The organism is Janthinobacterium agaricidamnosum NBRC 102515 = DSM 9628 (assembly GCF_000723165.1).
GTDB lineage: Bacteria > Pseudomonadota > Gammaproteobacteria > Burkholderiales > Burkholderiaceae_D > Janthinobacterium > Janthinobacterium agaricidamnosum.
Map to the genome: position 1 here is coordinate 3,233,640 of NZ_HG322949.1, position 45,591 is coordinate 3,279,230.

The following is a 45,591-nucleotide window of genomic DNA, read 5'->3' on the forward strand; positions in this document are numbered from 1 at the left end:
TCTTTGCGAAAATCGGGCACATGATGGATGGTGGAAACGAGCACAATGGCGACGATTTCCGGTCGATTTGATGGTTCAGTACGGCAACAGGAAACGGCGATTTTACTGAGACTTTTTAGTTTGAATCTCTCGAATCGTCACAGCGACAGGCCTTTCGCTTTTTTATTTTTCACGCGATTTTTTACTGTTGACTTTTCGGCAAACCAGTAGCAATACTCAACGCAGGCCGGCATCAGTATTCAACTTGCGCGGTGCGTGATTCCCGTCATCGAAGCAAGTTTCTCTTGCTGTAGTTTATTTGATCTACCTCAGTTGCCAGTCATTCAGTCGTTGTCATTTCAATTCACCGTCGCATCCTGTCAGACTTGGGGTGCGACTGCCCTCTTTCTAACATGAGAAGGATAGGAAATGCGAGCTGCACAGATCAGGCGTCATCTCGGCGCATCCACCAGCCAGTTGCCGCGCACCGGCACCGAACACGGACTGCCGCAAAACCCGAACCTGCTATTCGGCGTCACGGCCGACGGCGCCACGACCAGCCAGGCGCCGCTGCTGAACCTGGAATTCTCACCGCGCGACTACATCGCCTACCTGCTGTCGATTGACGCGGAAATCGAGCACTGTCTGATGGTGCAATACCTGTACGCCGCCTACTCGCTGGGCGGACCGCAAGTGCCGCAAGCGTATCGCGACGTGGTGCGCAACTGGCAGGAAGTCATTCTCGGCATCGCCAAGGAAGAGATGGGCCATTTGATCTCGGTGCAGAATTCCTTGCGCCTGATCGGCGCGCCGCTGCACCTGGAACGCGAAGACACGCCGTGGGACGTGCCGTTCTACCCGTTCCCGTTCATGCTGGAACCGCTGACGCTCGATTCGCTGGCCAAGTACGTGTACGCCGAATCGCCGGTCGGCTGGGATGGCGGCGAGCTGGGCGACGAAATCCGGCTGCGCGTGCACGCGCAAACCTCGACCCCGCACCAGGTCTCGGAATTGTTCAATACCCTGATCCCGCTGGTGGCCGATCCCGACTACCTGCCCGACGACGCGTTCGACCCGGCCACCTATCCGGCCCAGGCCGATTTCGCCGAATGGGGCCGCGGCTACCAGGGCGGGCAGCGCGGCAATACCGGCGGCGTGCGGCCGGCGCAAACCCCGGACGTGCTGGTGAAACCGCAAACCTGCCGCGACGACATGGTCGAAGCATTAAAGGCCATCGCCGAACAGGGCGAGGCGACCACCGGCGCGGTGGCGTCGCACTTTGTGCGCTTCCTGCGTATCTATGTCGAGATGCGCGAATTGACCGAACAAGTGCCGCTGCATGCCGGCGAGTGGGAAGCGGCGCGGCCCACCGGCTATACCGATGACAAATGGCGGTCGGTGCAGCCGCACAGCAAAATCAGCTTGCAGGGCGGCGTCAGGCACGCGGCCCACTGGGCGCCGGCGCGCAAGGTCGCCATCAATCCGTATGTGTCGCTGGACCCGGACCTGGAGCCGGAACTGGGCGGCGGCGCGACCCGCATCACCGATCCGCAATCGGCGCTGTGGGCCACGCTGCTCAATCTGCGCTACCGCATGCTGCTGACCTACCTGATCCATAGCTTCACCTTGTACGGCGGCTTGAACGCGGCCGGCCTGATCACGCCGCGCGGCACCATCGTCAACGCCACTTTCGGCGAAATGTACAACCTGCGCGCGATTTCCGACATCCTGACGCAATCGCCGCTCTCGGCCACCGATCCCGACGCCGGTTACGCCGGTCCGCCGTTCCAGATGCCGTACACGCTGAACAGTCCGTTCGGCGAAAAGAACCGCTGGCGCGGCCACCTGGACTTGCTGACCGCGGCCGAAAGCCTGGTCGAGGCGCTGCTGCTGGTCGCGCCGCCATCGCGCCACGCTTACCTGGCGTCGATGCGCGAATCGGACCAGAACATGAAGCAGCTGGCGCGACGCATCCTGTCCGGCAGCATCGATACCGCCTTGATCTAGGAGTCCATGATGCCGATACTCGAATTAAGAATCTTGCCGCCGCTGGCGATTGCCCGCCTCGGCGCCGCCGACGAAGCACTGGAAGCGTTCGACCTGGAAGCCGATCCGGACCATCCGCTGGACTACCGCCGCATCGTGCCGCGCACCAGCTTTGAAGTCGATACCGACAGCGGCAGGATCGTGCGCGCCTACCTGCCGGAAAAAATCCGCTTCAAGGACGAGAATAAAAAGGTCAGGCCGGTCGCGCCGTTTCTCGAAGTGTATGCGCGCACCAGCGAACTGCCGGAACAATTGCAGCCGCTGACGGTGGCCTTGCTGGAACAGCAGGGCCAGGCCCTCGACAATTTGCACTGGGAAGTGGAACTGGGCAACATCAAACTGTTCCGCCGCACCGGCAACAAGGAAGACCAGATCCACGCCAGGCTGTCCGGCCTGAAAGACCACAGCCGCCATGCGCTGCTGGGCTCGTGTACCAACTTCTTGCCCGGCAAAGTCCTACCGCTGGGACACGTGCAATTCATCGCGCCGACCGATGAATTCCCCGAAATCCGCCTGCGCTACACGCCGGCCGGCGGGCTGGTCTACGGCAGCCGCATGGAACGGCTGGTGCCCGATCAAAACGGCGTGCCCAGGCTGACCCCGGACCCGATCATCGATAACGAGGCGCTGGTGTTGTACAACCCGGAGAAGGACTGGCTCGGTTATACCGAAAGCACCGGCCCGGCGCTGACCAATCCGGCCGGCATCTACGCCGGTTATGCCGACCAGGATGGCAACCAGGTCAGCTGGGGCTACCTGGATGATGAATGCGACGGTGTGGTGCGGGTATTCCTGACGCTGGCCGACAGCAGCGTGCTGTCGGCCCATAGCACCATCGGCGCCGGCCCGCCGGCCTACGCGCCCGATACGCTGCCGGTGCGGGTGGTGTCCGACGAGCTGGAACAGTTGCTGTACGGTCCCGAAGTCGACGCCGACAGCGTCTCGCTGGACGAGGCCACCGAACTGGTGCTGCGCGCGCTGGAAACCGTGCGCCTGATGAACACGGCGGTGATGAACGGCAATCCGGTGAACGGCCGGCTGAACGTCGCCAGCACCATGGTACGCCAGAATACCAACGACTTCGAACGCTACTACGAACCGATCGCCGCCAGTGCGCTGGTCGACAACCTGGCCTTGCGCGCCTTGCACGAGCGGGTCTTCAGCGCGCTGTCGGCCGGCGGCGCGCCGTGGTTCGCCCAGGTGATGCGCCAGCCGGAAGAAATCGGCGACCTGTCGTCGACCGCGCTGCGCAAGATGCCGGCGCTGATGCGCGGCGCGGACGGGCGCAGCCTGACGTTGACCCGGCGCCATATCGACATGGTGGTCAAGGCCGCCCGGAATGCGATGTTTTCGAACCCAGCAGGAGAACAATGATGGCCGAGAAGAATCCCAGCTTGCGCGCCAATAACCTGACGGCGCAAATCCACCATCGCGGCGCCGGCAATCCCGCGTCGGTACTGCCGCGCAGCGCGATTTCCAATTGTTTTCCGGGCCTGGAATTCGACTTCCGCAACCTGTGGCGGCGCGCCTTCGAGGGCATCGTACTGGTTGAAAACAATAACTATGTGGTCGATGCCGATCCCGCTTATGAAGAGTTGAAAAGCCGCCGCCTGCTGCGCTTTGCCGGCCTCGACGTCGGCACCATGGTGCTGACCACCGGCCCGGTGTTTCCGAACGGCAGTTCCGGCACGCTGGCGTCGGCCGGCAATCCGAATGCCGTCTCGTTCATGGAATGGTCGAACTCGATCGCCCGCATCCTGCACCTGCAAGGCCAGGTGGTCAGCTGTCAATTCTCGGAACAGACCGGGGCCGATACGGAAATCCTGTGGGACAAGGATACTCCGACCATCACTGTCGACTTGAAACTGCGGCACTTCTTCAAGGAACAGAGCGCCGAATTCAATCCAGCCCTGCTGCAACCGGGCGAATTGACGCAAGGCTTGTGCGCGCCATGGCAAAACGATTACCGCGAATGCGCCTGTTATTACTGGGCCGCGTCGCGTCCCGATTATGTCAATGTCGAGCCGGGCCAGGATGGCTTGTCGCACGGCGACATGTGGTTCGCCAAGAAGCGCACCGGCACCTACATCCCGGATAACCGCACCGACACCCGCTTGTATTCGTATGACGACTTGTTCAAGTCATGGCAGGAAGACTTGCAATTCATCATCAAGGGAAAGGATGCCGATGAATCCTGAACCATTGGCCGCCGCCATCCACGCCAGCATGGCCGGTGCGCTGGCCGGACGCATCGTCACGGCGTCGCGCCCGCGCCACCGCGACGCCCATCTGATCGACGACGCCCAGGGCGCGCAATTGCTGCTGGTCAATGGTAGCCGCCTGTACCACTTGCCGCCGCAGTTGACCGAGGAATTCCGGACTGCGCTGGACAGCAGCGACAGCGGCTTGCTGCAGCGCCTGGTCGACAGTTGCGGCTTGCAAGCCGAAGCGCTGATCGACGACCGGCCGCTGGCATCGCCGCCGCTGCACGCGCTGTCGCTGGCGATCGCGCAAAAGTGCAATCTCGGCTGCACGTATTGCTACGCCCAGCAAGGCGAATTCGGCGGCAAGGCCAGGAGCATGGAGCTGCAACAGGCGCTCAAGGCGGTCGACTTGCTGCTGGCGCAAGCGGCGCCGGGCGCCAAGGTCAACCTCGCCTTCATGGGCGGCGAACCGCTGGCAAACCGGGCTGTGCTGCGCCAGGTCACCGACTACGCCAGCGAGCAGGCGCGGCAACGGCAAGTGGACTGTCGCTTTTCGATCACCACCAACGGCACCCTGCTGCAGCCGGACGACGCCGACTTTTTCGAACAGCACGGCTTTGCCGTCACCATCAGCCTCGACGGCGCGGCGCCGCAGCACGACCGCTTGCGCCCGTTCAAGGGTGGCAAGGGGTCGTTCGATCACATCATGGCCCGGCTGGCGCCGCTGCTGCAGCGGCAACGAAGCATGCAAGTGTCGGCGCGGGTCACCGTGACGCCGTTCAACCTCGACTTGCCGAAGACGCTGGACTTGTTCATCGGCATGGGTTTTCACAGCGTCGGCTTTTCGCCCTTGCTGCGCGCGTCGAATGGACAGGCGGAAATGGGGCCGGACGACCTGGCGGAAATGCTCGAAGCGATGATCGCCTGCGGCCTCGCCTTCGAGCAAAACATCTTGCAAGGCCGCCGCTACCCCTTCATGAATATGCAAAACGCCTTGCGCGAATTGCAGCGCGGCACCCACCGACCGTATCCCTGCGGCGCCGGCGCCGGGTATTTCGGCGTCTCGGCCGAGGGTGAACTGTCGGCCTGCCACCGCTTTGTCGGCGACCGGCAAGGCGCGATGGGCAGCATCGAGCACGGCGTGGACCGGGGCAAACAGGCGATCTGGCTCAGCGAACGCCACGTGCATCGCCAAGCACCGTGCAATAGCTGCTGGGCGCGCTACCTGTGCAGCGGCGGCTGCCACCACGAAGTACTGGCGCGCGGCCGCACCGCCTGCGACTATATCCGCGGCTGGCTGCATTACACGATAGGCGCGCACCAGCGCCTGAGCCACCTGGCGCCCGACTGGTCCAGCGGACCGGCCTGACCGTGGCGCAGATCTACGACGCGCTGATCATCGGCGCCGGGCCGGCCGGCCTGGTCGCCGCGCTGCGTTTGCAGCAGCTCGGCCGCAGCGTGCTGCTGGCCGAGCGCAGCGCCGTCTGGCCACGGCCGCAAATCGGCGAAGCGCTGACGCCGGGCGTGCGCAATATCATCGAATTGCTCGATGCCAATGATGCGATGGCCTTGGTGCCGCATCGGGTGCATCGCAACAGCCGGCTGCTGTGGCGCAACCGGCACCCGGAAAACGTGGCCCATCCCGGTTCGGCGCTGGTCGAGCGGGCCGGCTTCGACGCCGCCCTGCTGCAACTGGCCCATCAGCGCGGCATCAACGTCGTTTCGCCGGCGCAAGTCCAGCAAGTGAACGGCGCGGCCGGCGACTGGACTGTCGCGCTGCAAACCGGCGGCGCCCTGCCACAAGTTAAACAAGTGAGCGCGCGCTTCATCCTCGACGCCAGCGGACGCGGTGCGGGGGCACGCTCGCAGATCGCGTGCGCACCGCGCCTTGCCGCCGTGTGGGCCGAGTTCGAACAAACCAATCTTCCCGCCACGATGCGGGAGCTCACGCAAGTCGAAGCGCTGACGGATGGCTGGCTGTGGGGCGCCAGCTTGCCCGATGGACGCTACCGGGTGATGTTGCTGGGCGACCCGCGCGCGGCGCGCCAGGCGGCGCCGCATCAGCCGGAACAGCGCTTGCGGGCTGCTTGCGCGGCCAGCCGCCTGTTCGGCGCCATCGCCCAACTGCCATTATCCAGCCCGGTGCAAATGTGCACCGCGACAGCGTACCTTGCCACCGACAGTTGGCAAGACGGCCGCCTCAAGCTGGGCGACGCGGCATTCGCGCTGGATCCAATTTCATCGTCCGGCGTCGAAAAAGCGATGCGCTTTTCCTTGCAGGCTGCCGTGGCCGTGCATACCTTGCTGGGCGATCAGTCGCCACAGCGGGCCAGGCTGACCCGCGCCTTCTTTGAACACCGCCTGATCGACACCTGCGCCCGCCACGCGCACTGGACCGCCGAATATTATGGACAGTCATGGTGCGCCGGCCAGCCGTTCTGGCAAGCACGCTCAAGCGTGGCGATACCAGCCGGTGAACATGCATCCGACCTGATGAACCAGCTGCAACAAACCTGCGCGCAACTGCAACAATATCGTGAACCCGTATTACGAGCGCTGTCCAGCCTGAATCCGCGCCGGGCGCTGCGCTTGAACCCGCAAGCCAGCGTGGTCGAGATGCCCTGCATCATCGACGATACGGTGCAGGCTTACAGCGCCCTGTCTCACCCGCAACTGGAACGGCCGCTGGCCTTTCTCGACAATGAAGCGCTGTTTCCGCATCTGCACAGCCTGCATCAATCGCCGACACTGGATAGTTTTTTGCATGACCTAGGCTGCAACATGCCGGCCCACAAAGCGCAAAGAATCACCGCATGGCTGTGGCAACATGGCTTGCTGGAACATGCGGGCTGATTGAGAAAACTCTGGATGAATGAGGTTGCGCAGTACATCAAAATGGCTGCGGCGATATAGATGGCGATCAAAGCGAACTATTGATTACCTTGCGCCAAATGACCAAGGCCTTTGGCGGCGTGCAAACGGTGGCCGACACCGCCAAACTGAGCCCGACGCAGCTCTACCGAACGCTGTCGCCCAATGGAAATCCCGTGCTGAGCAGCTTGTCGGCGATCCTCAAAGCGATGGGCCTGCGCCTTGCGGTGCAACAGGTGCCCACGCCATACGAATAAAGCGACACCCTCAAGCCGTTTGCTCCGCACGCGTTTCCACCAGCAACTTCTTAATCTCCGGCACGCACGACCCGCAATTGCCGCCCGCTTTCAGGCAGGCGGTCACCTGAGCCACACTGTCGAGTTTCTGGCTGCGGATCGCATCGCAAATCGTGTTGCGTCCGACACCGTAACAGGAACACACGGTCGGCCCGACATCGGCGCCCTTCTCGAGCGGCTGGCCCAGCAGCAAACCCACCCGGTCCGCAGGCTGTAATTGATCATGAGCAAATAATCCCGCCAGCCACGCGCGCGACGGCAAGTCCGGACGCGGCGACAGGAACACACATTGCTCGATGCGGTCGTCGACCAGATGCACGGCACGGTACAGGCCGGCGCTGCGGTCTTCATATTCCAGCCAGTCGGCCTGTTGATCGCCGACTTGCAGCAAGCGGCGCGCCCAGGCGCTGAAATCACTGATGGTATTCCTGCCGGCCAATTCATAACGGGCAAAGTCCTTGCCCTGGATACGCGTCCAGTGCGCCACGCTTTCCAGATTCAGCTCGCTACGGCTGAGGATAAAACCAAACCAGTTGACACGGAATTGCTCGACCCTGGCCGGCGTATGCTTGAATTCCGGTTCGCCCGACACTGGATCGACGACTGGATTGACCAGCGCGCCGACCCGCGCATCGGACGCCGATTGATTATTCCAGTGGATCGGCACAAAAATCCCGCCGCGTGCGATGCCGCCGCCATGCTGCACCCGGGCCACCATCGCGCCCCACGGCGTGGCCACCCGCGCCAGGTCGCCGGCGCGCACGCCGTACAGCAAGGCGTCTTGCGGATGGATGTCGATAAACGATTCCGGCACGTGATCGGCCAGCCGCGCCGACTTGCCGGTGCGCGTCATGGTATGCCACTGGTCGCGCACCCTGCCGGTATTCAAGACCAGCGGGTATTCCTCGCTGACGGCGTGCACCGGGGCGCGCGGCGCGGTGGCGATGAAACGGGCCTTGCCGTCGGCATGCGCAAAGCGGCCGTCATCGAACAACCGCGTTTGACCGAGCGGCCATTGCACCGGTTCCAGCTGGTCGAATTGCTGCGCGCTCAATCCTTGCAGGCCGGCCAGCGTAAAAAAGCGCGCCGTCGCACCACCGTTCCGGTAGGTGCTGAGCCGCGCATGCTCGTCGAAAATCTGCTGCGCGGCATCGAAATCGAAACCGTCGTAGCCCATGCGCTGCGCCACCTGGCACAGCATTTTCCAGTCGGCGCGCGCTTCGCCCGGGACCGGCAAAAAGGCGCGCTGGCGCGAAATGCGCCGTTCCGAATTGGTCACCGTGCCATCCTTTTCGCCCCAGCCCAGCGCCGGCAGCAAGACATGGCCGTAGGCATTGGTATCGGTGTGCTGGCTGATATCGGACACGACCACCAGCGGGCATTTTTCCAGCGCGCGCTGCACCTGGTTGGCGTCCGGCATGCTGACCAGCGGGTTGGTGGCGATAATCCACACCGCCTTGACCTTGCCTTCTTCGATCGCGTGAAACAGATCGACCGCCTTCAAGCCCGGCTTGCTGGCGATATTCGGCGAATTCCAAAAGGTTTGCACGGTGTCGCGGTGCAAGGGATGGTCGAGCTCCATATGCGCCGCCAGCATATTGGCCAGGCCGCCGACTTCGCGCCCGCCCATCGCATTCGGCTGGCCGGTCAGCGAAAACGGCCCCATGCCGGGCCGGCCGATGCGTCCGCTGAGCAGATGGCAATTGATGATGCTGTTAACCTTGTCGGTGCCGGCCGACGATTGATTGACGCCTTGCGAAAAGGCGGTGACGACCTTGCCGGTCGCGGCAAAGGACTGGTAAAACTCCAGCAAATCCTGGACCTCGACACGGCAGATTTTAGCCACCGCTGCCGGATCGCTACAATGATCGGCGCCACCGAGACGCGCCGCCGCCAAAGCGTCATGCAGGCCATGCGTATGCTGCGTGACGAAGGCGTCATCGACCACCCCATGCAGCGCCAGATAGCACAATAAACCGTTGAACAGCCACACATCGGTGCCCGGCTTGACCGGCAGATGCAGGTCGGCCAGTTCGCAGGTCGCGGTGCGGCGCGGATCGATCACCACCAGTTTCATCTCCGGCCGCGCTTCCTTGGCCTTGGCGATGCGCTGGAACAGGATCGGATGGCACCATGCCGTATTGGAACCGACCAGCACCACCATGTCGGCCAATTCCAGGTCTTCGTAGCAGCCCGGCACCAGGTCTTCGCCGAAGGCACGCTTGTGGCCGGCTACCGCCGACGACATGCACAGCCGCGAATTGGTGTCGATATTGGCGCTGCCGACATACCCCTTCATCAGCTTGTTGGCGATATAATAATCCTCGGTCAGCAATTGTCCGGACACATACAGCGCCACCGCATCCGGGCCGTGTTCGGCGATGGTGCGGGTCCAGCCGTCGGCAACCTTGTCCAGCGCCTCGTCCCAGCTCACTTGCCGCAAGCCATCGGCGCCGCGCACTTGCGGATGCAGCAAACGGCCCTCCAGCGATACCGTCTCGCCCAGCGCCGAACCCTTGACGCACAGCTTGCCGAAATTCGCCGGATGGCTGGTATCGCCGGCAATGCTGATCGCACCGTCGGCCATCGGCGTGGCCGACACGCCGCAGCCGACGCCGCAATAAGGACAAGTGGTGCGTACCGCAAATGGGATAGGAGAAAGATTCACGATGGTTCCAGTTCAGGCAGCCTGGCTGCACAGCGCCTTGCCGAAAAGCAAGTGGTTGCGCATGGAGGAAATATCGCTGCGATTTTGTATCAAATCGAAATACCACGGCCCATCGGCCACGTCGCCATACAGCACGGCGCCGGCCAGCCGGTTGTTTTGCACGACCAGCCGTTTATATATGCCGCGGCGCGGATCGCGCAATACCAGGTCTTCGCTGTCCGGACCGCCAATAAAATTACCGACCGAATACAGGTCGATGCCCGTGACTTTCAGCTTGGTCGGGCTGGCTTGCTGCACGTAACGGCGATGGCCGGCGCCCGCCAGATGCGCGCCGCATACCCTGGCCTGCTCCCAGATCGGCGCCACCAGGCCGAACGTGGCGCTGCGGTGCTGCACGCATTCGCCAACCGCGTACACGCGCGGATCGTAGCTTTGCAAGGTGTCGTCGACCACGATGGCCCGCTCGCAAAACAAACCGGCTTGCCGCGCCAGCGCGATATTCGGCCGCACGCCGGCCGCCATCACCACCAGGTCGGCGGGAATGTCGGAACCATCCTTGAAACGCACCGCGGTGACGCGGTCGGTGCCGACGATTTCCGCCGTGTCGGCATTCAACAGGAAACGCAGCCCCTTCACTTCCAGCGCGTTTTTCAGCAAGGCGGCCGCCGGCTTGTCGAGTTGCTGGTTCATCAGCGTATCGCTGACATGCACCACCGTCACCTCCATCCCCTGGCGCAACAAGCCATTGGCCGCTTCCAGCCCCAGCAAACCGCCGCCGATGACCACCGCATGGCGCTGATGTTTCGCTGCCTGCAACATGATTTCGACATCGTCGATATCCCGGAAACCGATTACGCCCGGCAAGGTATGGCCCGGCACCGGTATCATGAACGGTGTGGAACCGGTCGCCAGCAGCAACCTGTCGTAGTGCACTTCCAGTCCGGACGCGGCGCGCACCAGACGGCGGCGGCGGTCGATTTGCAGCACCGGATCGCCGGCATGCAAGGTGATGCCGTTCTGTACATACCATTCCGGCGTGTTGAGCATGATGTCGGCCATGCTCTTTTCGCCCGCCAATAACGGCGACAGCAAGATACGGTTGTAATTGCCGTGCGGCTCGGCGCCGAATACCGTGATGTGGTACAGATCCGGCGCCAGCTTCAGCAATTCCTCGACCGTGCGCATGCCGGCCATGCCGTTGCCGATCACCACCAGCGATGGCTTGGCCGCACTGCCTTTGATGCGCTCACCTGTCATGCGCCTACCCAGACCCGGCCGTTTTCAAGCTTGACCGGCCAGGTCGCGACCGAATGCTCCGGTGCTTCCAGGCATTCCCCCGTCAGCAAGTCGAAATGCTGCTTATAGATCGGCGACGCCACCACGATACGTTCGCCGATACTGCCGATCAAACCGCGCGACAGCACCGACGCACCGGCGTTGGCGTCGTAATTATCGATCGCGAACAGGCGCTGCTGACCGTCGCTGATGTGAAATACCGCCACTTGCTCGCCATTGATCAAGGCGCACACGCCGGTATTCGGCACGATGTCGTCCAGCTTGCAAACCGGCGTCCAGTGACCGCTGTATAAATCCCTGTGCATGATGCCTCCTTATGCCGACTTGGCGATAATCGGAATGCGCTTGAGTTCGCGCTCTTCCACCGTGGCGGGCCGGATCTGGCCGCGCTCCTCCATGAACACCACGTTGCTGTCCTGGTCATCGCTGTTGACGAAATGACGGAAACGCCGGCGCGTGGCCGGGTCGCTGACGGCCGCCGCCCACTCGCACGCATAGGTGTCGACCACATGCTGCATATCCGCTTCCAGTTCTTGGGCGATGCCCAGCTTGTCGTCGATCACCACGGCTTTCAGATAATCGAGGCCGCCTTCGAGGTTGTCGCGCCACACGCTGGTGCGTTGCAAGCGGTCGGCGGTGCGGATATAAAACATCAGGAAACGGTCGACATAACGCACCAGCGTCGCATTGTCGAGGTCGGACGCCAATAACTCGGCATGGCGCGGCTTCATGCCGCCATTGCCGCACACATACAGATTCCAGCCTTTCTCGGTGGCGATCAAACCGATATCCTTGCCTTGCGCCTCGGCGCATTCACGGGTGCAGCCGGACACGCCAAACTTGATCTTGTGCGGCGTGCGCAAGCCCTTGTAGCGGTTCTCCAGTGTGATCGCGAAACCGACGCTGTCGGCCACGCCATAGCGGCACCAGGTCGAACCGACGCACGACTTCACCGTGCGCAAGGATTTACCGTAGGCATGGCCGGATTCAAAGCCGGCGGCGATCAGCTCTTCCCAAATCAGCGGCAATTGCTCGACCCGCGCACCAAACAGGTCGACCCGCTGGCCGCCGGTGATCTTGGTATATAAACCGTATTTCTTGGCCACCTGGCCGACCGCGATCAAGCCGTCGGCGGTGACTTCGCCGCCCGGCATGCGCGGCACCACCGAATAGGTGCCGTCTTTCTGTATATTCCCAAGAAAATAGTCATTGGTGTCTTGCAGGCTGGCGTGCTCTTTCTTGAGCACAAAATCGTTCCAGCACGAGGCCAGGATATTCGCCGCCATCGGCTTGCACACATCGCAGCCCAGACCCTTGCCATGTTGCGCCAGCAATTCCTCGAAACTGCGGATCTTGCCGACGCGTACCAGGTGATGCAATTCCTGGCGTGTATGCGCGAAGTGCTCGCAGACATGGTTGTTGACATCCATGCCGAGCTTTTTCATTTCGGCCTTCATGATTTGCGTCACCAGCGGCACGCAGCCGCCGCACGCGGTGCCCGCCTTGGTGCAACTTTTCAGTGCGCCGATGGACGTATTACCGTCCGCCACCGCCGCGCACAACGTCCCTTTCGACACATCGTTGCACGAACAGATTTGTGCGCTGTCCGGCAAGGCGTCCACGCCCAAGCCGGGCTTGGCCTGGCCATCCGATTGCGGCAAGATCAAAAATTCCGGCGATTCCGGCAGCTCTATCTTGTTGAGCATCATTTGCAGCAAGGTGCCGTACTCGCTGGCGTCGCCCACCATGACGCCGCCCAGCAAATACTTGCCGCAGTCGGACACCACGATTTTCTTGTAGATTTGCTTGCGCTCATCGGTGAATTGATACGAGCGGCTGCCGGCGATGGCGCCGTGCGGATCGCCCAGGCTGGCCACATCGACGCCCATCAGTTTCAATTTGGTGCTCATGTCGGCGCCGGTGAACGTGCTTTGTCCCGCGCCCTGCTCGCCCAGCAGATGACGGGCGGCGATGCGCGCCATTTCATAACCGGGCGCCACCAGGCCGAAGGTCTGGCCGCCCCACAAGGCGCATTCGCCGATCGCATACACGTCCGGATCGGACGTCAGGCAACTGTCGTCGATAGCGATGCCGCCGCGCGGACCGACCGACAAGCCGCAGGCGCGCGCCAGTTCGTCGCGCGGACGGATGCCGGCCGAAAACACGATCATGTCGGTATCCAGATGGCTGCCGTCGGCAAAGCTCATCCGGTGCGTGCCCTGCTCGCCATCGGTAATCGACAGCGTGTTTTTTTGCGTGTGCACCGTCACGCCCAGGTCTTCGATCTTGCGGCGCAGAACACGGGCGCCGCCTTCATCGACTTGCACCGCCATCAGGCGCGGCGCAAATTCGACCACATGGGTGTCCAGCTGCATGTCGCGCAAGGCCTTGGCGCATTCCAGCCCCAGCAAGCCGCCGCCGATGACGACCCCGGTTTTCGAACGCCGGCCGCATTCCAGCATCGCTTCCAGGTCTTCGATGGTGCGGTAGACAAAACAATCCTTGCGGTCCTTGCCCGGCAGCGGCGGCACGAACGGATACGAACCGGTGGCCATCACCAGCTTGTCGTAAGGCAGCACTTCACCGCTGCTGAGCGTGACGGTCCTGGCGCCGAGATCGACCGCGCCGGCGCGGGCATTGAGTTTCAGCAGTACATTGCCGCGCTCGAAAAAGCCTGGCGGCACCAGCGACAAATCGTCGGCCGACTTACCGGAGAAAAATTCCGACAAATGCACGCGGTCGTAGGCCGGACGCGGTTCTTCGCACAAGACGGTCACTGCCAGGTGCGGCGCGCCGCTGTCGGCCAGCCGTTCCAGGAATTTATGGCCGACCATGCCGTGGCCGATGACGATGATTTTCATGATGGCGTCCTCAGGCTGCGGCCAGCGCGGCCTGGTCGGCGGCATTGCTGAAACGCACGGCAATCGCACAGGCGGCCGAGATCAAGACCAGCGCACCGAGGATGGTCAGCGTTTGCTGCACATCGCCGGTGCCCTTCATCAGGAAACCGGCCAGCACCGCGCCGACATTGCCGCCGGCGCCGATAATGCCCGTCACGCCGCCCAAGGCCTTGCGGTCGATGAAGGGCACCAGCGCATATGTCGCACCGCAGGCCATGTGGGTGAACAGGCCGAAACCCAGCATTGCGATGACGGCGAACACCACGCCGCTGGCATGGGCAAACCACAGCAGGCCGACGCCTTCGCCTATCATCAGGATGAACAGCAAAGTGACGCGGCTGTTCAAATTACCGCGCAAGGCCATCTTGTCCGACAGCCAGCCGCCCAAGGCCCGTGCAAACAAGGCCAGCAAACCGAAACTGCCAGCCGCAAAACCGGCCGATTTGAGCGATAAACCGAAGTGATCGACGTAATACACGGCGGCCACGCCATGGATAAACAGTTCAATGCCGAAACAGGCGCCATAGGTAACAAACAACAGCCAGACCCGGTAATTGGCGCTGGCCGCCTTGAAGCTGGCCCAGCCGCCCTTTTTACCGCCTTCGATGGCGACGCCGTCGGCACGCAGCTGGTCGTAATTACCGTCAGGGCAGTCCTGGGTATAACGCCAGTACAATCCCGCCATCACCAGCATCAGGATGCCCGGCACCAGCAAGGCGATACGCCAGCCCATGGCTTCGGTCACGCCCAGCATCACCAGCGCACCCAGCAGTAAAGGCATCAGCGCTTGTGCCGCGCCCGCACCGGCGTTACCCCAGCCTGCCGACGTAGCGTTGGCGGTGCCAACCACATTCGGCGCGAACATCACCGAGGTGTGATATTGGGTAATCACAAAACTGGCGCCGACCGCGCCGATGCCCAGCCGGAAGATCAGGAAACTTTCATAACTTTGCGACAGCGCCACGCCCAGCACCGGTATCGCACCCAATAATAATAAACCCGTGTAAGTCTTGCGCGGACCGAAACGGTCGCACAGCGGACCGACCAGCAAGCGCACCAGAATCGTGATGGCGACGGCGGCGATATTGATATTGGCGATCTGGCTGATCGACAGATGGAACTCGCCCTTGATCACCGGCATCAGTGGCGCGCAGGCGAACCACGCGAAAAAGCAGACGAAAAACGCCATCCACGTCAGGTGGAAAGCGCGCATCTGCGGCGTGCCCAGGGAAAAGAGATTGATGCTGCTTGCTTTGCTGGCCATTTTTTTATCCCGTTAAAAACAAAAAAGCGTCCGCCCGGCAAGGTTTAAAAAACCAAGCCGGGCGGACGCCGTTGTCCTTGCCAGCCCCTCGTTGGACCGACACTCATTGTTCAGGGGATCGCCATTGATCCGTATCTACTCCTTAGCAAGGAGCGTGCCAGATAGTTTGCACGGGTAACGCATCGCGACAAAGAGAGATGAGATGGAGAAAAGGCGAGATGATGGTGCGGCGACGCCCAACATTGGTGCTTTTTTGAGCTCGGGAGCGGCGCGGCGCCCGGAATAGATTGCGGCTACAATAAATGCAATACGACGGCGCGGCACAGTACAAGCTTTCAATCGATGCAATCGTTCAACGGCACATGCGGGCTGGAGGAAACATGTTCAATCGATCGGTTTTGATGGCGTATTGCAGCCTGTTGCTTATTTTTCTCGCCGCATGCAGCCGCGAGAGTCCCTCTCCACCGAATATCGATGTGGATATTCCCGCCAGAACCGCACATCCCAAGACCATTGTCATTTTTGTGCACGGCATCCTGGGCAACGCCGCAACCACGTTCAAGGCGGAACAAGCCGAATCAGGATGGCCGCAGCTGCTGGCTGCGGATCAGACCGTGGAATTTCCTCTGAAGGTCATCAGCGTAGCCTACACCAGCGATCCGATCCGGCGTGGCAGCAATATCCATGAAATCGCCACGCGGCTAGGGTTCCATCTCAGCGCCCTGGGGGTCTTTGAGCGGTACGAGAAGATCATTTTTGTGACGCACAGCATGGGTGGCCTGGTCGCCCGGCGCATGATGTTACAACTCAGCCGCAACGCGCCAGACTCTTTTGCAAAAATTGCCGGCGTTTTCTTCCTTGCCACGCCAGCGGCAGGCTCCGACGAGGCAGCGCTGGCCAAGTGGGTCAGCAGTAATCCGCAATTCGCAAACATGACATCATCGGATGTCAATCTCTTCCTGCAAACAGAAGATGACGACTGGAGGGATCAACTGCGCCGGCGTAAGCCGGACTCGCCTTACCCATACACCTATTGTGCCTACGAAACGCAGGCGATAGCGTCCACCGTTATTGTGCCGCGCGATCGCGCCCAGGCGGGTTGCGACGAAACCTCGGCGCCATTCGACAAAAACCACCTGACGATGGTGAAACCCAAGGATGTTCGTGATGAAGTATATGAATATGTCCTGTATAGAATCAAGAAAATTGTCAACGAAGAGAACATGCCGCTCAAAATATCAATCGGCTTGCGCGGCGCCTCCAACGAACTACTGGCTTCGCCGGCCATACTACGCAGCGGTGAACAATATTCCCTCCGCATCGACGCCAGCAAACCCGCCTGGTTTTACGTGGTCTGCCGGGATAGCCAAGGGAAAATCGAGCGCTACTTCCCCAGCCGGGCCGCGGGAAGCCAGCAAGCCGCGCAAAAGACGCTACGCATACCCAGCGATCCGCGAGCGGCGTTTACGCTCGACCAACATACCGGAGTGGAGCGGATTTATGTATTTGCATCCGCAAAAGACGACACCAAATTGAAGCAGCTTGATGCGGAAGTCCTCTCTGCCAATACGCCCGGCGCAACGCTGCAAAAGGCCTTTGAAACGCGCGGCAGCAAGGTGGCGCCCGTGCCGCCCTCACCCGGCTCAAAGACCCTGGACATTAGCGATTTAGCTGGGGAGCCGGCAACAATGATTGAGATCATCCACCAATAGCGTTCACTTCGCCATGTCCAGCCAGCACGCCCCATTGTCGGTCAAAAAGCTTCTCTTGGCTATGATTCTAACGGGAGTCATGGCTGCCGGCGCGGCACAAGAGATTCCTGCGGCAGACGGCCCGATTGCCGGCGGTTCTGCGGCGGAAATGGAGTTAAACGCGTTCGGCGGCCTGGTGCGGGCCGGACAAAAGCCGGTGCGTGACCGTGGCGCCTGGTCCGATCTCAATCTCACCATGATAGCGGCACAATATAACATCAGCAAACAATACCCTCAAGCGCTGCGGATATGCGCCTATCAAGAGTCTATCGCAACAGAGCAAAAGGCCATTCAGCAAGCTAGATATTGTCGCTTGGTAGCTTTGACCAACATGGGACGTTATGCGGAGGCGGAAGAGATGGCTTACGCCGATGCGCAATGGAATGCGTCTTTAGATGGGATCAAGACCCAGGACACTTTCGTTCAACTGCAACGCTATCTGAATCATTTAGCTGTCTTAAGCACCCTGAGCCTCGCCCAAGGAAATGCGGCGATGGCGAAAGCGTCTATCGCCAAGATCATGTCGCTGCTGCCCCAGGCGAGAAAACCTGCGGCGTACCCGGCATCCGTCAGTTCAACCATGGTCCAATTGGGGGAGCAGATGCGTACAGTCGCTTTGAACGATCTGGAAGTGACAGCGCAGGTGCAAGCGCTGGAGATCGCCTATGGGGAACAGGACGGCAGCTACGAACGCCGGCTCGACGCCTTGCTCATATTGCCGCAGGTGGACACTGAGGATCGCTGGGGCCTGATGGCCATGGACCAATCAGATTCACTGCTAACGCTTGGCAACAGGACCAAGGCGCAAGAAATGGCGCGCCGTGCGTTACCGAATGTCGAGGCTTCCGCAGGCTTTCGTGACCAGCCCAAGCCCCTGAGCAAGTTTGCGCCATTAGCGTCGGTGACAACCGTCCTGGGCGATGAACGCAGCAACCGGGGTTATGCAGAAGAATGGCTACGCCTGGTTAAAACCTATCTTTTGCTGGACCGTCAACCCGAGGCGCTACGTCTTTTGCAAGCGGCCAAGGACCTGGCGACGCGCTACCAGATAGAAGAGCTGCCCAGCAGCACGCTGATGGCTGAAGTGGAGTTCGTCGAGGCGAATATGCTGCTGGAGTCCGGCGAACAAAAAGCAGCGCTTTCACTCTTGCGGTCGGCGCGCTCGCGGCTATTGCTGGCGGATGTAGCCGAACGTTCCGCCACCTTCGGTCGCCGGCGGCCTGCATTCGGCAGCCGCTTAATGACAATCGGGGCCAAACTGCTCTCAGTGATCAGGGCATCGGAACAGATGCCGATCCGGGATCCTGCCGTGATACGCGAGGTACTCGATATTGCCGCCGACTTTGCCGCCTCGCGCGCCAATCAAAATGCACAACAAGCGTCGCAATCGATAAACCAGCCGCGTGCAGAGCAAAAGCAATACTTGCTACGCGAGGGAATATTAATCGATGAATTGATCGACTTGCGCGGCATCCTTGGCACGACAGTCTGGAAAAAGGACGCCAACGCAGATGCGGCCCGGACCGCAAGCCAAAAACGCATGAGTGAAATATACAGCGAACTGCGCACACTGAAAAAACTGATCGATCCGCACAGCGGTCATTCCAGCCAGCAATTGCTGGAACAGGACTTTTCAGCACTGTCGGACAGCGAGCTTCACTGGCAATGGGTGCTGCATCCCGAGGGCAATAGCGTCATCTGCGTAAGCAATCATGCGCTTTGGATCGCTAAGGTCGAGGTGAAGCTAAAGGATATTCAATACGACGCCGAGGCGCTGGTCAGCTCGGTCAGCAAAGCAAAGCCGAACTATCCATTTAAATCGGCACGGCATATCTATGCCGCGCTATTTGGGCCATTGATACGGGATATCCCATCAATACAACATTGGATCATTTCGCCGCCTCGGCAATTTGATCGGCTGCCCTGGGGCGCACTTGTGACCGATAGCGCGGATGCGGGAACCGCAAGAACCCACTGGCTGATCGATAAGGTGGCGATAACATTGACGCCGTCACTTCCTACCTGGAGCCAATTGCAACGGCGCAGACCGACGCAAGCACGACTGGCTTTTCTTGGGGTAGGAGACCCGCTTGTCGCAGCAATGGTCAGCCCTGCGGAAATGGGAACGCGCGGCGCATTTGTGGCATCGCTGCTGGCCACGCCTCCGATTCAACTGCGCGCCGAAACCTCTTTCGGAAGAGAATTAAAGGCGGTTGCCGGGCTATTTCCGGCATCGGGCCGCGTACTGAAGACACGCGAACAAGCGACCAAGAAAAACCTTTTTGACGCTAATCTGACGAATTACAAGGTGCTGCTGTTCAGCACGCATGGCTATCTCTCAGGCGCCATGGTCAGCGCCATTGGTCCAAGCTTGCTGATGACAGCAACTTCTCGGGCACGAGAAGAATTATTCCTGACGTCCAATGAAATAGCGCGCCTGAGACTCGACGCCGATCTGGTGTTCTTAAGCGCTTGCGACACGTCCGCTTCCGATGGGTCGCCGGACGCCGAAGGGTTTTCAGGTCTCACCAGCGCATTTCTTCTGGCGGGAGCGAGGACGGTCGTTGCTTCACTATGGCCTGTCGAAACCACTTCCACCGAAACATTAAGCCAAGCTGCCTTGGCGGCCTATGTCAGAGAACCGGGTCGTCCATTTGCCTTTGCCTTGCGCGCCTCCATGATGGGACTGGCACATGGAAAAGACGCCAGCTTGCGCCACCCATATTTTTGGTCCTCGTTCCTGGCCGTGGGGCGATAATCTCTGTCAACACCAGTGTCACGTCCCCTTGTTGCAGCATGACGTGACTGCCTGCGTCTGGCGTGTCATTCGCTTGTCATATCCAAATGATAGGGTGTAGCGTTTTTTCTACCCGTCAGGATACCCCCCATGTCTTACTCCAGAACGTTGCTCCCTGCGGCCATCGCCATCATATTGAGCCTCGCCGCCTGCGGCGGCGACAAGGAGACGGCAAGCACCGTGCCACCGCTCCCAACCGGCCGCTGGATCGCCGGCGATCTGCATACCCACACCACCCAATCCGCCGATGCCGATGTCAGCCAGACGCTGGATAAAGTCCTGGGCAAGGCGTTCGCCAGTTACGGCCTCGATTGGATGGCGGTCTCCAACCATTTGCGTGTTTCCACTTAACGATGCCGCGCCCAACATCGTGTTCGCCATCGAAGGCATGGTGGGCAACCAGATGGAGCCGGACCGTGGCGGCTACACGGCAGCCTATACGGACGACAATGCGTTGCTGCGCGTCTATGGCGGCGTCGATTACGTGGTGGCCAAACTGGGCGGACCATGGGATGCGCTGCTGGGCGAGGGCCGCCGCATCTGGAACCTGACCGATTCGGACACCCACTTCAAGATCGTCGGCGGCAACAGCAGCGGCTATTTCCCGGGCGAGTATGCGAAGAACTATGTATTCAATAGCGCGCAAGGCGTGCCCCTCGCGAAAGACTTGCTGGCCGGCCTGCGCTCGGGCAAGATGTTCTCCACCTACGGCGACCTGATTAACGCGCTGGACTTCAACCTGGCCAGCAAGGACGACCGCAAAGAGATGGGCGGCGAGCTGAAGGTCGGCAACGGCGACAAGGTGACCATTACCATCCGCTTCAAGAGCCCGGCTAAAAACAACTACGAAAAGCCGGTCGATAGCGGCGTGGCCGCCAACCTCAAGCCAGTGGTCGATCATATCGATCTGATCGCCGGCGATGTCGGCGCGAAGGCGGCGGCGGGAACCGCGGCCTACAACGTTGCCGGCAATGCCAGCACCAGCGTGGTCAAGCGCTTCACCAGCGCGGACTGGAAAGTCGATGCCGATGGCTACTATAGCGTGAGCTACCAGACCACCGCGACCAGGAATCAGTACTTCCGCCTGCGCGGCACCAACCTGGGCACCGATGTCGCCGGCCTGACGCAGGGTGGCGAACCGCTGGCCGACCAGCGCACCGGCACCACCGACAATACCCAGCGCTTCAACGACATCAACGACCGGAATTACCGCAGCCTGTGGTTCTATTCGAATCCGGTATTCGTCACCTTGCGTTAATCATCGACCCGGTCGCCATCATGTCGCTGCTCCATTGATCGGCGCAACGCACCACATCGCCGATCACCATGATGCTCGGACTCCCCAGCCCGCTGGCCAGCAATGCCGCGGGCAATTCGCCCACGGTGGTCAGCAATTGCCGCTGCTCTTCCCTGCTGGCCGATTGCACCACCGCCACCGGGGTTTCCGGCGCCATGCCGCCGGCCAGCAAGCCGGCCTGTATCTGTCCACAACGCGCCACGCCCATGTAAATCACCAGCGTCAGCCGGCTTTGCGCCAGGGCGCTCCAGTTCGGTTCGGACGCGGCATCCTTGCCATGCCCGGTGACAAACACCGCGCCCTGGCTCCAGCGCCGGTGCGTCAGCGGCACGCCGATGCTGGCCGGGGCGGCCAGGCCGCTGCTGATGCCAGGCACCACCTCGACCGTCACGCCCTGCGCCATCAAATGGGCGCGCTCTTCGCCGCCGCGGCCGAACAGATACGGGTCGCCGCCCTTCAACCTGACCACGCGCTGCCCGCTTTTCGCTTCGGCGACCATCAAGCGTTCGATAAATTCTTGCGGCGTCGATTTGCAGCCGCCGCGCTTGCCGACCTCGATGACACGCGCATCGGCCGATGCATAGGCCAGGATGGCCGGATTAACCAGGTCGTCGATCAATATCACGTCGGCTTGCCGGATCGCCTTGACCGCCTTGAGCGTCAGCAATTCCGGATCGCCGGGGCCGGCGCCGACCAGTATCACGTTTCCTTGTTGCAACATGAGACACTTCCCTTCGGGTTATGCGGCGCTCAGCGCCGCCTTGACCATATCGTCGATTTCGCCGGTAATGGTCGACAGCACGCCGGCAACCACCGCGAATTCCTTGCCAGCCTGGCCGGCGCGCGCGGCCACGATGCGGGCATTGAATGCGACCATCCTGGCTTGTTTGGCGATGGTTTCAATATCGGTGATGACGCCGCGCAATTGCTTTTTCATCAGTACGGCGTGGCGCTTCGACTGGTCTTCGTAAATCGCCGTGACCTGGTTCAGCACGCCCAGCATCGGCGTGGTGACGCCGACCAGTTCGGCCAGCAGCGCTGCCGCCTCCGAAGAGGTACGCTCGATCGCCGTCAATACGCGCTCGGCCAGGTCGGCAAAATAACGGATCTTGCGGTCGCCGGCCAAGGCGCCGAAATACGCTTCCTGCAATTCGGCACAGAAAATACCCGGCACCTTGCCATCGCCGTTGATCAAGGCCGCGTGGGCGCCGCGGAACAAGCCCAGCGCTTCGCGCGCGGTGGCTGACGCGCTGTCGTCGCCTTGCGCGGCCAGTACCGCATACAGCACGATGCGCTGCGACGTAAAGCGGCGCCGGCCGGACAAGTTGATCAGGGCACCGAACACTTCGCCCGACAGCGGCGTCGTGTCATCGATGGGTTTGCGCGCTTCGGTCATCAACATCTTGCGACTCCCTTGTTTGGTGGCGTATCAGTGACGTATCTTGAACGAAGCGGCATACAGCTCAGGCTGCGTGCCATCCCACACCACGCCGTCGACCAGCGTGGAACTGCGCAACACGCTTGACGGCAGCGGCGTGGCCGTCATTTCCGCCGCCTGCCGGTACAGCCCGATGCGGTTGACACTGCTTGCCACCGCCAGATAATCCGGGTCGTCTTTCAGCAAGCCCCAGCGCCGGTGCTGGGTCATGAACCACATGCCGTCCGACAAATACGGGAAATTGACGGCGCCCTCGTTGTAAAACTTCAAGCCGTGCGGATCGTCCCAGGTATTGCCCAGGCCATTCTGCTGATGTCCCGGCATGTGCGGCGAGATCAATTCCTGGCTGGCGTTGACGTACTGCGGCTGGCCGATTAGCTCCAGCATCTTTTGCTTGTTGTCGACCGACGCGTCGAGCCACTTGCCGGCATCTAACAACGCCGCCACCATCGCGCGGCAGGTATTCGGATACTGGTCGGCAAACTCAGCGCTGGTTCCCAGCACCTTGCCCGGATGATCCGGCCAGATTTGCTGGGTGGTCGCCGCCGTGACGCCGATGTCGTCGGCCACCGCCTTCCAGCCCCATGGTTCACCGGCGCAAAAACCGTCGATATGGCCGGCGCTCAAATTGGCCACCATTTGCGACGGCGGCACCGTCACCATGCGGGCTTGCCGCAGCGGATCGATGCCATGCGCCGCCAGCCAGTAATGCAGGTACATCGCGTGGGTGCCGGTTGGAAAAGTCTGGGCAAAGGTATAGCTGCGCGGCGCGCTATGCATCAATTTCGCCAGCGACGCGCCATCGATGGCGCCCTGGCGCGCCAGGCTGGACGACAAGGTGATCGCCTGGCCGTTATGGTTCAAATTCATCAGCACCGCCATGTCGCGCGCCTGCCCGCCTATGCCCATTTGCACGCCATATACCAAGCCGTACAGCACGTGGGCGGCGTCCAGCTCGCCATTGCCGAGCTTGTCGCGCACGCGGGCCCAGGACGCTTCCTTGCTGAGTTCGATCTTGATGCCGTACTTGCGGTCGAAACCGAGCAGCGACGCCATCACCAGCGACGCGCAATCGGTCAGCGGCAAGAAACCGATCCTGACTACTTCCTTTTCCGGCCGATCCGACCCGGCTACCCAGGCGCTCACATTTGACGATTCCGACATACCACTCCTGGCCATGGCCTGAAAATAAAAAAAGCATCTCCCCGGCACGAATCGTTCATGCTGAAAAGACGCCATTGTCTGATGTGGCCCGACCGCCGTTGGCCGGGCCATTGCCTACTTGACCAGCAAAGAACGTGCCAAGCTGGCGCCAGCGTTAATCCATCGTTTCAACGCTAAAAATGCACCATCGTTGTGCGTCGCACCAATCTGGACAGCGATGGACTTCTTAGCCGCCCAGCAAATCCTCGACATCCAATATGCGCTGGGCAATTTCCGACAGCTTCAAGTTCTTGTTCATCGCCATGCTGCGCAGCTTTTGATAAGCCTGCTCTTCCGATAATTGATGATGAACCATCAGCAAGCCCTTGGCCCGCTCGATGACCTTGCGCTCGGCCAGCTTGTGCTTGGTGTCCGATAATTCCGCCCACAGTTTTTGTTCTTGCTTGAAACGGGCCAGCGCCACGTTCAGCACCGGCTTGATGCGTTCGGCATGCAGGCCGGCCACGATATACGCCGACACGCCGGCCGCCATCGCGGCATCCATGCTGGAAATGGTGTCGTCTTCGGTGAACAGCACGATCGGGCGACGCTCGTCGCGGGTGGCGATGACAATGTGTTCCAGCACATCGCGCGCGTCCGATTCGGCGTCGATGATGATCATGTCAGGTTGCAATTGTGCTATGCGCTCGGGCAAATACAGGTCGGCCGGCAGCGAGGCGATGATGTCGTAGCCCGATTCAAGCAAGCCGATGCGCAAGGCATTACCGCGCTGGGCTTGCGCATTCAACGCGGCGTCGTGCTCGTCGCCGGGATTGATGATGGTGTTGACGACCACGATGCGCAGTTTGCGCAACGGTGTGGACAGGGTTCGTCTGGACGACATGAATGATTTCTGCTGGTTATTGCTTATAAACTGCAAGTAAGCAAAAATCGAACCAGACTCAAGATACGGACCAGGGCCGGCCGAATAACAACGGCCCTGGTTTCAAGCGACAACGGTTATTTCATCGTCGGCATCGCAAACTCGGCGCCGTCCGCCGTCGACGCCGGCCAGCGCTGGGTCACCGCCTTTTGCTTCGTGTAAAAACGCACCGATTCCGGGCCGTGGGCATGATGGTCGCCAAACAGGCTGCGTTTCCAGCCGCCAAAGCTGTGGAACGCCATCGGCACCGGGATCGGCACGTTGACGCCGACCATGCCCACTTGCACCCGGCGCGTGTATTCGCGCGCGGTATTGCCGTCGCGGGTATAAATCGCCGTGCCATTGCCGAACTCATGCGAATTGACCAGCTTCAGCGCGGCCGCAAAATCCGCCACGCGGACGATGCACAATACCGGTCCGAAGATTTCCTCTTTGTAAATCGACATGTCCGGCGTGACATGGTCGAACAGGCTGCCGCCGAGGAAGAAACCTTTTTGATGGCCCGGCAACACAAAACCGCGCCCATCGACCGCCAATGTCGCGCCGGCGGCGACACCGGCATCGATATAGCCGACGATCTTGTCTTTATGCACTTGCGTCACCACCGGCCCCATTTCCGCTGACAAATCCATGCCTTGCGTAATTTTCAGCGCCTGGATGCGCGGTTTCAACGCCTCGACCAGTTTATCGGCCACGTTGCCGACCGCCACCACCACCGAAATCGCCATGCAGCGTTCGCCGGCCGAACCGTAGGCCGCGCCCATCAAGGCGTCGACGGTTTGTCCGATATCGGCGTCGGGCATCACCACCATATGGTTCTTGGCGCCGCCCAGCGCCTGCACCCGCTTGCCTTGCGCGCAGCCGGTCGCGTAAATGTATTCGGCAATCGGCGTCGAGCCGACAAAGCTGACGGCGCGCACATCCGGGTGATGCAGCAAGCCATCGACTGCCGACTTGTCGCCCTGCACCACATTGAATACGCCATCGGGCAAGCCCGCTTCCTTGAGCAAGTCGGCCAGCAACAGGCTGGCCGATGGGTCGCGTTCGGACGGTTTCAAGACGAAGGTGTTACCGCAGGCAATCGCCATCGGGAACATCCACATCGGCACCATCACCGGGAAATTGAATGGCGTGATGCCGACGCACACGCCCAGCGCCTGGCGGATCGACCAGGCGTCGATACCGTTGCCGACTTGTTCGGTATATTCGCCTTTCAGCATCTGCGGGATGCCGCAGGCAAATTCGACCACTTCGATGCCGCGCGTTACTTCGCCGCGCGCATCGGTGAACACCTTGCCGTGTTCCGACGTGATCAGCGCCGCCAGCTTGTCGGCGTTTTGTTCCAGTAATTCCTTGAATTTGAACATGATGCGGGCACGGCGCAGCGGCGACGTGTCGGCCCAGGCCGGAAAGGCCGCATCCGCCGCGGCGACGGCGTCATTGATGTCGCTGTCGCTAGCCAGCGCGACACGCGCCGTGACGTCGCCGGTGGCGGGATTAAACACGTCGCTGCCGCGCGGCGAGGCCGAGACGATATGGCGGCCGCCGATAAAGTGGCCGATGGTATGTACGGTAGACATGGTGATACTTTCAATAGTTAAGGGTGCCCTGTGACAATCAGGATTTCAGCATCCACTCGTGCGCCGGGTCATTCTTGAAATGCCATGCGCGCTTCGGCCCGGCCATCACGTTCAGGTAATACGATTCATAGCCATACGGCACCACCACCGGGTGATAGCCGCGCGGCACCATCACCACGTCGTGGTTTTCGACGGCCATCGATTCATCGATGGAACGGTCGTCGGTATAGACGCGCTGGAAGGCAAAACCTTGCGGCGGATTGAGGCGATGATAATAGGTTTCTTCGAGCGAACTTTCTAAGGGGAGATTATCGATGTCGTGCTTGTGCGGCGGATAACTCGACGAATGGCCGCCCGGGGTGCGCACTTCGACCACCAGCAGACCGTCGGCGTCCTCGGTTTGCGGCAAGATGTCGCACACATAGCGGGTGTTGGCGCCCGTACCGCGCACCGAGCGTTTCATGTCTTGCGGCGCGATCAGCCTTGCAGGCCGGTCCTTGACGGCGGGCGCGCTGCACAAGCCCAGTTCGGCGTCGCTCCGCGCCGTAATAGTTGCCGCCATGTGGCGCGGCAAATACACGGCGGCCGGAGCCTGGTCGTCGAATACGCTGCCGCGTCCGCCGATATCGGCCCAGGTCTGGCTGCCGGCTTCGACCGTGACGGTGCCGCTGATCACGACGATGCACAATTCACGTTCATCGGTCAGGATATTGCTGCGATCTCCCGCCTTCAAGCGCCGCGCTTCAAAGCCGACGTGGGTCCAGCCGGCCGATTGCGGCGTCACGCGGACAATCTCCCGGCCCTCGGCCTGGCCTTTGACGAGTAATTTCATGCCGCCTCCTGCACGCCCAGGTTGATTTCATGCACCAGTTTCGCCAGATGCTGGTAGCCCATTTGCGCATACTGGTAACTCGGCGCGACGGCCGGGTCTTGCTCGGCTTCGACCACCAGCCAGCCTTGATAGCCGTGTTGCCGCAGCAATTGCAGAATCGCCTTGAAATCGATGCAGCCATCGCCCGGCACGCTGAACGCGCCATTGATCACCGCTTGCAAGAAACTCCAGTTGCCGTTGCGCGCCAGCTTGACCACGGCCGGACGCACATCCTTGCAATGCACGTGGGATACGCGGTTGATGTGCTTGCGCAACACGGCGACCGCATCGCCGCCGGCAAAGGTGATGTGGCCGCTGTCGAACAGCAAGCCCACTTCCGGGCCGGTCAGGGCCATCAACTGATCGACATCGTCCGGCGTTTCGACATACGCGCCCATGTGGTGATGGTAAGAAAGACGCACGCCATGGGCCAGCGTATGGCGCGCAAATGCCGTCAACTTGTCGGCATAAGCCTGCCATTGGGCGGCGCTGGTGAAACGCGGACGCTTATACAGCGGGCGCGGTTCGCCCTGGATCGCATCGGCCACTTCGCCATACACCATGACGCTGGCGCCGCTTTCGGCCAGCAGGCGCAAGTGCGGACCGACGGCGGCGATTTCCTCTTCGACAGAGCGCTGGGCCAGGCGCCCGGAATACCAGCCGGACACGCATTCCAGATGGTATTTGCCGAGCACGGCGCGCAAGGCGCCGGATTCTTTCGGGAACTTGTTGCCCAGTTCAAAACCGGCATATCCAATTTCCGCGCCTTCGCTCAATGCCGTTTCCAGCGGCGTTTCGCCGCCCAGCGACGGCAAGTCGTCATTCATCCATGAAATAGGATTGATGCCTATTTTGACGTTCAATGGTGCGTTCATCTTATTTCCTTTGTGCTAAGCGATCTGTTTCATAACGGCTGCGCGCGGCCCGCACCTGTTCCCGTTCCGACACTTCCGGCACCGCCACTTCCCACCAGCAACCGCCTTCGCTGGTGGTGCGGGTCGGGTCGGTATCGATGCACACCACATAGGTGCTCTCGGCTTTCCTGGCGCGCTGCAACGCTTGTTCCAGTTCCGGTATGGTCTTGACGTTTTCACCGTGTGCGCCCAGCGAGCGGGCATGCATCGCAAAATCGATGTGCGGCGCGCCGTCTGTCCCCTGCAGGCAATCGTCGAACATATTATTGAACGGTTCGTTGCCGCAGGCTTGCTGCAAGCGGTTGATGCAGCCGTAACCCCGGTTATCGAGTACCACGATGATCAATTTCTTGCCCAGCATGACAGAGGTGGCGATTTCCGAATTCATCATCAGGTAACTGCCGTCGCCGACCATCACCACCACGTCCGCATCCGGCCTGGCCATCTTGACGCCGAGGCCGCCGGCGATTTCGTAACCCATGCACGAATAACCGTACTCCATATGGTAGCCGCCGGGTATCGAGGTGCGCCACAGCTTGTGCAATTCGGCCGGCAAGGTGCCTGCCGCGCAGACCACGATATCGTTGCCGGCCGACTGTGCCGACGAGCGCTGCACCGCGCCGATCACTTCGCCATCATAAGGCAAGGCCACCTCGCGCCGGGCGGTGATCGCGGTGACGGTGGCGCGCCATTGACGGGCTTCGACCAGCGCGCGCTCTTCCCATTCGGCATCGCTGCACCAGCCATCGAGCAGAGCCGACAGCTTTTGCAAACCGGCGCCGGCATCCGTCTGCAGCGCCAGGCCGCGCCGTTTCAACGCATCGAAGGCGTTCACGTTCAGGCTGACCAGTTCGGCATGCGGAAACAGCGAGTTCGAGCCGGTGGTAAAGTCTTGCAAGCGCGTGCCGACCGCCAGCACCAGGTCGGCTTGGGCGGCCAGCAGATTGGCGGCCGGCGAACCGGTGACGCCGATCGCGCCCAATTGCAGCGGATGATCCCACGGCAAGGAACTCTTGCCGGCATGGGTTTCCGCGACCGGTACGCCATGCTTTTCAGCAAAGCTGCGCAGGGCCTGACCGGCTAGGCCGTACAGCACGCCGCCACCGGCGACGATGATCGGCTTTTTAGCATCGCGCAACAGCGCGGCGGCTTGCTCCAGCTCGCTTTCCAGCGGCGGCACCGTGCGGAACGTCACCAGCCGTGGTTCAAAAAAATCGGCCGGATAATCATAGGCCATGGTTTGTACGTCTTGCGGCAAGGCCAGTGTCACCGGGCCGCAAGCGGCCGGATCGGTCAGCGCCTGTATCGCGCGCGGCAAGGCGGTCAGCAATTGTTCCGGGTAAATGATGCGGTCGAAATAACGCGACAGCGGTTTGAAGGCGTCGTTGACCGACACGCTGCCGTCGCCGCCGTCTTCCAGTTGCTGCAATACCGGGTCGGGAGAGCGCGACACGAACACATCGCCCGGCAGCAGCAGCACCGGCAAGCGGTTGACGTGGGCCAGCGCGGCGGCGGTCAGCAGATTGGTGGCGCCGGGGCCGATCGAGGTGGTCACCGCCATCATGCGGCGCCGCATATGGGCCTTGGCGTAGGCGATGGCCGCATGCGCCATCGCCTGTTCATTGTGGGCGCGGAACGTCGGCAAGGGATGATCGGCATCGTCGCGCTGCCGGTACAGCGCCTCGCCCAGCCCGGCCACGTTGCCGTGGCCAAAGATCGCAAACACGCCGCCGAACAGCGGCACCTTGCCGTGTTCGGTTTGCACGCGCAGCGCGGCCAGGTAGCGCACCAGCGCCTGCGCCATCGTCAGACGGATGGTCGATTTTGCGTGGTTCGTCATGCGGCGTGCTCCAGGCCATTGCGGCTGCGCTGCCACAGCGTAATCAAGGTTTCGAAATTGGCGCGCGCCTCGGCGATCAGGCCGGCGTCGTCGATGTCGCCGGCCAGCCAGCGCTGGCTAGGCTCATGGAAAATCGTGCGGCCAACCATGAAACCACGGCAGGTCCTGCTATGGCGCGCCTGTTCGAAACTGGCGGCCAGCGCCTCGATCGACGCATTCAAGCCGAGGAACACCACGCCGCGGCAATACGGATCGCGCTCTTGCACCAGTGCATCGATATTCGCCCATTGCTCGGCATTCATGCCTTCCAGTTTCCACCATTCCGGGTAAATGCCCAGGTTATATAGCCGCTTGACGGCGCGGTAGACGGTGTCGGGGGCGCTCGCCAGCGACTTGGACGGTATCACTTCCAGCAGTAATTCATGGCCGCTGACCTGGGCCGCGTCATACAGCGCCTTGACTTGCGCTTCCTGTTCCAGCCGGTTTTCGACCGCATCGTCCGGATGCAGTTGCACCAGGCATTTGATGACATGTTCCTTCGGCCAACTGATCAAGTGCGAACCGATAGAGCGGCCCCAGTCGAATTGCAGCGGGTTGGAACCCGGCAATTCGACGGTGCGGCCTATCCACCAGCCGCGCCCGGTCGCGTCGTTCAAGGCGTCCAGGCCGTAGCGGTCGTCGATCAGCACGCCGGTCTTGCCCTGCAGCCCCTTGGCGATCTCGGTCTGGCCGACGGCTTGCACCAGCAATTGTTTTAAGGCGGGAAGACGCGCCTCATCGGCGCCGTTGCCTTGCGCCAAATGGAAGAATTGGTTGCGATGGTCGAAAGCGAAGACGCACAAATCGTTCCATTGCGGCCGCGCCACGCTGACCCGGTGCAGCCGCGCCAGCACCGCATCCTGGTCGGGACGGGTCAAGCGCGCCGCATTGGCCAGGAAATAATCCAGTTCGACCGGAGTCGGCATTGCCGGCGCACAAGCATGGCGCGACACCACCAGCGCGCCACAGGCATTGGCGTAGCGGCAGCAGGTTTCATAATCCTTGCCGTTCAGCCAGCCTTTCAGGAAACCGGCCAGGAAAGCGTCGCCGGCGCCCAGCACGTTCAGCACGTCGACTTGCACGCCGCGATAATTATAGGCGTCGTCCAGCGTGGCCGGAATGGCGCCGCTAATCACCGCGCAACCGAGCGGGCCGCGCTTGACCACCAGCGTCGCGCTGGTGCTGCGGCGCACCGTTTGCAGCGAGGCCATGATGTCGGCGCCGCCGCCGGCGATCATGAATTCTTCTTCGGTGCCGACCACCAGGTCGAACAGCGGCAAGATGCCTTGCAAATGCCGCGTCACGCCTTCGTTGGACACAAAGCGCGTGGCGCCGTCGGCCTTGCCGGACAAGCCCCACAATACCGGGCGGTAATCGATGTCGAGCACGGTGCGCACCTGGTTCTGACGCGCATGCTGTAATGCCAGCGTGCTGACGGCGTGCATCGCCGCGGTCGAGAAATGCGTGCCGGTGATCAACAGCGCCTTGCTCGATGCGATGAACGCTGCATCGATGCTCTCCGGCTCGATCGCCATGTCGGCGCAATTTTCGCGGTAAAAAATCAGCGGAAACGTGTCTTTGTCCTTCAGGCCGAGCATCACCAGCGCCGTCAGGCGTTGTTGATCGATACCGACATGGCTGATGTCGCAGCCTTCGGCTTGCAGCGTGTCGGTCAGGAAACGGCCCATATGATCGTCGCCGACCCGCGACAACATTGCCGAGCGCAAGCCGAGACGGGCGCTGCCGAAGGCGATATTGGCCGACGAACCACCGAGGTATTTGGCGAAGCTGGAGACATCTTCCAGCGGGCTGCCGATTTGCTGCGCATACAGGTCGACCGCCAGGCGGCCGAGGCAGATCACGTCCAGCGCCCTGCCCGATGCAAATTGCGTGGTATTTTCCATGAGCTTATCTTTCTAAATAGTGACGCCGTCGAGTTCACTCATCAGCGTTTGCATTTCCGCGCCGCCGGCCATCATGTCCAATACTTCATCCTTGGAAACCGTTTCCTTGGTGTAGGTGCCGAGCGACTTGCCGCGATTGAGCAAGGTAAACGAATCGCCGACCGGATAAGCGTGATGGACGTTGTGGGTAATAAAGATCACCGACAAGCCCCGTTCGCGCGCCTTGTAAATCAGTTTTAATACATTGAACGACTGTTTGACGCCCAGCGCGGCGGTCGGCTCATCGAGGATCAGCACGCGCGCGCCGAAGTGGATCGCGCGGGCAATCGCCAGGCATTGCCGCTCGCCGCCGGACATGGTGCCGACCGCCTGATGCGGATCGCGCACCATGATGCCCATTTCAGCCAGCTTGTCGCGGGCGGTATTGGCGGCATACTCCATGTCCATCACCGGAATTACGCCGAGGAATTTTTTCATCGGTTCGCGGCCCATGAAAAAGTTGCGCGCCACCGACAGCAGCGGCACCAGCGCCAGGTCCTGGTAGACGGTGGCCACGCCCATGTCGAGCGCTTCTTTCGGTGAATTAAAATTGACCGGCTTGCCATCGACCAGGTATGAGCCCGTGGTCGGACGATGCACGCCGGCCAGCGTCTTGATCAGCGTCGATTTACCGGCGCCGTTATCGCCCAGCAAGCAATGCACTTCGCCGGCCTTCAGCCGCAAGGTGACGTTTTGCAAGGCGATCACCGAACCGAAACGCTTGCTGATATTTTCCAGCGCAAGGATATAGTCGCTCATGGTTTATCTCGCTTCCGTCACGCGCGCACGCACAAAGTTATTGAACAACACCGCGATCAGCAGCATCACGCCGAGGAATACGCGGAACCAGTCGGAATTGATGTCGGTGTAGGTAATGCCGATCTGCACCACGCCAAAGATCAGCGCGCCGAAACAGGCCCCGACTACCGAACCGTAACCGCCGGTCAACAACGAACCGCCGATGACGGCCGCGATGATGGCTTCGAACTCTTTCTGGATGCCACGGTCGGCGGCGGCCGAGCCGACGTCGAACACTTGCAATGTCGCAAACAGGCAAGCACAGAAGGCCGTGAAGACAAACAGCGATACCTTGATGGTCTTGACCGGCACGCCGACATTCTTGGCGGCGTTGGCGTCGCCGCCGACGGCGAAGATCCAGTTGCCGATGCGGGTGCGGGCCAGGATGAAGCTGCTGACGATCGCCAGGCCCAGCCACCAGACGATGACTTTCGGAATGCCTTTGACCAGCGGCAAGCCATTGTCGAGCGCGGTGATCCAGCCGGCCTTGGCCATCCACTGGAACAGGCCGGTGCCCACTTCGCCATGGAACAGCGTCATCGCCAGCCAGTCGTCGTTGGCCAGCGGGCCGATGCCGCTGACGATGGTGCGGTTGGCAAACATGATCGACAGCGCCAGCGTCAAGCCGCGCAAGATGAACAGGAAAGCCAGCGTGACGATAAACGACGGCAAGCGGGTCTTGATGACCAGGTAGCCGTTCAGCCAGCCCAGCGCCATCGAGCCGCCGAAGGCGAACAGGATAGCCAGCCACACCGGCCAGTGAAAGTAGACGGAGGGAATCGCGATCATCATGCCGGCGAAGCCGATCATGGAACCGATCGACAAGTCGAATTCGCCGGCGATCATCAGCACGCAGGCGCCGATGGCGATGATGCCGAGGTAGGACGCGACTTGCGACCAGTTGATGACGCCATCCAGGTTGAACATGCCGGAATTGCCGGCAGTCAAGCCAAAGAATAAAAAGACCAGGATGGCGCCGGAAATCGATGCGAATTCGGGGCGGCCGAACAGGCGCTTGAACCAGGTGACTTGTCCCACCCGTTCATCGTGGCCCGCTTTCGGCGGCGACTGTTGCGCAGCGGCTGTGTCAGCCGGTGTCGCGTTTAATTTAAGCGCACTCATGATGATTCTCCAATATTTTTATTACCGCCGTCCGACCATCGCGCGGGCGTGGGACGGCATGCCCCGCGCGTTGCAGCAAGGACTGCCACCGCGCGGGGATTACTGCCTCAAATCAGTCTAGAAGTTACTAGCGTCGGAATTAGCGGAATTGGCCGGCGTACTTTTCAACCTTGCCGATATTGTCTTTCGTGACAAAACCGGGACCGGAACTGATATGGCGCGGGCCGTATGATGGCGCCAGACCGTATTCAGCCAAGCGGGCCTTGAACTTGGCATTGGCCATCAGGATTTCCTTGACCTTGGCCAGGTCGCTGGTTTTTTGCTGCTTCATGATGGCCAGCACCGCGACCGGGATATACCCTTGCAGGTAAGGCTGCTGGTCGATGGCGAACTTGACGCTGCCATCCTTGATGCCCTTCGAGATTTCATCCGACAAGTCGAAGGTCGCGAACCACATCTTGCCTTTCAAACCCATTTTTTCCAGCGCTTTCAGCGAAGCGTGGGCCGAGGTCGGTCCCAGCGCCAGCACCGCCTGGGTTTTCGGGTTGTTGCGCAGGTAAGCGCTCAGCTTGCTTTCGATGGTGGTCGGATCTTCGCCGGCATCCAGCGTCGAGGTCTTGAAATCGACGCCCAGCGCTTCGGCGAAACCGCGGCAACGCTCGAACGACGATGGATTGGTGGCGTAGTGATTGACGCACACAAACGATTTGATGCCAGCCGCCTTGGCTTTTTCGCCGGCGCCCTTGCCGGCGTCGTATTCAGGCTGGCCGACGTGCATCACGGCGCCCAGTTGTTCGCTTTGCGCCAAGGTGCCGGAATTGATGGTGATGAACGGGATTTTCTTGGCGGCGACTTGGCCCAGCGGCTTTTGCAGCACATTGAAGTCGGCGATGCTGACCACCACGCCATCGTAATTGCGGGCCGCGGCCTGCTCGACCAGGCGCGCCATGTCGGCCAGGTCGCCATTCGGCGGATTACGGTAATCGACGCTGACGTTAAAATCTTCGCCAGCTTGCTTGACGGAATTCTTGATGGTGTTCCACCACGAATCCGAATCCGGCGCATGGCTGATCAACACGAATTTTTCTCCCGCGGCATGACTGACACCGAAGGTGCCGGCCAACGCCAGGCCGAGGCCCAAGGCGGTCAAACCCTTTAGCAAGTTCTTGCGCTTATTGCTTTGCATAACTGTCTCCAATATGGATTAATTTTTATAGTTGCTAGCTTGTCAGCGTGTCATCGGCCCTGGACTAAAAGGCAAGCTCCAGATCGTGCACTGCAAACAGCTTAGACCACAAAAAAGCCGAATGCAATAAAATTTTCAAAATAAATTTAAATAGAAATTCGTTTCTATTTTCGACAATCGATCCTATAATTCTGGCCAGAACAGCATTTCACACCACAGGATAGTCATGCCAGAAACCGCTCCGATCGAGCAACTGATGCAACACATCGCCGACGAATACGACGGCTTGTCGCGCCAGTTGAAAGTGATCGCCCAATACATCGAAAAACACCGCGCCAGCCTGATGCTCGAACGCATCAGCGACATCGCCGCCGCCTGCGACGTGCAACCGTCGGCGATCGTCCGTTTCGCGCAGCGCTTCGGCTATTCGGGTTTCAGCGAAATGCAGGACGTATTTCGCCAGGCCTATACCGACCAGGCCACCACCACGCCCGATTACCAGCAGCGCATCCGCAAACTGATCGCCACCCGCGACAGCCAGATCGGCGTCGGCGACATGACCCGGGAATTCGTCAACGCCAGCCGGGCCGGCCTCGACGACCTGGCCGCCGGCCTCGACGACACGCAGCTGGAAGCGGCCGTCAGCCTGCTGCAAAAGGCCGAGAATATCTACGTGATCGGGGTGCGCCGCTCGTTCCCGATCGCGTCCTACATCGCGTATGCGCTGGAACACACCGACAAGCGGGTGCACCTGGTATCCGGCCTGGGCGGCATGTACCGCGAACAGATGCGCAGCGTGCGCGAGCGCGACGTGGCGATCGCCATCAGCTTTGCGCCGTATGGCAAGGAAACCCAGCAATGCATCAAAGTGGCGCAAGACAATGGCGCCAAGGTATTGGTCATTACCGACAGCAAACTGGCGCCGCTGGCCCGCGCGGCCGACGCCTTGCTGACGGTCACCGAAGGCAGCGCATTCGCCTTCCGCTCGCTGACGAGCACGATTTGCCTGTGCCAGGCGCTGTTCATCGCGCTGGCCTACAAACTAGAGTTGGACATCGAAGAAATCAAAAACCCAGGAGACGAAGATGATTGAAGTAGCATTATTTGGCGCCGGCCGCATCGGCAAGATCCATGCCGCGAATCTGGCGGCACAAGCCGGCGTGCAATTCAAATACGTGGTCGACGTAAACGCCGCGGCGGCATCCGCGCTGGCGGCCTTGCATGGCGGCGTCGCCGCCTCGGTCGAAACGGCATTGGCGGACCCGGCCATCAAGGCCGTGGTGATCGCCTCCAGCACCGACACGCATGCCGACCTGATCCAGCGCGCGGCGGCCGCCGGCAAAGCCATTTTTTGCGAAAAGCCGGTCGACCTGACCTTGGAACGCGCGCGCGATTGCGCCGCGGCGGTGGCCAAGGCCGGCGTGCTGTGCATGATCGGCTTCCAGCGCCGCTACGACCCGACCTTTTCCGCCGTCAAGCAACGCATCTTGCAGGGCGAAATCGGCACGCCGGAAATGCTGGTGGTCACCAGCCGCGATCCCGGCCCGCCGCCGGTCAGCTATATCAAGGTGTCGGGCGGCATCTTCAAGGATATGCTGATACACGATTTCGACATCTTCCGCTGGATACTCGACGATGAAGCCGTCAGCGTGCACGCCACCGGCAGTTGCCTGGTCGACCCGGCGATCGCCGAAGCGGGCGACCTCGACAGCACCGCCGTCACCATCCGCACCGCCAAGGGCCGGCTGTGCCAGATCAACACCACCCGCCGCGCCGCGTACGGCTACGACCAGCGCTTCGAAGTGCTGGGCAGCGCCGGTATGTTGCAAGCAGGCAATCACAAACCGACCGAAGTGGTGGCTTACAGCGCCCACAACGTCAGTGCGGACAAGCCGGAAGACTTCTTCCTGGAACGTTACCGCGTCGCTTACGCCAACGAAATGTCGCATTTCTTCGACGCCTTGACCAAGGGCACACCGTTGCGCACCACGGTACAAGATGGCTTGAAGGCATTGGAATTGGCCGAAGCGGCAACCTTGTCGTGGCGCGAACAGCGCATCGTTCATTTGTAACATCAAAAAAACCATCACGGAGACACCATGTACCCCCAAAAACTGCGCATCGGCATCGTCGGCCTCGGCCGGCTGGGCCAGCGCCACGCCCAGAACCTGGTCCAGCGCGTGCCGAACGCCGAAGTAGTCGCCGCTTGCAGTCCCCTGCAAGCCGAACTCGACTGGGCCGCGACCACGCTCGGCATCACCCAGACCTACAGCGATTACAGCGCGCTGCTGGCCGATCCGGGCCTGGACGCGGTATTCCTGGTCACCCCGACCTCCTTGCACGCCGACCAGATCATCCAGGCGCTGCACGCCGGCAAGCATGTGTTTTGCGAAAAACCGCTGTCGCTCGACCTGGCCGATTGCCTGAAAGTCGAAGCTGAAGCGGCACGCCACCCACAACTGGTGACGATGATCGGCTTCGTGCGCCGCTTCGACGCCAGCTACCACGACGCCCATCACAAAGTGCAGCAAGGCATGATTGGCAAACCGTATCTGATCCGTTCGCAAACCTGCGACCAGAACGACCCGAGCGGCGCCTTCATGCGCTTTGCGCCGACCAGCGGCGGCATCTTCCTCGATTGCAGCGTGCACGATATCGACCTGGCGCGCTGGCTGCTGGGCAATCCGGTGCCGAAACGCGTGTACGCCAGCGGCAGCAATGCAATCCATACCGGCTTGCAAGCATTCGGCGACGTCGACAACGGCCTGGCGACGGTCGAATTCGCCGATGGCGGCATGGCTTCGTTCATGGCCTCGCGCACCATGGCGCACGGGCATGAAACCTTGACCGAAGTATTCGGCACGGCGGGCCGCCTCAGCGTCGGCAGCAATCCACGCCTGAACCGGGTCGAAATTTCCGATGTGCATGGCGTACGCAATGAATGCACGCCCGACTTTTACGCCCGCTTCAGCGACGCCTTCCTGATCGAAGCGCAAGAGTTCACCGACGCGGCGCTGGGCTTGCGGAAACTGTCGCTGACCCTGAACGACGCCACCGAAGCGACCCGCCTCGGCCTGGCGATGACGCAGGCGATGCGCGAGAAACGGGTGATCGAGTTTTAAGATAGCTCAAGCTGGACTGGACCTGGCCGACGCGGCCAGGTCCAGTCATCGATGATGATGCATCGAGACAAGTATCAATCAGCATGACCACCGACAGCAAACCGGCGCGGTAAAATGCCTATCCATGCCGCCGCCGATAGTCCATTCTGATTGGAATCATCCGATGCCCCACACAAACTCCTCCAGCCCGGTGCAAGCCGTTGCCGAACATTACGTCAAGCTGGTGCTGGCGCTCGGCCAGCACGACGCCATGTATGTCGACGCGTACTACGGCCCGGCGCAACTGCAGCAAGACGCCATCGAGCAGCAGTTGGACCTGGTCTCAATTCGCCGGCAAGCCGGTGCGGCGCTGCAACAGTTGTCCCGCCATCGGCCGGCAGACACCGAAGAACAATGGCGCATGCTGGTGCTCGACAAGCAATTGCACGCGATGCAGGCGCGGGTCGATATGCTGAACGGTCAGGTGTTCCCATTCGACCAGGAAACCACCCTGTTATACGATGCCGTTTCGCCGCATCACGAACGCGCCTATTATGAACAACTGGTCGGTGAAATCGACCAGTTGCTGGCCGGCCCGGGGCCGCTGACGGAACGCCTGCAGGCGTTCCGCCGCCATTTCGTGATTCCGCCAGACAAATTGCAAGCGGTGATGGATGCGGCGATCCGCGCCGGCCGTGAGCGTACGCTGCACTACATCGATTTGCCGCCGGAAGAGAATTTCGTGCTGGAATTTGTCACCGACAAGCCATGGAGCGGCTACAACTGGTACAAGGGCAATTACCAGAGCGTGATCCAGATCAATACCGACTTGCCGATCTATATAGAGCGCGCCGTCGATCTCGGTTGCCACGAAGGGTATCCGGGCCACCATGTGTTCAATGTGCTGCTGGAACAAGCGCTGGTGCGCAACAAGAATTGGGTCGAGTACAGCGTTTATCCGCTATTTTCGCCGCAATCGCTGATCGCCGAGGGCACGGCAAACTACGGCATCGAACTGACCTTTAACGATGCGGAGCGGCTGGTCTTCGAACAGGAAGTGCTGTACCCGCTGGCCGGGCTGGATGGGCGTTTGGCGGAAAAATATGCGCGCCTGAACCAGTTGCTGGCGAAACTGAGTTATGCCGACAACGATGCGGCGATGCTGTACCTGAACGGCACGCTGACGCCGCAAGAAACCATCGACTGGCTGATCGATGTGCGCCTGTATCCGGCGGAAAAAGCGCCGCAGCGCCTGAAGTTTTACGATGCGCTGCGCGGCTACATCATCAATTACAACCTGGGCCAGGACATGGTGCACGATTACATCGTGCGCCAGACCACGGAAACCGACCCGCTGCTGGTGCGGCGCCAGCAGTGGCAGCTATTCAAGCAGTTGATGGCGACGCCGCGCGTGCCGAGCGCGCTGCTGTAGTCTGCTGTAGAACGCCTGGAAAAATGTTCAGGAAATGTTCAGAAGACGGCGCATTGCCGCAGGCAGTACGAATGTACGAAGGCAATGCAACGCCGCCATGGACTTTTTTGGCAAGCATTCTACTCCGCATCCAGGGCGACGACCAGACGATTGACCGACAACGCCAAACTGGCAAACATGTCGATATTCATGCTGGTGACGGACACAAACACGCCGGTGCGGCGGCCCGGAAGCAAGGCCATGTAGCTCATGAAACCACCGCCGCCGCCCGTCTTTTGCAAGATCGCCGGAGTGTTGCCGCTGGCCGCCAGTTGCACCCAGCCCAAGCCCAGTCCGCTGGCGCGCCCTGCCTTGTCCAAACCGGCCACCGCGCTTAATTCCTGGCGTTGCAGGTAAATCGCCAGTGCCTGCGCGGTTTGCGCCGGATTGCCGGCATGCTTGACGCCGAGCAAATGTTGCATCCAGCGCGCCATGTCGGCCGCCGTCGAATACATGCCGCCGCTGCTGGCGGTGGCCTGGGTATCCAGGCAAGGTCCGCTCGGATTGAATTTGCCGCCAGTCATCAGTCGCGCGCATTGCTGCGGACTCGGGCTGGCCGTGGTGTCGTTCATGCCCAGCGGTCCGGTCAGCCGGTCGTGCAGCAATTGGGTGTAAGACTGGCGGCCGGCGCTGGCCAGCGCATCGCCCAGCAAGCCATAGGCGGCGTTCGAATATTGCGCCGCCGCGCCCGGCGCATTGGCAAGGGTTTGCCGTTGCAGCCACTCCCAGCGCAATTCACGCCCCGGCCAGGTAAATGGCGCGGCTTGCTCGGCTTGTTTACCCTCGATCACGCGCGCCAGGCCGCTGGTATGAGTAGCCAGGTTCAGCAAGGTGATCGGCTGGGCGCCGGGCCAGACCGGCACGGTAACGCCGGCCGGCGCATATTTTTGCAAGGGGTCGGACAACCGCACCTTGCCGTCGTCGGCCAGCTTGATCATCAATTCGGTGGCCAGTACTTTCGACATCGAGCCGACCCGCAACAAGGAGTCGGGACCGGGCTTCTGGCCATTGCCAGGCGCGGTTTCACCGTAGCCGAGCAAGGTCAGCTGGTCGCCGCGCACCACCGCGATGACCATGCCGGGCGCCGCGCTTTGCTTGAAAATGGCGGCGCCTGCCCGTTCAAGCAAGGCCTCTCCCGCCACCGCCGGGTATGCCGCCACCATGCTTGTCAACAGGATTGCCGATTTCATCATTGTCCCGTGCTTTCTTATCGATCATCAAACTCGATATGATACACAGCCTGAACCACAAAAAAAACCAAAAAAACCGGAGACAAGCCAGGTCTGCGCGACCCGCCTGTCTCCGGTCTTAAGGAGGACAGAACTGCAACCGGCTTGAGCGCCGCTTTAGACGATGCGTTCGCCGTTGGCTGGATCGAACAAGGCCGCTTTCGACAGATTGAACGACAGGTTCATCGTCTGGCCCGGCGATACCGCTTCGCGCGGGTGCGCCCGGCAAGTGACGGCGGCGCCGTTCAGCTTGGTGGTCAGCAAGGTGTCCGGGCCGGTAGGCTCGACCAGGTCGACCTTGCAGCTCAACTCTTGCCCGCCATCGCCGTGGGCGCTGCTGACGTCGGTGATCTGTTCAGGACGTATGCCCAGGATCACGTCGCGGCCGACGAACGCGCGTACCTTGTCGGCGGCAAACGGCAGCACCAGGCGCATATTGTTGCCGGCGTTTTCGATCGCGGCCGACACTTCGTCGCCGTCGACCGCCAGTTTGCAGGTGATGAAGTTCATCGACGGCGAGCCGATGAAACCGGCCACGAACAAATTGGCCGGATTGTCGTAGATCTCTTGCGGCGTGCCCAGTTGCTGCACGATGCCGTCTTTCATCACGGCGATCAGGTCGCCCATGGTCATCGCTTCGATCTGGTCATGGGTGACGTAGACGATGGTGGCGTTCAGGCGCTGGTGCATCAGCTTGATTTCGGCGCGCATTTCAACGCGCAGCTTGGCGTCCAGGTTCGACAGCGGCTCATCGAACAGGAACAGCGAAGGCTTGCGCGAAATCGCGCGGCCCATCGCCACGCGCTGGCGCTGGCCGCCCGACAACTGGGCCGGCCGGCGGTCCAGCAAATGGGTGATTTGCAGGGTTTCGGCGACGCGGGCAACGATTTCGTCCTGCTCCTGCTTTGGCACTTTCTTGACCTTCAAGCCGAAGGCGATGTTTTCGCGCACCGTCATCGACGGATACAAGGCGTACGACTGGAACACCATCGCGATATCGCGGTCTTTCGGCGGCAAGTCGTTGACGACCTTGCCGTCGATCAGGATTTCGCCGGAAGTGACGCTTTCCAGGCCGGCGATCATGTTCAGCAAGGTAGACTTGCCGGAGCCGGAGCCGCCGACCAGGATCAGGAACTGGCCGTCCTTGATGTCGATGTCGATGCCTTTCAAGACTTCGACGCCGTTGGTATAGACCTTGCGAATGCTGCGTATCGATAAACTTGACATGTATATTCCTTAACCTTTGACTGCGCCTGCGGTCAAGCCGCGCACAAAATAACGGCCTGCGACCAGATAGACCAGCAATGTCGGCAGCGCGGCAATCACCGCGGCCGCCATGTTGACGTTGTATTCCTTGACACCGGTGGAGGTGTTCACCAGGTTGTTCAGCCCGACGGTGATCGGTTGCGATTCGCCGCTGGCAAACACGATGCCGAACAGGAAGTCGTTCCAGATCTGGGTGAATTGCCAGATGATGCACACCACGAAGATCGGGCCGGAGATCGGCAACACGATCTTGCGGAAGATCAGGAAGAAGCCGGCGCCGTCGATACGGGCCGCCTTGATCAGCTCTTCCGGCACGCCAATGTAGTAATTACGGAAAAACAAGGTGGTGAACGCGGTGCCGTACACCACGTGCACGAACACCAGGCCGGTGGTGGTATTGGCCAGGCCGAATTCACCCAGCAAGCTGGCCATCGGCAAGATCACCACCTGGAACGGAATGAAGCAGCCGACCAGCAAGCCGGCGAACAGGGCTTCCGAACCGCGGAAGCGCCAGTGCGCAAACACGTAGCCGTTGAAAGCGCCGAGGAAGGTCGAAATCAGCACCGCCGGCACTACCATTTCGATGGAATTCCAGAAGAACGGCTTCAAGCCGTCGCAGGTGACGCCGGTACAGGCCGACGACCACGCCTTGCCCCACGAATCGAATTGCCACACTTGCGGCAAGGACAGCAGGTTGCCGGTACGGATTTCATCGAGCGACTTGAACGACGTCGACAAGGTCACGTACAGCGGCACGATGTAATAAATCGCGAACAGTATCAGCAGCAGGTACAGGACCACGCGCCCCAGGGTGATGCGGTTATTGCTACGGGTAGGTGTCATCTCATTGCCTTTGCGCTGCGCGTTTCCAGGTACATCAGCGGCACCAGGACTGCCACGATGGTGGCCAGCATCATCATCGCCGATGCCGAGCCCAGGCCCAGCTGGCCGCGGGTGAAGGAAAACTGGTACATGAAGATCGCTGGCACCGAGGACGAGTTGCCCGGTCCGCCGGCGGTCAATGCAATCACCAGGTCGAAACTCTTGATCGCGATGTGCGACAGGATCAGCAGCACGCTGAAGAATACCGGACGCATGGCCGGAATCACGATGCGCCAGTAAATCACCGGCAGCGTCGCGCCGTCGACTTGCGCCGCCTTGATGATTTCTTCATCGATGCCGCGCAGGCCGGCCAGGAACAGCGCCATCACGAAACCGGACGATTGCCAGACCCCGGCGATCACCACGGTGTAGATCGCCATGTCGGAATTGACCAGCCAGTCGAAGGTGAACGAGGTCCAGCCCCAGTCGTGCATCACTTTTTCAAGGCCCAGGCTAGGATTCAACATCCATTTCCAGGCGGTGCCGGTGACGATGAAAGACAGCGCCATCGGGTACAGATAAATCGCGCGCAAGGCTCCCTCGGCGCGGATCTTTTGGTCGAGCAAGATCGCCAGGAACAGGCCGATAGTGATGCTCAAACCGATAAAAAGGGTACCGAAAATGCCCAGATTCTTGAGCGAGGTCCACCAGCGCTCGTTATCGAACAGTTCGTAGTATTGCACCAGGCCGGAAAAATCGTAGTTCGGCATCAGGCGCGATTCGGTCAGCGACAGATAACCGGTCAAAATGATGAAACCATAGACAAACAGCAAACTTGCGATGAGCGTCGGGCCCAGGACAAGCTGCGGTATCCAGCGGTCGAATTGCTTGCGTAATGACATAGGACAACCGTAGAAGTAAAACTGTGTGTGGCGCCAAACAGGCGCCTGCGGACATGCCGGATACAAAAAAGGCGCCGGCTATCAAGCCGGCGCCTCGGGTATTACTTCACTTTTGCTGCTTTGGCCAGGGCCGCTGCCGCATCTTTCGAGCTCATGTTGCTGTTCATGAATTTGGCAACCACGTCCATCACCGCGCCTTGGGTCGCCGAAGGCAACGCCATGCCGTGGGCGAACGATGGCACCAGCGAACCGGCTTTGTTGCTTGCATCCATGTCATCCATCGACTTGATCGCGCAGGCGTCGAACTTGTCGCGCGACACGCCCGAACGGACCGGGATCGAACCCTTGTTCAAGTTGAAGATCGACTGGAACTTCGGATTCATGATCGCGTTGGCCAAAGCGATCTGGCCTTTTTTGGCGGCTGGATCCTTTTGGGTGAACATCGCGAACGAGTCGACGTTAAAGGTGAACGACTTGTCGGTGCCCGGTGCGGCGATGCACTGGTAATCGCGGCCAGGAACTTTACCGGCGGCGGTGAATTCGCCTTTAGCCCAGTCGCCCATGAATTGGAAACCGGCCTTGCCGTTGATGACCATCGCGGTGGCCAGGTTCCAGTCGCGGCCTGGCGCGTCCTTGTCGATGTAGCCCTTGATCTTGCCCAGGGTGTCGAACACCTTGATCATGGTCGGGCCGGTCAATTCTTTTTGATCCAGTTGCAAGATCGCTTTTTTGTAGAAAGCGGTGCCGCCCACGCCCAGCGCGACCGATTCAAAGATGGTCGAATCTTGCCAAGGCTGGCCACCGTGGGCGATCGCGACCGCGCCGGATTTCTTGATTTTTTCGGCGGCGTCGAAGAACGCGTCCCAAGTGGTCGGGGTGCCGACCACGCCGGCTTTTTTCAGCACTTCAGGGTTGACCCAGATCCAGTTCACGCGGTGCACATTGACCGGTGCCGCAACGTAGTGGCCTTTGTATTTCATGATGTCGGCGACCACTTTCGGCAATACGCTATCCCATTTGCCTGGAATCGCGGCATCGTCGATGTTGGCCAGCACGCCTTCGCTGCCCCATTCCTGGATCGATGGCCCCTTGATTTGGGCGGCGGTCGGCGGATTGCCGGAAATGACGCGGGTTTTCAGTGCGGTCGCGGCGTTTTCGCCTGCGCCGCCAGCCACGGCGAAATCTTTCCAGCCGTAACCTTCTTCTTTCAGAATTTGTTGCAGTTGACCTACCGACTTGGCTTCGCCGCCGGAAGTCCAGTAGTGCAAGACTTCAACATCGGTAGCGAAAGCGCTGCCGGCGAAAGCCAAGGTGCTCAACATCACGACTTGTTTGAGTTTCAGTTTCATCTCCGCATTCCTTTTATGGTCTAGCTATAGGGGCTCGGCGCGGCGAGCCTGCCGCCACCGAATTTAGGTGAAAAACTACGCCTGTATCGGCGCTTTTCGCTTACCACCGGCTGGCATCGCTGCCGTGCCGGACATCATCGAGGATGACAGTGGTGGTATCGCCGGATGGAAACATAGCATAAGCGTCATGCTTGCGCCATCCAGCGACGCCATCAGCGCGCCCGTGGACTGGCCATGGGCGCGCTGTGACAAAATCACATTAGAA

The 45,591-nt window shown here is 60.8% G+C and carries 35 protein-coding genes and 1 pseudogene; 14 read left to right on the top strand and 22 right to left on the bottom strand.

Going from position 1 to position 45,591, the window contains the following annotated elements:
- Positions 1-408 precede the first annotated feature (408 nt).
- The 6 genes and pseudogenes from GJA_RS13740 to GJA_RS13765 all read left to right on the top strand — a co-directional run.
- Positions 409-1,986 carry a ferritin-like domain-containing protein gene (locus GJA_RS13740; protein WP_081905408.1) on the top strand — a complete coding sequence of 526 codons (1,578 nt, stop codon included), beginning with the start codon at positions 409-411 and terminating at the stop codon, positions 1,984-1,986.
- Between the two features lie 6 nt (positions 1,987-1,992).
- Positions 1,993-3,399 carry a hypothetical protein gene (locus tag GJA_RS26735; RefSeq protein WP_242404539.1) on the top strand — a complete coding sequence of 469 codons (1,407 nt, stop codon included), beginning with the start codon at positions 1,993-1,995 and terminating at the stop codon, positions 3,397-3,399.
- Complete coding sequence (locus tag GJA_RS26740; RefSeq protein ID WP_038493148.1) at positions 3,396-4,223, top strand: LodA/GoxA family CTQ-dependent oxidase; 828 nt, start codon at positions 3,396-3,398, stop codon at positions 4,221-4,223. Before GJA_RS26735 ends, GJA_RS26740 begins: the two co-directional genes overlap by 4 nt.
- Positions 4,213-5,598, top strand: coding sequence for a radical SAM/SPASM domain-containing protein (locus tag GJA_RS13755; protein WP_038499831.1), 1,386 nt, complete (start codon positions 4,213-4,215; stop codon positions 5,596-5,598). Before GJA_RS26740 ends, GJA_RS13755 begins: the two co-directional genes overlap by 11 nt.
- A gap of 2 nt (positions 5,599-5,600) precedes the next feature.
- Positions 5,601-7,082: a flavin-dependent monooxygenase QhpG gene (gene qhpG, locus GJA_RS13760; protein WP_038493149.1), complete on the top strand. Its 1,482-nt coding sequence runs from the start codon at positions 5,601-5,603 to the stop codon at positions 7,080-7,082.
- Positions 7,083-7,141: 59 nt separating this feature from the next.
- Positions 7,142-7,357: pseudogene (locus GJA_RS13765) on the top strand (helix-turn-helix domain-containing transcriptional regulator); the annotation flags it as partial.
- Positions 7,358-7,367: 10 nt separating this feature from the next.
- Here the strand turns inward: GJA_RS13765 and GJA_RS13770 are convergent.
- The 5 genes from GJA_RS13770 to GJA_RS13790 are packed head-to-tail and all read right to left on the bottom strand — an operon-like array spanning position 7,368 to position 15,524.
- Positions 7,368-10,064 (bottom strand): nitrate reductase, encoded by a 2,697-nt coding sequence (locus tag GJA_RS13770; RefSeq protein WP_038493151.1) that lies wholly within the window; start codon positions 10,062-10,064, stop codon positions 7,368-7,370.
- Positions 10,065-10,076: 12 nt separating this feature from the next.
- Positions 10,077-11,321 (bottom strand): NAD(P)/FAD-dependent oxidoreductase, encoded by a 1,245-nt coding sequence (locus GJA_RS13775; protein ID WP_051780834.1) that lies wholly within the window; start codon positions 11,319-11,321, stop codon positions 10,077-10,079.
- Positions 11,318-11,665 (bottom strand): nitrite reductase small subunit NirD, encoded by a 348-nt coding sequence (gene nirD / locus GJA_RS13780; protein ID WP_038493153.1) that lies wholly within the window; start codon positions 11,663-11,665, stop codon positions 11,318-11,320. The genes GJA_RS13775 and nirD overlap by 4 nt, the downstream gene beginning before the upstream one ends.
- A gap of 9 nt (positions 11,666-11,674) precedes the next feature.
- Positions 11,675-14,221, bottom strand: a complete 2,547-nt coding sequence (gene nirB / locus GJA_RS13785) for a nitrite reductase large subunit NirB (RefSeq protein WP_038499837.1) — start codon at positions 14,219-14,221, stop codon at positions 11,675-11,677.
- A 10-nt stretch (positions 14,222-14,231) separates the two neighbouring features.
- Positions 14,232-15,524 (bottom strand): MFS transporter, encoded by a 1,293-nt coding sequence (locus tag GJA_RS13790; RefSeq protein ID WP_038493155.1) that lies wholly within the window; start codon positions 15,522-15,524, stop codon positions 14,232-14,234.
- Positions 15,525-15,826: 302 nt separating this feature from the next.
- Here GJA_RS13790 and GJA_RS13795 point away from each other — a divergent pair, with 302 nt between their 5' ends.
- The 4 genes from GJA_RS13795 (at position 15,827) to GJA_RS13805 (ending at position 21,330) form a co-directional block, all read left to right on the top strand.
- Positions 15,827-17,236, top strand: coding sequence for an alpha/beta fold hydrolase (locus GJA_RS13795; protein WP_038493157.1), 1,410 nt, complete (start codon positions 15,827-15,829; stop codon positions 17,234-17,236).
- Positions 17,237-17,249: 13 nt separating this feature from the next.
- Complete coding sequence (locus tag GJA_RS13800; RefSeq protein WP_038493158.1) at positions 17,250-20,033, top strand: CHAT domain-containing protein; 2,784 nt, start codon at positions 17,250-17,252, stop codon at positions 20,031-20,033.
- A 129-nt stretch (positions 20,034-20,162) separates the two neighbouring features.
- Positions 20,163-20,423, top strand: coding sequence for a PHP domain-containing protein (locus tag GJA_RS28710; protein ID WP_422567911.1), 261 nt, complete (start codon positions 20,163-20,165; stop codon positions 20,421-20,423).
- Positions 20,410-21,330 (top strand): CehA/McbA family metallohydrolase domain-containing protein, encoded by a 921-nt coding sequence (locus GJA_RS13805; protein ID WP_422567912.1) that lies wholly within the window; start codon positions 20,410-20,412, stop codon positions 21,328-21,330. The genes GJA_RS28710 and GJA_RS13805 overlap by 14 nt, the downstream gene beginning before the upstream one ends.
- Here GJA_RS13805 and cobA read toward each other — a convergent pair.
- The 12 genes from cobA to GJA_RS13865 all read right to left on the bottom strand — a co-directional run bounded on the left by cobA (position 21,317) and on the right by GJA_RS13865 (position 35,186).
- The gene (gene cobA / locus GJA_RS13810) at positions 21,317-22,090 is read right to left on the bottom strand and encodes a uroporphyrinogen-III C-methyltransferase (protein ID WP_038493160.1); all 774 of its coding nucleotides are present in this window, start codon (positions 22,088-22,090) and stop codon (positions 21,317-21,319) included. The two genes, GJA_RS13805 and cobA, sit on opposite strands and share 14 nt — an antisense overlap.
- A gap of 18 nt (positions 22,091-22,108) precedes the next feature.
- On the bottom strand, positions 22,109-22,771 hold the full coding sequence (locus GJA_RS13815; RefSeq protein WP_144241535.1) for a methyl-accepting chemotaxis protein: 663 nt from the start codon (positions 22,769-22,771) through the stop codon (positions 22,109-22,111).
- Between the two features lie 27 nt (positions 22,772-22,798).
- Positions 22,799-23,971, bottom strand: coding sequence for a CmpA/NrtA family ABC transporter substrate-binding protein (locus GJA_RS13820; protein WP_038493162.1), 1,173 nt, complete (start codon positions 23,969-23,971; stop codon positions 22,799-22,801).
- A gap of 226 nt (positions 23,972-24,197) precedes the next feature.
- Positions 24,198-24,854 carry an ANTAR domain-containing response regulator gene (locus tag GJA_RS13825; RefSeq protein WP_174525983.1) on the bottom strand — a complete coding sequence of 219 codons (657 nt, stop codon included), beginning with the start codon at positions 24,852-24,854 and terminating at the stop codon, positions 24,198-24,200.
- 116 nt (positions 24,855-24,970) lie between these two features.
- Positions 24,971-26,473 (bottom strand): CoA-acylating methylmalonate-semialdehyde dehydrogenase, encoded by a 1,503-nt coding sequence (locus GJA_RS13830; protein ID WP_038493166.1) that lies wholly within the window; start codon positions 26,471-26,473, stop codon positions 24,971-24,973.
- 37 nt (positions 26,474-26,510) lie between these two features.
- A complete protein-coding gene (iolB, locus tag GJA_RS13835; RefSeq protein ID WP_038493168.1) occupies positions 26,511-27,305 on the bottom strand; it encodes a 5-deoxy-glucuronate isomerase in 795 nt (264 codons plus the stop codon).
- Positions 27,302-28,219 (bottom strand): myo-inosose-2 dehydratase, encoded by a 918-nt coding sequence (iolE, locus tag GJA_RS13840; RefSeq protein WP_038493170.1) that lies wholly within the window; start codon positions 28,217-28,219, stop codon positions 27,302-27,304. Before iolE ends, iolB begins: the two co-directional genes overlap by 4 nt.
- Before the next feature lies 1 nt (position 28,220).
- A complete protein-coding gene (gene iolD / locus GJA_RS13845) occupies positions 28,221-30,098 on the bottom strand; it encodes a 3D-(3,5/4)-trihydroxycyclohexane-1,2-dione acylhydrolase (decyclizing) (protein ID WP_081905409.1) in 1,878 nt (625 codons plus the stop codon).
- Positions 30,095-32,041, bottom strand: coding sequence for a bifunctional 5-dehydro-2-deoxygluconokinase/5-dehydro-2-deoxyphosphogluconate aldolase (locus GJA_RS13850; protein WP_038493174.1), 1,947 nt, complete (start codon positions 32,039-32,041; stop codon positions 30,095-30,097). Before GJA_RS13850 ends, iolD begins: the two co-directional genes overlap by 4 nt.
- A 12-nt stretch (positions 32,042-32,053) precedes the next feature.
- A complete protein-coding gene (locus GJA_RS13855) occupies positions 32,054-32,839 on the bottom strand; it encodes an ATP-binding cassette domain-containing protein (protein ID WP_038493176.1) in 786 nt (261 codons plus the stop codon).
- Positions 32,840-32,842: 3 nt separating this feature from the next.
- Complete coding sequence (locus tag GJA_RS13860; protein ID WP_038493177.1) at positions 32,843-34,000, bottom strand: ABC transporter permease; 1,158 nt, start codon at positions 33,998-34,000, stop codon at positions 32,843-32,845.
- Between the two features lie 139 nt (positions 34,001-34,139).
- Positions 34,140-35,186 carry a sugar ABC transporter substrate-binding protein gene (locus GJA_RS13865; protein ID WP_038493179.1) on the bottom strand — a complete coding sequence of 349 codons (1,047 nt, stop codon included), beginning with the start codon at positions 35,184-35,186 and terminating at the stop codon, positions 34,140-34,142.
- A 226-nt stretch (positions 35,187-35,412) separates the two neighbouring features.
- On the opposite strand from GJA_RS13865, the gene GJA_RS13870 reads away from it, so the two are divergent.
- The 4 genes from GJA_RS13870 to GJA_RS13885 all read left to right on the top strand — a co-directional run bounded on the left by GJA_RS13870 (position 35,413) and on the right by GJA_RS13885 (position 39,719).
- Positions 35,413-36,279: a MurR/RpiR family transcriptional regulator gene (locus GJA_RS13870; protein WP_038493181.1), complete on the top strand. Its 867-nt coding sequence runs from the start codon at positions 35,413-35,415 to the stop codon at positions 36,277-36,279.
- The gene (gene iolG / locus GJA_RS13875) at positions 36,272-37,258 is read left to right on the top strand and encodes an inositol 2-dehydrogenase (RefSeq protein WP_038493183.1); all 987 of its coding nucleotides are present in this window, start codon (positions 36,272-36,274) and stop codon (positions 37,256-37,258) included. Before GJA_RS13870 ends, iolG begins: the two co-directional genes overlap by 8 nt.
- Before the next feature lie 27 nt (positions 37,259-37,285).
- The gene (locus GJA_RS13880; protein ID WP_038493185.1) at positions 37,286-38,308 is read left to right on the top strand and encodes a Gfo/Idh/MocA family oxidoreductase; all 1,023 of its coding nucleotides are present in this window, start codon (positions 37,286-37,288) and stop codon (positions 38,306-38,308) included.
- A gap of 163 nt (positions 38,309-38,471) precedes the next feature.
- Positions 38,472-39,719, top strand: a complete 1,248-nt coding sequence (locus GJA_RS13885; protein WP_144241536.1) for a hypothetical protein — start codon at positions 38,472-38,474, stop codon at positions 39,717-39,719.
- 119 nt (positions 39,720-39,838) lie between these two features.
- On the opposite strand, the gene ampH is transcribed toward GJA_RS13885, so the two are convergent.
- The 5 genes from ampH to GJA_RS13910 form a co-directional block, all read right to left on the bottom strand.
- On the bottom strand, positions 39,839-40,951 hold the full coding sequence (gene ampH, locus GJA_RS13890) for a D-alanyl-D-alanine-carboxypeptidase/endopeptidase AmpH (RefSeq protein WP_051780836.1): 1,113 nt from the start codon (positions 40,949-40,951) through the stop codon (positions 39,839-39,841).
- A 153-nt stretch (positions 40,952-41,104) separates the two neighbouring features.
- Entirely contained in the window at positions 41,105-42,214 is a 1,110-nt protein-coding gene (locus GJA_RS13895; protein ID WP_038493187.1) for an ABC transporter ATP-binding protein, read from the bottom strand.
- Positions 42,215-42,223: 9 nt separating this feature from the next.
- A complete protein-coding gene (locus GJA_RS13900) occupies positions 42,224-43,096 on the bottom strand; it encodes a carbohydrate ABC transporter permease (protein ID WP_051780838.1) in 873 nt (290 codons plus the stop codon).
- Positions 43,093-43,977, bottom strand: coding sequence for a carbohydrate ABC transporter permease (locus tag GJA_RS13905; RefSeq protein WP_038493189.1), 885 nt, complete (start codon positions 43,975-43,977; stop codon positions 43,093-43,095). The genes GJA_RS13900 and GJA_RS13905 overlap by 4 nt, the downstream gene beginning before the upstream one ends.
- Positions 43,978-44,078: 101 nt before the next feature.
- Positions 44,079-45,326: an ABC transporter substrate-binding protein gene (locus tag GJA_RS13910; RefSeq protein ID WP_038493191.1), complete on the bottom strand. Its 1,248-nt coding sequence runs from the start codon at positions 45,324-45,326 to the stop codon at positions 44,079-44,081.
- Positions 45,327-45,591 lie beyond the last annotated feature (265 nt).

Coding starts and splice junctions, on each gene's coding strand:
- GJA_RS13740 (WP_081905408.1), top strand. CDS start 409: ATGCGAGCTGCACAGATCAGGCGTCATCTCGGCGCATCCACCAGCCAG.
- GJA_RS13850 (WP_038493174.1), bottom strand. CDS start 32,041: ATGGAAAATACCACGCAATTTGCATCGGGCAGGGCGCTGGACGTGATC.
- GJA_RS13910 (WP_038493191.1), bottom strand. CDS start 45,326: ATGAAACTGAAACTCAAACAAGTCGTGATGTTGAGCACCTTGGCTTTC.
- GJA_RS26740 (WP_038493148.1), top strand. CDS start 3,396: ATGATGGCCGAGAAGAATCCCAGCTTGCGCGCCAATAACCTGACGGCG.
- iolB (WP_038493168.1), bottom strand. CDS start 27,305: ATGAAATTACTCGTCAAAGGCCAGGCCGAGGGCCGGGAGATTGTCCGC.
- GJA_RS13775 (WP_051780834.1), bottom strand. CDS start 11,321: ATGACAGGTGAGCGCATCAAAGGCAGTGCGGCCAAGCCATCGCTGGTG.
- iolD (WP_081905409.1), bottom strand. CDS start 30,098: ATGACGAACCACGCAAAATCGACCATCCGTCTGACGATGGCGCAGGCG.
- GJA_RS13870 (WP_038493181.1), top strand. CDS start 35,413: ATGCCAGAAACCGCTCCGATCGAGCAACTGATGCAACACATCGCCGAC.
- GJA_RS26735 (WP_242404539.1), top strand. CDS start 1,993: ATGATGCCGATACTCGAATTAAGAATCTTGCCGCCGCTGGCGATTGCC.
- GJA_RS13885 (WP_144241536.1), top strand. CDS start 38,472: ATGCCCCACACAAACTCCTCCAGCCCGGTGCAAGCCGTTGCCGAACAT.
- iolE (WP_038493170.1), bottom strand. CDS start 28,219: ATGAACGCACCATTGAACGTCAAAATAGGCATCAATCCTATTTCATGG.
- GJA_RS13795 (WP_038493157.1), top strand. CDS start 15,827: ATGCAATACGACGGCGCGGCACAGTACAAGCTTTCAATCGATGCAATC.
- nirD (WP_038493153.1), bottom strand. CDS start 11,665: ATGCACAGGGATTTATACAGCGGTCACTGGACGCCGGTTTGCAAGCTG.
- GJA_RS13800 (WP_038493158.1), top strand. CDS start 17,250: ATGTCCAGCCAGCACGCCCCATTGTCGGTCAAAAAGCTTCTCTTGGCT.
- GJA_RS13900 (WP_051780838.1), bottom strand. CDS start 43,096: ATGACACCTACCCGTAGCAATAACCGCATCACCCTGGGGCGCGTGGTC.
- GJA_RS28710 (WP_422567911.1), top strand. CDS start 20,163: ATGTCTTACTCCAGAACGTTGCTCCCTGCGGCCATCGCCATCATATTG.
- cobA (WP_038493160.1), bottom strand. CDS start 22,090: ATGTTGCAACAAGGAAACGTGATACTGGTCGGCGCCGGCCCCGGCGAT.
- GJA_RS13905 (WP_038493189.1), bottom strand. CDS start 43,977: ATGTCATTACGCAAGCAATTCGACCGCTGGATACCGCAGCTTGTCCTG.
- GJA_RS13790 (WP_038493155.1), bottom strand. CDS start 15,524: ATGGCCAGCAAAGCAAGCAGCATCAATCTCTTTTCCCTGGGCACGCCG.
- GJA_RS13830 (WP_038493166.1), bottom strand. CDS start 26,473: ATGTCTACCGTACATACCATCGGCCACTTTATCGGCGGCCGCCATATC.
- GJA_RS13825 (WP_174525983.1), bottom strand. CDS start 24,854: ATGTCGTCCAGACGAACCCTGTCCACACCGTTGCGCAAACTGCGCATC.
- GJA_RS13755 (WP_038499831.1), top strand. CDS start 4,213: ATGAATCCTGAACCATTGGCCGCCGCCATCCACGCCAGCATGGCCGGT.
- ampH (WP_051780836.1), bottom strand. CDS start 40,951: ATGATGAAATCGGCAATCCTGTTGACAAGCATGGTGGCGGCATACCCG.
- nirB (WP_038499837.1), bottom strand. CDS start 14,221: ATGAAAATCATCGTCATCGGCCACGGCATGGTCGGCCATAAATTCCTG.
- GJA_RS13880 (WP_038493185.1), top strand. CDS start 37,286: ATGTACCCCCAAAAACTGCGCATCGGCATCGTCGGCCTCGGCCGGCTG.
- GJA_RS13860 (WP_038493177.1), bottom strand. CDS start 34,000: ATGAGTGCGCTTAAATTAAACGCGACACCGGCTGACACAGCCGCTGCG.
- GJA_RS13895 (WP_038493187.1), bottom strand. CDS start 42,214: ATGTCAAGTTTATCGATACGCAGCATTCGCAAGGTCTATACCAACGGC.
- iolG (WP_038493183.1), top strand. CDS start 36,272: ATGATTGAAGTAGCATTATTTGGCGCCGGCCGCATCGGCAAGATCCAT.
- GJA_RS13865 (WP_038493179.1), bottom strand. CDS start 35,186: ATGCAAAGCAATAAGCGCAAGAACTTGCTAAAGGGTTTGACCGCCTTG.
- GJA_RS13815 (WP_144241535.1), bottom strand. CDS start 22,771: ATGTTGATGACCGAAGCGCGCAAACCCATCGATGACACGACGCCGCTG.
- GJA_RS13855 (WP_038493176.1), bottom strand. CDS start 32,839: ATGAGCGACTATATCCTTGCGCTGGAAAATATCAGCAAGCGTTTCGGT.
- GJA_RS13820 (WP_038493162.1), bottom strand. CDS start 23,971: ATGTCGGAATCGTCAAATGTGAGCGCCTGGGTAGCCGGGTCGGATCGG.